Annotated in this window: 54 protein-coding genes and 4 pseudogenes; 50 read left to right on the plus strand and 8 right to left on the minus strand. The window is 46.4% G+C overall.

Annotated elements, in window-relative coordinates; all coding sequences use genetic code 11:
• A pseudogene (locus OOJ59_RS24855) lies at window positions 1-125 on the minus strand (transposase); the annotation flags it as partial.
• Between the two features lie 144 nt (window positions 126-269).
• Between OOJ59_RS24855 and OOJ59_RS24860 the strand changes: the two are divergent.
• A complete protein-coding gene (locus OOJ59_RS24860) occupies window positions 270-638 on the plus strand; it encodes a hypothetical protein (protein WP_032242306.1) in 369 nt (122 codons plus the stop codon).
• A gap of 233 nt (window positions 639-871) precedes the next feature.
• Here OOJ59_RS24860 and OOJ59_RS24865 read toward each other — a convergent pair.
• Together OOJ59_RS24865 and OOJ59_RS24870 are read right to left on the minus strand one after the other, a co-directional pair.
• Window positions 872-1,336 (minus strand): annotated as a pseudogene (locus OOJ59_RS24865) (IS5-like element IS5B family transposase); the annotation flags it as partial.
• Window positions 1,337-1,631: 295 nt separating this feature from the next.
• Window positions 1,632-2,279: a recombinase family protein gene (locus tag OOJ59_RS24870; protein WP_024262784.1), complete on the minus strand. Its 648-nt coding sequence runs from the start codon at window positions 2,277-2,279 to the stop codon at window positions 1,632-1,634.
• 336 nt (window positions 2,280-2,615) lie between these two features.
• Between OOJ59_RS24870 and OOJ59_RS24875 the strand changes: the two genes are divergently transcribed.
• The 3 genes from OOJ59_RS24875 to OOJ59_RS24885 all read left to right on the plus strand — a co-directional run bounded on the left by OOJ59_RS24875 (window position 2,616) and on the right by OOJ59_RS24885 (window position 4,658).
• Window positions 2,616-3,278 (plus strand): nucleotide-binding protein, encoded by a 663-nt coding sequence (locus OOJ59_RS24875; protein ID WP_044715119.1) that lies wholly within the window; start codon window positions 2,616-2,618, stop codon window positions 3,276-3,278.
• Between the two features lie 96 nt (window positions 3,279-3,374).
• Entirely contained in the window at window positions 3,375-3,656 is a 282-nt protein-coding gene (locus OOJ59_RS24880; protein WP_044715122.1) for a hypothetical protein, read from the plus strand.
• Window positions 3,657-3,680: 24 nt separating this feature from the next.
• Window positions 3,681-4,658, plus strand: a complete 978-nt coding sequence (locus OOJ59_RS24885; protein ID WP_044715124.1) for a DUF6685 family protein — start codon at window positions 3,681-3,683, stop codon at window positions 4,656-4,658.
• Here the strand turns inward: OOJ59_RS24885 and ddp1 (OOJ59_RS24890) are convergent.
• The 4 genes from ddp1 (OOJ59_RS24890) to OOJ59_RS24905 all read right to left on the minus strand — a co-directional run bounded on the left by ddp1 (OOJ59_RS24890) (window position 4,655) and on the right by OOJ59_RS24905 (window position 7,881).
• Window positions 4,655-5,011 carry a DNA distortion polypeptide 3 gene (gene ddp1, locus OOJ59_RS24890; RefSeq protein ID WP_172691581.1) on the minus strand — a complete coding sequence of 119 codons (357 nt, stop codon included), beginning with the start codon at window positions 5,009-5,011 and terminating at the stop codon, window positions 4,655-4,657. The genes OOJ59_RS24885 and ddp1 (OOJ59_RS24890) overlap by 4 nt on opposite strands.
• 173 nt (window positions 5,012-5,184) lie before the next feature.
• Complete coding sequence (locus OOJ59_RS24895; protein ID WP_044715130.1) at window positions 5,185-5,628, minus strand: hypothetical protein; 444 nt, start codon at window positions 5,626-5,628, stop codon at window positions 5,185-5,187.
• Between the two features lie 8 nt (window positions 5,629-5,636).
• Window positions 5,637-6,524, minus strand: a complete 888-nt coding sequence (locus OOJ59_RS24900) for a replication initiation protein (RefSeq protein WP_225622177.1) — start codon at window positions 6,522-6,524, stop codon at window positions 5,637-5,639.
• A 1,138-nt stretch (window positions 6,525-7,662) separates the two neighbouring features.
• Window positions 7,663-7,881: a hypothetical protein gene (locus OOJ59_RS24905; protein WP_044715134.1), complete on the minus strand. Its 219-nt coding sequence runs from the start codon at window positions 7,879-7,881 to the stop codon at window positions 7,663-7,665.
• A 190-nt stretch (window positions 7,882-8,071) separates the two neighbouring features.
• On the opposite strand from OOJ59_RS24905, the gene OOJ59_RS24910 reads away from it, so the two are divergent.
• From OOJ59_RS24910 to wbdC, 46 genes and pseudogenes are all read left to right on the plus strand, one after another.
• Entirely contained in the window at window positions 8,072-8,587 is a 516-nt protein-coding gene (locus tag OOJ59_RS24910; RefSeq protein WP_044715137.1) for a DnaJ domain-containing protein, read from the plus strand.
• A gap of 43 nt (window positions 8,588-8,630) precedes the next feature.
• Entirely contained in the window at window positions 8,631-9,173 is a 543-nt protein-coding gene (locus OOJ59_RS24915; RefSeq protein ID WP_268063530.1) for a hypothetical protein, read from the plus strand.
• Between the two features lie 11 nt (window positions 9,174-9,184).
• The gene (locus OOJ59_RS24920; protein WP_044715141.1) at window positions 9,185-9,451 is read left to right on the plus strand and encodes a hypothetical protein; all 267 of its coding nucleotides are present in this window, start codon (window positions 9,185-9,187) and stop codon (window positions 9,449-9,451) included.
• Window positions 9,444-9,683 (plus strand): hypothetical protein, encoded by a 240-nt coding sequence (locus OOJ59_RS24925; protein ID WP_044715143.1) that lies wholly within the window; start codon window positions 9,444-9,446, stop codon window positions 9,681-9,683. The genes OOJ59_RS24920 and OOJ59_RS24925 overlap by 8 nt, the downstream gene beginning before the upstream one ends.
• A 96-nt stretch (window positions 9,684-9,779) precedes the next feature.
• Window positions 9,780-10,121: a hypothetical protein gene (locus OOJ59_RS24930; RefSeq protein WP_059347451.1), complete on the plus strand. Its 342-nt coding sequence runs from the start codon at window positions 9,780-9,782 to the stop codon at window positions 10,119-10,121.
• A 77-nt stretch (window positions 10,122-10,198) separates the two neighbouring features.
• Window positions 10,199-10,348, plus strand: coding sequence for a hypothetical protein (locus OOJ59_RS24935; RefSeq protein WP_162852120.1), 150 nt, complete (start codon window positions 10,199-10,201; stop codon window positions 10,346-10,348).
• A 15-nt stretch (window positions 10,349-10,363) separates the two neighbouring features.
• A complete protein-coding gene (locus tag OOJ59_RS24940; protein WP_044715147.1) occupies window positions 10,364-10,621 on the plus strand; it encodes a hypothetical protein in 258 nt (85 codons plus the stop codon).
• A 327-nt stretch (window positions 10,622-10,948) separates the two neighbouring features.
• Window positions 10,949-11,497, plus strand: a complete 549-nt coding sequence (gene ddp1 / locus OOJ59_RS24945) for a DNA distortion polypeptide 1 (RefSeq protein ID WP_044715148.1) — start codon at window positions 10,949-10,951, stop codon at window positions 11,495-11,497.
• 2 nt (window positions 11,498-11,499) lie between these two features.
• Window positions 11,500-12,660 carry a MobP1 family relaxase gene (gene mobP1 / locus OOJ59_RS24950; RefSeq protein WP_044864205.1) on the plus strand — a complete coding sequence of 387 codons (1,161 nt, stop codon included), beginning with the start codon at window positions 11,500-11,502 and terminating at the stop codon, window positions 12,658-12,660.
• A 355-nt stretch (window positions 12,661-13,015) separates the two neighbouring features.
• Complete coding sequence (locus OOJ59_RS24955) at window positions 13,016-13,507, plus strand: transcription termination/antitermination NusG family protein (RefSeq protein WP_044715152.1); 492 nt, start codon at window positions 13,016-13,018, stop codon at window positions 13,505-13,507.
• Window positions 13,508-13,730: 223 nt separating this feature from the next.
• Window positions 13,731-14,375 (plus strand): lytic transglycosylase domain-containing protein, encoded by a 645-nt coding sequence (locus OOJ59_RS24960; RefSeq protein WP_044715155.1) that lies wholly within the window; start codon window positions 13,731-13,733, stop codon window positions 14,373-14,375.
• Window positions 14,359-14,649: a TrbC/VirB2 family protein gene (locus OOJ59_RS24965; RefSeq protein ID WP_044715156.1), complete on the plus strand. Its 291-nt coding sequence runs from the start codon at window positions 14,359-14,361 to the stop codon at window positions 14,647-14,649. The genes OOJ59_RS24960 and OOJ59_RS24965 overlap by 17 nt, the downstream gene beginning before the upstream one ends.
• A 21-nt stretch (window positions 14,650-14,670) precedes the next feature.
• Entirely contained in the window at window positions 14,671-17,430 is a 2,760-nt protein-coding gene (locus OOJ59_RS24970; RefSeq protein ID WP_044715159.1) for a VirB3 family type IV secretion system protein, read from the plus strand.
• A 10-nt stretch (window positions 17,431-17,440) separates the two neighbouring features.
• The gene (locus OOJ59_RS24975) at window positions 17,441-18,187 is read left to right on the plus strand and encodes a type IV secretion system protein (RefSeq protein ID WP_044715162.1); all 747 of its coding nucleotides are present in this window, start codon (window positions 17,441-17,443) and stop codon (window positions 18,185-18,187) included.
• A 9-nt stretch (window positions 18,188-18,196) separates the two neighbouring features.
• A complete protein-coding gene (locus OOJ59_RS24980; RefSeq protein WP_044715163.1) occupies window positions 18,197-18,454 on the plus strand; it encodes an EexN family lipoprotein in 258 nt (85 codons plus the stop codon).
• An 11-nt stretch (window positions 18,455-18,465) separates the two neighbouring features.
• Entirely contained in the window at window positions 18,466-19,521 is a 1,056-nt protein-coding gene (locus OOJ59_RS24985) for a type IV secretion system protein (RefSeq protein ID WP_044715165.1), read from the plus strand.
• A 239-nt stretch (window positions 19,522-19,760) separates the two neighbouring features.
• Window positions 19,761-20,489 carry a virB8 family protein gene (locus tag OOJ59_RS24990; RefSeq protein ID WP_044715168.1) on the plus strand — a complete coding sequence of 243 codons (729 nt, stop codon included), beginning with the start codon at window positions 19,761-19,763 and terminating at the stop codon, window positions 20,487-20,489.
• A 4-nt stretch (window positions 20,490-20,493) separates the two neighbouring features.
• Window positions 20,494-21,423, plus strand: coding sequence for a TrbG/VirB9 family P-type conjugative transfer protein (locus tag OOJ59_RS24995; RefSeq protein WP_044715170.1), 930 nt, complete (start codon window positions 20,494-20,496; stop codon window positions 21,421-21,423).
• Window positions 21,420-22,631: a VirB10/TraB/TrbI family type IV secretion system protein gene (virB10, locus tag OOJ59_RS25000; protein WP_044715172.1), complete on the plus strand. Its 1,212-nt coding sequence runs from the start codon at window positions 21,420-21,422 to the stop codon at window positions 22,629-22,631. Before OOJ59_RS24995 ends, virB10 begins: the two co-directional genes overlap by 4 nt.
• A gap of 23 nt (window positions 22,632-22,654) precedes the next feature.
• Window positions 22,655-23,686, plus strand: a complete 1,032-nt coding sequence (virB11, locus tag OOJ59_RS25005) for a P-type DNA transfer ATPase VirB11 (protein WP_172691582.1) — start codon at window positions 22,655-22,657, stop codon at window positions 23,684-23,686.
• Between the two features lie 2 nt (window positions 23,687-23,688).
• Entirely contained in the window at window positions 23,689-25,524 is a 1,836-nt protein-coding gene (locus tag OOJ59_RS25010; RefSeq protein ID WP_044715174.1) for a type IV secretory system conjugative DNA transfer family protein, read from the plus strand.
• Window positions 25,521-25,916 carry a cag pathogenicity island Cag12 family protein gene (locus OOJ59_RS25015; protein ID WP_044715177.1) on the plus strand — a complete coding sequence of 132 codons (396 nt, stop codon included), beginning with the start codon at window positions 25,521-25,523 and terminating at the stop codon, window positions 25,914-25,916. Before OOJ59_RS25010 ends, OOJ59_RS25015 begins: the two co-directional genes overlap by 4 nt.
• 4 nt (window positions 25,917-25,920) lie before the next feature.
• Window positions 25,921-26,259: a hypothetical protein gene (locus OOJ59_RS25020; RefSeq protein ID WP_225622178.1), complete on the plus strand. Its 339-nt coding sequence runs from the start codon at window positions 25,921-25,923 to the stop codon at window positions 26,257-26,259.
• A gap of 68 nt (window positions 26,260-26,327) precedes the next feature.
• Complete coding sequence (locus OOJ59_RS25025) at window positions 26,328-26,531, plus strand: hypothetical protein (protein WP_044715181.1); 204 nt, start codon at window positions 26,328-26,330, stop codon at window positions 26,529-26,531.
• Between the two features lie 20 nt (window positions 26,532-26,551).
• A complete protein-coding gene (locus tag OOJ59_RS25030; RefSeq protein ID WP_044715215.1) occupies window positions 26,552-26,872 on the plus strand; it encodes a hypothetical protein in 321 nt (106 codons plus the stop codon).
• The gene (locus OOJ59_RS25035) at window positions 26,869-27,339 is read left to right on the plus strand and encodes a thermonuclease family protein (protein WP_044715183.1); all 471 of its coding nucleotides are present in this window, start codon (window positions 26,869-26,871) and stop codon (window positions 27,337-27,339) included. Before OOJ59_RS25030 ends, OOJ59_RS25035 begins: the two co-directional genes overlap by 4 nt.
• Before the next feature lie 14 nt (window positions 27,340-27,353).
• On the plus strand, window positions 27,354-28,127 hold the full coding sequence (locus tag OOJ59_RS25040) for a hypothetical protein (protein ID WP_044715185.1): 774 nt from the start codon (window positions 27,354-27,356) through the stop codon (window positions 28,125-28,127).
• Between the two features lie 11 nt (window positions 28,128-28,138).
• Window positions 28,139-28,795, plus strand: a complete 657-nt coding sequence (locus OOJ59_RS25045; protein ID WP_044715189.1) for a hypothetical protein — start codon at window positions 28,139-28,141, stop codon at window positions 28,793-28,795.
• Between the two features lie 2 nt (window positions 28,796-28,797).
• On the plus strand, window positions 28,798-29,454 hold the full coding sequence (locus tag OOJ59_RS25050) for a hypothetical protein (RefSeq protein ID WP_050886235.1): 657 nt from the start codon (window positions 28,798-28,800) through the stop codon (window positions 29,452-29,454).
• 1 nt (window position 29,455) lies between these two features.
• Window positions 29,456-31,777, plus strand: coding sequence for a type IA DNA topoisomerase (locus OOJ59_RS25055; protein WP_172691578.1), 2,322 nt, complete (start codon window positions 29,456-29,458; stop codon window positions 31,775-31,777).
• Window positions 31,777-31,986, plus strand: coding sequence for a hemolysin expression modulator Hha (gene hha / locus OOJ59_RS25060; RefSeq protein ID WP_044715194.1), 210 nt, complete (start codon window positions 31,777-31,779; stop codon window positions 31,984-31,986). Before OOJ59_RS25055 ends, hha begins: the two co-directional genes overlap by 1 nt.
• A gap of 18 nt (window positions 31,987-32,004) precedes the next feature.
• The gene (locus OOJ59_RS25065) at window positions 32,005-32,460 is read left to right on the plus strand and encodes an H-NS histone family protein (protein ID WP_044715196.1); all 456 of its coding nucleotides are present in this window, start codon (window positions 32,005-32,007) and stop codon (window positions 32,458-32,460) included.
• A gap of 48 nt (window positions 32,461-32,508) precedes the next feature.
• The gene (locus OOJ59_RS25070) at window positions 32,509-32,778 is read left to right on the plus strand and encodes a hypothetical protein (protein WP_044715198.1); all 270 of its coding nucleotides are present in this window, start codon (window positions 32,509-32,511) and stop codon (window positions 32,776-32,778) included.
• Window positions 32,779-32,988: 210 nt separating this feature from the next.
• On the plus strand, window positions 32,989-33,222 hold the full coding sequence (locus OOJ59_RS25075) for an antirestriction protein ArdR (RefSeq protein ID WP_044715201.1): 234 nt from the start codon (window positions 32,989-32,991) through the stop codon (window positions 33,220-33,222).
• Window positions 33,223-33,224: 2 nt separating this feature from the next.
• Window positions 33,225-34,043, plus strand: coding sequence for a SprT-like domain-containing protein (locus OOJ59_RS25080; RefSeq protein WP_040080118.1), 819 nt, complete (start codon window positions 33,225-33,227; stop codon window positions 34,041-34,043).
• A 110-nt stretch (window positions 34,044-34,153) separates the two neighbouring features.
• Entirely contained in the window at window positions 34,154-34,414 is a 261-nt protein-coding gene (locus tag OOJ59_RS25085; protein ID WP_040080119.1) for a hypothetical protein, read from the plus strand.
• Between the two features lie 536 nt (window positions 34,415-34,950).
• On the plus strand, window positions 34,951-35,046 hold the full coding sequence (gene dqlB / locus OOJ59_RS28115) for a DinQ-like type I toxin DqlB (RefSeq protein WP_000609145.1): 96 nt from the start codon (window positions 34,951-34,953) through the stop codon (window positions 35,044-35,046).
• A 370-nt stretch (window positions 35,047-35,416) separates the two neighbouring features.
• Window positions 35,417-35,626, plus strand: a pseudogene (locus OOJ59_RS25090) (DDE-type integrase/transposase/recombinase); the annotation flags it as partial.
• Between the two features lie 279 nt (window positions 35,627-35,905).
• A complete protein-coding gene (locus tag OOJ59_RS25095; protein WP_004180506.1) occupies window positions 35,906-37,321 on the plus strand; it encodes a mannose-1-phosphate guanylyltransferase/mannose-6-phosphate isomerase in 1,416 nt (471 codons plus the stop codon).
• Between the two features lie 21 nt (window positions 37,322-37,342).
• Window positions 37,343-38,725: an O9 family phosphomannomutase RfbK gene (gene rfbK, locus OOJ59_RS25100; RefSeq protein WP_040079938.1), complete on the plus strand. Its 1,383-nt coding sequence runs from the start codon at window positions 37,343-37,345 to the stop codon at window positions 38,723-38,725.
• Between the two features lie 5 nt (window positions 38,726-38,730).
• Window positions 38,731-39,516 (plus strand): O9 family O-antigen export ABC transporter permease subunit, encoded by a 786-nt coding sequence (gene wzm / locus OOJ59_RS25105; RefSeq protein ID WP_040079937.1) that lies wholly within the window; start codon window positions 38,731-38,733, stop codon window positions 39,514-39,516.
• A gap of 2 nt (window positions 39,517-39,518) precedes the next feature.
• The gene (gene wzt, locus OOJ59_RS25110) at window positions 39,519-40,814 is read left to right on the plus strand and encodes an O9 family O-antigen export ABC transporter ATP-binding subunit (RefSeq protein WP_040079935.1); all 1,296 of its coding nucleotides are present in this window, start codon (window positions 39,519-39,521) and stop codon (window positions 40,812-40,814) included.
• A 19-nt stretch (window positions 40,815-40,833) separates the two neighbouring features.
• Window positions 40,834-43,266 (plus strand): class I SAM-dependent methyltransferase, encoded by a 2,433-nt coding sequence (locus tag OOJ59_RS25115; protein WP_228728116.1) that lies wholly within the window; start codon window positions 40,834-40,836, stop codon window positions 43,264-43,266.
• A 10-nt stretch (window positions 43,267-43,276) separates the two neighbouring features.
• The gene (gene wbdA, locus OOJ59_RS25120; RefSeq protein ID WP_040079933.1) at window positions 43,277-45,799 is read left to right on the plus strand and encodes a polymannosyl GlcNAc-diphospho-ditrans,octacis-undecaprenol 2,3-alpha-mannosylpolymerase WbdA; all 2,523 of its coding nucleotides are present in this window, start codon (window positions 43,277-43,279) and stop codon (window positions 45,797-45,799) included.
• 46 nt (window positions 45,800-45,845) lie between these two features.
• Entirely contained in the window at window positions 45,846-46,991 is a 1,146-nt protein-coding gene (locus OOJ59_RS25125) for a glycosyltransferase family 4 protein (RefSeq protein ID WP_000691216.1), read from the plus strand.
• 9 nt (window positions 46,992-47,000) lie between these two features.
• Complete coding sequence (gene wbdC / locus OOJ59_RS25130) at window positions 47,001-48,122, plus strand: N-acetyl-alpha-D-glucosaminyl-diphospho-ditrans,octacis-undecaprenol 3-alpha-mannosyltransferase WbdC (RefSeq protein WP_048235111.1); 1,122 nt, start codon at window positions 47,001-47,003, stop codon at window positions 48,120-48,122.
• Between the two features lie 206 nt (window positions 48,123-48,328).
• Here wbdC and OOJ59_RS25135 read toward each other — a convergent pair.
• Window positions 48,329-48,852 (minus strand): annotated as a pseudogene (locus tag OOJ59_RS25135) (IS5-like element IS5 family transposase); the annotation flags it as partial.

The following is a 48,852-nucleotide window of genomic DNA, read 5'->3' on the forward strand; positions in this document are numbered from 1 at the left end:
GTGACCAGGCTGTGGGTCAGGCCACTCTTGGCATCGACACCAATGTGGGCCTTCATGCCAAAGTGCCACTGATTGCCTTTCTTGGTCTGATGCATCTCCGGATCGCGTTGCTGCTCTTTGTTCTTGGGGTCCGCTTGGAAAAAGGAAATTATCCTACGCTAAGCGCATTTTTTGCACAGATGGCTACCGACTGAACGTAACGTGTGAGTCATGATCAGAAATGTGTTAACTCTAGGAATTGACACGACTTACTGTTCGATGGGGAAATCATGTTTAGCTATCTCAAGGCTATGTATCATCAATCAAAAATTCAGGCTGAACTCAAGGCACAGATACATGAACAAACTACGGTTAATGCTATCTGTCATCACCCTGAATCAATCGAGATCATTGCGGTTTGTTCGACTGATGCGTATTACCGAAAACGTAAGGACGCTGCTTTTCTGACAACCTGTTCTGTGCTCATGCGTACTTTAAAAGATGAATCCGTACCGATGGTACTACGGAAAACAGCATGGCGATTATTGAACGAAAGATACCAACGAATTAAGTTAAATCAGGCTTATAGGATAGAAAATTTCTTGCTTGTTGCCGATTTTGAATATGCTCTCGAAGAACATGATGAACTAGCAGAGTAGTACTAGTGAGGCGATGAATACCGACAGTTAACGTGCATGTGACTTAAACGTCCGAAACCGAACGATTACGTACAGCATGTAGACAACATGTCCGAAAGTAAGCAAAACCATTAACGGACAGCCGGATCATTTCGTACATCCCTTACGGTCAGGGGTTCGCGCTCAATGGAACGAAATCACCCGTTAGCTTAAAACGCTTAACGTAGGATAATTTCCTTTTTCCAAGCGGACCCGTTCTTGGTCGAGCTGGGTGCCTCAATGATGGTGGCATCGACCAAGGTGCCTTGAGTCATCATGACGCCTGCTTCGGCCAGCCAGCGATTGATGGTCTTGAACAATTGGCGGGCCAGTTGATGCTGCTCCAGCAGGTGGCGGAAATTCATGATGGTGGTGCGGTCAGGCAAGGCGCTATCCAGGGATAACCGGGCAAACAGACGCATGGAGGCGATTTCGTACAGAGCATCTTCCATCGCGCCATCGCTCAGGTTGTACCAATGCTGCATGCAGTGAATGCGTAGCATGGTTTCCAGCGGATAAGGTCGCCGGCCATTACCAGCCTTGGGGTAAAACGGCTCGATGACTTCCACCATGTTTTGCCATGGCAGAATCTGCTCCATGCGGGAGAGGAAAATCTCTTTTCTGGTCTGACGGCGCTTACTGCTGAATTCACTGTCGGCGAAGGTAAGTTGATGACTCATGATGAACCCTGTTCCATGGCTCCAGATGACAAACATGATCTCATATCAGGGACTTGTTCGCACCTTCCTTAGCACTGCAACTCCAAGCGTATAAAGCGAAACCGACACAAAGATGTGATCGAATTTAGCGGCTGCTGTCATGATTAATCCTCCAAAAGCAGTAACGGTTAAAAGGAACTTTAGTTACAACACACAAGGAATCGGTTTTACCCATAGCCTTTAGCCTTAGTGTCGTATTGAACAATCACACAAGCCAACCAGCTAGGACGAGTAGACATTTTCTTGTGTGTTGTAACTACTTACTCAAAGCACGTTTATCTTCCCTCGATTTTACAGCACTACTAATTGTCCCTCGACTACAGGCCATAATTTTCTGAACCTGGCTCCAAGAACTACCGCTATCGAGCAACCGATTAATTGCATCGTATCGAGCCTGATTGACCTGACGCCCCTTATATTTTCCCTCCTTTTGAGCTTTATTAATCCCCTGCCTTTGACGTTCCCGGCGTTGTTCATAATCACGACGAGCCACAGCAGCCAGCATATCAAGCAACATATCGTTGATTGCAGCAAACATGCGACTATCAAAATCATGGCTCGCTGAAGCAATCCAGGTTGTCGGTACGTTGATGGCCATCACTCGAATATCCTTCTGGCGAATCAACTTCTTCAGGCTGTTCCAGTCTTCACCAGTTAAGCGTGAAAGCCGATCAACATCTTCAATGAGGAGAATATCGTTCTGTCGGCAGTCGTTCAGCAGTCTGAATAATTCCGGTCGGTCGAGCCGCGAACCAGATTCATTCTCGATGTAGTAATTGCAGATGTTAAGGCCACGCTCATCAGCAAAGCTATCGATCGCAGCGAGTGCGCGAGAAGCGTCTTGTTCAGATGTTGAGGCGCGTAAATAAGCCCGGACAAAGCTTTGCGGTACGGTATGAGTCACAATGTCGAACCAGTTCAATTTAGGTTATTAAAGCATAACCATATAGTACCTGTTTCGCATGGTATTTTAAAGGCATACTCAAACCGAACCAAAGAAATGATTCATTATGTGACCACGTCACCTACAGTTACATCAGAAAGACGGTGTAAATCAAACGTAAAGCCATAATGAGCTTTACCATGTAAAGCACACATAAAGACACACTTATCTTTATACTCTATTTACATCGTAAAACATAAAGAGTATAAAGACACTATAAAGACGCCTATATCTTTATAAGTTAAAGACACCGTAAAGACATGAAAAGCTTTACATCGTAAATACGAGGATGCGGAAATGGGAAAAATTTTACTGGTGGTTTCAGATAAGGGCGGGGTAGGGAAAAGCACCTACTCAGCTAACACAGCATCTATGCTGGCAAACAGAGAAAAATCGGTAATCATCCTTAAAACCGATAAGAACAATGACCTTATCAGCTGGAATGAAAAACGCAGGGAGAATAGCCTCCCAACAGTACCAGTCTACGAGGCATACGGTAATGTAAGCAAAGAGATTAACCGCCTGAGCAAGCTGTGCGATGTTCTGATCGTTGACTGCCCCGGACATGACAGCCTTGAGTTCCGTAGCGCACTGACTGTGTCAGATATCATGATAACTCTGGTTAAAGCGTCATCTGACTTTGAAAGTGAAACACTGACGAGCGTAACCGAGAAAGTCCGCATGGCTCAGAAATCAAACGCAGCCCTGCAACCCTGGGTATTACTTACCAGAATAAACCCAAGCAAGCCACGCCACAGAAAAGCCGCTATTGAGCTGGATAAATTATTACGCTCAGACGACGTCTGGATACAGCCACTAAAAAACCGCATGTCAGAATTGGATGTGTTTGAAAGCGCCTGCAATGAAGGGGCAGGGGTACATGATGTAAGCCGCGCCTCCAGTCTGACAACAGCAAAAGCACAGATAGAATTAGTCGCCCAGGAAATAGGGATAATCTAAATATTTCAATCGAATACATAGAAATTTACATTGTAAAGACAACATAAAGACACTATAGTATTTACACTTAGATAGTGTCTTTAATGAGGATTTTGTATGGTTTTAAAATTGAAAACGCCAACCGTTCCGGCGACAGAAGAACAGGCAACAAACGCAGAAACAGCACGCTTTATCTCTGGAGCCACAAGGAAGCCAACACCAGGTAAAGCGAAGCTGGTTAATTTCCGGCTTTCTGAAGCCTTTGACGATATCCTAGAGGCTGAGGCGATCAGAACAGGACAGAGCAGGACAACCGTTCTAAAGGCAGCGCTGGCCGCATTTGATAATCTGGACGAAAACCAGAAAAACCACTGGTTACTGGAATCAGCAAAATTCTAACCATAGAAGCATGGATGATAATCTATGAGATATTTAACCGAATTAATCTGTCAACTCTACAGGTTGACAGATCACCATAAGCTGACCGCTGCAACGTTTAAAAATCTTGCTGATATTAAGTTAGTTGAACCTACAGCGGATGCAGACACCATATTGCAGCTTGAAAATATATTTAGCGAATACTCACTGAGATATATTGACAGGGATCTGGCTGAGATTCTGAGTAACATAATAACTACAGATAAAAAACACTCTCTGGATTTCGATTTTAACAAATTACAGTCTCTGACTGCCTCGAAAAGTTTCGGTTGTGGATGGAACAAGGTAATAAATGGTAGTTGGTTCAAAAACCTTTACTCATGGGGGGAGGGGATGTATCCCGCCAAAAACCTGAAAGCTGAAAACATTTCAGACTGGGAGGATAATATATGGCACATTGAGCATGAAGGTTTCAACCCTCGCGATTCTATCAATGTTACATATTACTCCTGGCTTGACCGCTATGTAGCTTCAAACAGTGGTGGTTCACATCATGCAGCAATGGTTGTATATCAATCTGTCAGAGACAAATTAGAGTATAAACGAGAAGCGGTTATTGAACAACTGAGCATAAATTCAAACACCGTTGAAATACTTGACCAGAACTACTATTCATTCATATTCCAGATAAAACGCCCTAGTAATAAGACAGAAATTTATACATCAGAATATGAATTTATAGATGCTTTAAAAGAGTTTGTAGAAAACAGATATACTATACTTAATCCTGTCAATTACGTTTCCAGTATTAAATTAGTTTTTATTCCAAAACATGCACTAAAAACAAATGACAAAACTTTCCGTAACTGGTTCTATTCTGCAATTAGTTGCGGGAAAATAATATCATTCCCCGATTATCTGAAAAATCCAGCGCATTACCATACACACCATTATTCACATGAACTAAACTCGATAACACTTGGTGACCCTAGCAGAAAGTATAAACTGAGAGAAGATTCTTAGATTTTATATAAAATAGCAATATTATCATTTGTCAGAAGATCGGACAGAGCCATACATTCAAGAACCACAATACCCGTCCCTGCCAACAAACTGGCATCAGATATCTTATCGAAGCTGATAATCATCATTGGCTTGCGTTGTGTTAAATCAAAGATTACTAATGGTAGTATTACACTGTTAATTGATTCAAATTCTTTAAAGAAAGCATCAGAGCCATACTCACTGGCAGGAAAAAGAATTTCACTCAATCTGATCCCATAAAAAACATGATAGTTTTCTTTGAGGTTTTCCTTTAAAATATTAATAGCTTTTGCGTATTTATCATTAATAAACTCTTTTACATCAAACTTCATAAATCCTCCAACAAGAACCGACTGTAGGTCACCGGGCAAACGAGTAAAATGCTAGCATTTTGCGGCGTTTGCCCTATCCTGAATCGCATTGAAAAGAACTCACATCGCGCACTATGCTAAACCGATGGTATAAGGCAAACATGCACAGTGCAAGCAGGCAGCTTGCGACTGGTTCACCGCGACTCATCATCAGGTGTCTCCGTGCTTGCTTCTTTCGCATCAGGAACCAGGAGACGATACCACGGCATTTTTTTGTTTATCATCTCCATTAGGGGAGTGGCAAACAAACTCAATCCCCACAGGCTTACGATAACAGGGATCGTGAAATTATGTGGCGTCCAGAACTGGCGCTCAAGGTGAAACCATGTGACGACACAAACCATCCCGCCAATCCAGAAAATAGCCTTACTGAAAGCCCCCAATACAGCCAGGGTAATAACAGAAACTACATGCAGTGCGCCAGCTGTGACAAGGCGAAGATAAAAACAGAACCATTTAACGTGTCGGATAAACGGATTGCCCGTTTTTACTCTACGTTGCTTTTTACGTTCCCTGTCAATTTCATGCCTTAGTTTGTCTCGCTCTGCGCCCAGCGGGAAATCATAGATTTTAGCCATAACTCACCTCATTTCTTTTTGGGTGGTACTTTTCTATCAAACTCCTCAAGAAAAGCAGAATCATCATCGTCAAATAACTCTATAGGAAAATCAGAGCCTGATTCGGCAAATTTATCTTCATCTATAGCGTATTCAAATCGTAACTTACTAACTTTCCTTCCTTCTTTTTCATCGACAACGCAAGACAGGAAAGTCACCTCAGTTTTTTCTTTTATTTCTTTGATGGCCTTATTTATTACCTCTCGCTTGAATATAGGGTACTCTGGATACTTATATATAATATCTCCATTATCATCAATATTGTAAGCAATAAGTTCATCCTTCAACTCTTCCAGAGATAGGCTAAATGAATTTTTCCCTTTAAACGTTGAGTAATTCTTCCTAATTAACTGATACAATGACCACGAATACTCCCCTCTCAATTTTAATGAGGACGCAATTAGTTGTGTTGTGAATTTATTTTCCGCCCCAATTAATCTTGATATATAAGGCGTGATAGTGTATCCAAATCTTAGAATTACAAATCCCTCATTTTGGTTATATGCACAATAATCAGTAATCGATAAGTCAAGGCGGTCGATGTTTTTTGAATTTGGAAGACCAAGTTCCTTTGCTAATTCCTTCATATCATTCCCCGTAAGGGAAAGTTTACTGACATTTAACAATTCAGCACCTTCCTTGACTTGCTTATAAGCAACAGAAGGATGTATTCCGGCTATCTTTGCGTACATATCAGCCCGAATTTTAAAGGTCTGCCCCATTCTCATTTCTTTTTTTGGATCAACATAAACCAAGGCCAGACACAGAACCCTTTTGGCTGCCAATGGAAGTTGAGCCAGAGTTTTATTTATTTCGTTCCTGTGACGAATCTTCGTTTTTTCAGTTACATTTTTCATAACTTTTATTCTCATAAAACCTCTCACTAAAGAGTAGCCACATTAACATGATGAAGTTATTTTTTCCATCATGTTTATTCGCATTTATCATCATGTTTGTCCGCTTAGCGACTCAGCTAAACCAGACAGGCTCCAGCCAATGTGCTCATAAAACGCACGCCTTGATGACTTCACATACAAAGATCTTCAGATATGAAGCTTTTAAATCAAGCTGTTAATAGCGTCGCATTTTCCATCATGTTTCGTCGCATTTTCCATCATGGTAAAACGCATTTTTCATCATGCCTCGTCGCATTTCCCATCATGTTTAATCGCATTTATCATCATGTTTCGTCGCATCCACCATCATGTTTAGCTTATTTTTCCTATATATATCAGATAATTAAAAACCTCTAATTCTTTAAGATCTTTAAGAAAAGAAAATATATATAAGGCTTTTAATGCACAGTACCTGTGGATAACTCAGCATAAACCCAGAGGATAGATCCTTCTAACCTTCGGAAGTTGGAGCAAAACATAAGGTGTTCATATTTTAGCCATTGAGTGTACGTGCTCTCTGTCAGAGCAGCAGATATTCCGCTTCCTCGCTTTGGCTGTTCGTTCCTCGTCGCTATGCTCCTGCGGTACGCCTCAGCCAAAGACTGCGGCGAGCGGTGCCGTCTCTCGATCACCTAGGTCTGAGAAAAGGTGAGAAGAATTTTAACTCAAAAAAAAGAGATGTTTTAAACTGTTAAATCAAAGAGATACATTGAGCAAAGATAACTTAAAAGTAAGATGATTTTTAAGTTATGCGTAAAAAACGGGAAAGGATCGTGGAGTGATCCTTTTTAGATCCAGCACTAAAACGCACTCAGAAGCCCTCAGAGGCGTTTTAAGTGAGTTTACCCCGACGAGGGTTCAGCAGAACGGGGTAAACCCGCTTAGAACAGCATACAGCTCGTTTAACGTAACAAGCTGGAAATTGACCAGGAGTGAACTCCGCTTACATGGGATGCCAGCAAAATTTTACGACCGGCAATGATGGCCAGTTACTTTTTGCTGGCTATTGTCGCCCAGCAGCTGGCGGCCTGATTGTTTTTTTGCTGTCAGAGTTCGTCAGGCATCAATTGGTTTCAGCTACTCGCCACGTAATGCGCTGCTAACGCACCTCATAACGCGCAGATACAGCGCCCCGCGCCAGTGCTTCACACTGCCCCGGCGTACCGTTCGCCAGCTCACGCGCTAACTGCGACAGGCTAAACGCCGTCTGATAGTCAGAAATTGGCTTAGCAGGGGAGAGGAGGTTATTGCTCATATCCAGGCTTGTTGGTTCGCCAATACTGGCGAACGTCCCCGGCGCGATGTAACGAGTATGCAAAATGTGACACAGTTCGCGCCTCTTTGAAACACGGTTCAACAGCGTAAAGCATTCGCTGTCTTTATAGTGTCTTTACACTACAAAGCAATCAAAAACAATTGCATTACCATCATATGATGGTATACTGAATTTGTTGGTTGGGAATGGCTCCCTACCTTAATCCAGCAGCCCAAACGGGCGGGAGAAAAGCATGAACATTCAGGAAGCATTAAACGTCTTTGGTTTATCTGGTGAATTGACTGAAAAGGATATCAAGGCTGCATATAAAAAAGCGGCTTTAAAATATCATCCAGACCGTAATCCGTTAGGCGCTGAACTGATGAAAGCTGTAAACGCTGCTTTTGATTTTCTGATGGCAAACATCGATAAAATTAATTCGTTTCAGAGCACCGATGAAAACGCACACTATAACTACGGTGACGATATGGAAAGCGTGTTGAACGTACTCACCGGGTTATCAGGTTTAGTTTATGAAGTTATAGGCAACTGGATCTGGATTAGTGGTGAAACTCGCGAACATAAAGACACGTTGAAAGAAATAGGTTGCAAATGGGCAGCGAAGAAAAAACAGTGGTTTTACCGTCCTGAAGAACATAAGAGCCGCTGGAACCGAAAAGAACACAGTATTGATGAAATCCGCGAGATGTACGGCACTGCCGGGAAGCGTAAAGCAGCTGGCAGGCAGAAAGTAGAAAACAGAGCATAGTTAAAACGGGGGCGAAAGCCCCCAACACTTTAAAGGTGAGTTTATGAAATCATTTTTCTTGCTCTATCGGCCTGTTTTTGAAATCGTCTGCCGTATCCTGGGGAACGGCTGGCACGTAAACCTGCTGGATGATTGTCAATATCGTATAAAACTAACGTCGCCACGATTTAAAAATTATTCTGTACACATTCGAATGGACAAAGGAAGGTTAGCTATCATAGGCAGCGTGGATAGCCGTAACTGGCGTAGTCCATGTCATACATGCACTGTATCACCACAGCGTAACCCCGTAGAGATAGCCGCAGATATTGAAAAGAAAATACTTATAAATGCATTACAGGATGTTGAAACTTCGCGAGAGTATGAGAAGAAACTACAGAAAGAGCGGGAAGAAAGGCAAATACTGAAAGGCATGTTGTCACAACTTGTTAAGCTTGAAAACTGGCACGGAACGTTAACAGGGTTTAAAGCTGTAAATGGTTTGAATGGGCATGTGACAGAGCGTGGTGATGGTTATGAAGTCCTGATTCGGGGATTGGACATAGATCAGCTCGTAAAGTTATCCGGCTTAATTAAACAACTATGAAGGTAATTATAATGGATGAAATACTGAGTGACAGAAAAAACAAAGGTAATGTTACATACAGAATTGTTGTTTCTGAAGATTCAGGACGCATCTTCATCGAGCTGGAAAAACTGATGAAGGTTAGAGCAAAAGAATCTGAAAAGAAAACAACAAAAAAGATTGTTTATCAGCAGTCTTTTTTCAAAGATGAATTTGATAGGGTAAAGAATGAAATTGAAGACCCAATATTATTGCAATTTTGTGTCGATACATTGTTGAAGGTGAAAAAATATGATTGATAAACCAACGCCGGAAGAGGTGAAAAACGCTCGCATTAAAGCTGGATTTACACAGCAGGAAGCCGCAGATCGTTTTGGCTTCACTTTGTCAGCATGGCAGGCTAAAGAAACTACCGGAAAAACTTCACGCGGTTTAGCAGCCGGTACTTATGAAATGCTTTTACTCCTGGCTGATGAACATCCTGTTTACCAACTTGTAAAGCGTGGAGAAATTCTAAAAGAAAGGGATTAAAATAATTGCATTACCATCATATGATGGTATACTGAATTTGTTGGTTAGGAATGATTCCTTGCCTTAATCCAGTAGCCCAAACGGGCGGGAGTAAAAATGAAAACTTATGCCATCGATTTTAAATCAGTAAACGTTAAAAAAGAAACCATAAACTGCATATCCTTCATCCAGTCAGAAACACTTTTTCTTGCCATTCATACATTCGAAGAAAAAAACCGGGGTCGTGGTTACATTACTTTGTCTGTTCGCGAAGTAGATAACAACGAACTTAGCGCGATTAACTCACTTAAAAAGAACGTAACATTCTGGTTCAACGAATGTGGCCTGTCAAAAGAAGGCGTTTTAAGAGAGATTGAATCATGGTTCAATTTTGCCTTCACAACGAAGGAGCAGAATGAAGCTAAAAGAGAGGTGATTAATCTTTTGAATAAAAACTGATGTTTTAAAAGAAGGTGGTATCAGGTTGTTGGAGCAACCTGATACCGTGACACTCATTCCCACGCGAGGAATATCTAATGTCGGAACGTATGCTATCAGCAATACAGGCTGTTGAAAAGGGCGCTCGCCCTGTCTTTCCCATCATGCCGTTCTCTGCATTCCCTGAGTTCATGGATCAGCTCAAAAAAGCGCTGGAAAGACGAGCGCATAGATTCACTGGTAAATGAAACATTGGAGGTTTTATGACAAAGCAGGAGTTTTTAACTTTTATCAGTGATCAACAAAAAGAAGGTGCGGTTCGTTTTTCCCTTGCATTCAACAGTAAAGGTGAAATAGTCATTCACTGGACGAATAAAGAAGGGCTGAGGGTTTGGAGAGTTTTAACCGGAAACAGAGGGAAAAGACCAAGCCACGCAAACAGGGAAAGAATGAGCAACTTACGCCGCTGGTTGTGTGATGCCCGTCAGGGCATGGTAGGCGACACACCAGACCCTGAATAGTTTCACACGTCATGAATCGCCGAAGCCCTCCCGTTTGCGGGAGGTGCTTTTTTATATACTCTGCAAGACAGCGCTTGCGCCCCCTGCCAGACCGTTCGCGTAGCGAACCTTATCCCACATAGCTCACAGCCATTGAGATGTTTCCGGTCGTAGACAAGCGAAACCTTCAGCCATGACAGCCCTTCAGTTTTGCTTTTTCCTCGACGCTGAAGCACAATTCAAGACTAGTGCTAGATCAAAGCGATGCAGGATAGGGCAAACGCCGCAAAATGCTAGCATTTTACTCGTTTGCCCGGTGACCTACAGTCGGTTCTTGTTGGAGGATTTATGAAGCAAATTAATTTCAGACTAGAAGAAAAACAGCATGATAATCTACTTGAATGTCTGAAGGTTATTTATCCAGATGAGCCTGGTTTAACTGTTGCTAAAGGCATGAAATTGCTTGCCAGTGCTTTACTTAAAAGCAAAGTAACAGAAGATGATAATGATAACTTTATGCCAGATACTAATGATTTTATCAAAACTACAATGTATTTAACAATGAAACAGCGGAATAAAATAGAAAAAGCCGCAAAGCGTCATGGATGGACTTTGTCCAGAGAGTGCCGCTACCGTATTCAGACCACCTTAGATAATGAACTGGATTTCTTTGATCAAGAACTTCTTATGATGAATCGGTGTCGCAATGCTATCGATAAAGTAGGCCGGAATTTTCACTACATCATCCTTAATGATCAGGCAAGAGTTCTTGATAAAGATGGGTTCTATCAGGATGCAGAAAAGCTTGAAACAGAAATCATTAATCTTAAAAGTGAGTTTGAAAACTACATAATGTTATGCAAAGGTCGAACTGTATCTAATAAGGTGGAGGTGTAATAATGGGCGTTTCCGTTGATAAAGAATACCGGGTCAAACGTAAATCCTCTGAAGCTGGCCGCAAATCTGCTTTTGCCCATAAAGTGAAAAATGGTGGTAAGAACTATCAGCGTAACGTACAGGAACGTATCAACCGAAAGGGTGCCAGTAAGGAAGTGGTTGTAAAAATATCAGGCGGTGCAATCACCCGACAAGGGATAAGAAACAGTATTGACTATATGAGCCGGGAATCAGAATTGCCCGTGATGAGTGAAAGCGGCCAGGTATGGAAAGGTGACGAGATACAGGAAGCAAAAGAGCACATGGTAGATCGTGCAAACGACCCTCAAAATGTAATGAACGATAAGGGTAAAGAAAATAAAAAGGTGACACAAAATATCGTGTTCTCACCGCCTGTCTCTGCAAAAGTGAAACCAGAAGACTTGCTTGAGTCAGTCAGAAAAACGATGCACAAGAAGTATCCAAACCATCGCTTTGTTCTTGGGTATCATAACGATAAAAAAGACCATCCTCATGTTCATGTTGTTTTCCGTATCCGTGATGAAGATGGAAAGCGTACCGATATAAGAAAGAAGGATTTAAGGGAGATTAGAACTGGTTTTTGCGAAGAGCTAAAACTTAAAGGTTATGACGTTAAGGCAACACACAGGCAGCAGCAAGGACTTAATCAGTCTATCAGGGATGCTCACAGTACCGCTCCTAAGCGACAGAAGGGCGTTTATGAGGTTGTGGATGTTGGTTATGACCATTACCAGCATGATAAAACGAAGCCGAAGCAGCATTTCTTGAAACTGAAGACCCTTAACAAGGGGGTTGAAAAGACATACTGGGGGGCTGATTTTGGCGATCTTACATCACGAGAAAATGTTAAGAAGGGCGATCTTGTTAAGCTTAAAAAACTCGGTCAAAAGGAAGTAAAAATACCTGCACTTGATAAACATGGTGTTCAACATGGCTGGAAGACAGTCCATCGTAACGAGTGGAAGCTTGATAATCTTGGTGTTAAAGGTATCGATAGAACCCCTTCATCAAGTAAAGAACTGGTGCTTAACAGTGCTGCAATGCTTCAGAAGCAGCAGCTCCAGATGAAACAGTTCATCCAAATCAAACAAGCGATGCTCCAGAACGAACAAAAGATGAAGATTGGTATCAAATTAGGATAATTTCAAAAGCACTTGTAACTCATTGAATAAGATCGATTTATTTTATCACGAACTCCATTTTAAAGAAAAACCAACTACAGCTTAAAATTTTAGTTAAGTCATCTGTGAAAAGATCCCATCACGATCATTTGATCTGTCTTTTGTAATATATAAAGATAAATCATCTTAATATTGTTATTTTTGCAGCATAAACAAAGTGCGATATGAAGTTATGGCGATCGAAAGATCTACTTAACGAATTGAAAGCAGCACAAGTAGCTGATAAAGTCACTTCGAGATTAAAATTTGTCCTTTTTCTTTTTCTTATCCACTTCGGGGTCATCCGAGTCGAGAGAGCGCATGAAAGGAAAAATCTATGAAATGGTACGTTTTGCAATTTACTACGACGAGGTTTGCTGCTGTTTTCTCCCATCTTGAACAGCATAACTTTTCTTACTACTGCCCTATGATTTCAGAAAAGTATCGCCGCCCGGATAAACAAATCTCGTTCAGAGAAAGGCTGTTACCACTTTTCCCAGGGTATCTTTTCATCCAGGCCGATTTTGAAAAAATTCACTCATCTACTATCACCGCATTACCTTATGTTCAGCGGTTTATTGCTTTTGGTGGAGAGCCGTTACCTGTACCTGATGAGGAAATATTTAACGTACAACAAGGAGAACGGAATCAACTTAGCCATACTAACGCCCCCCGTTTGGTGGAAATAATGCTGATGGATGATCCAAGGAAGAGAAGTATAGCCATGCTCAACTACATCACAGAAAAAAGCTTAACCCACAAAATGAAACGGAAGAAAAATGACTGTTACCAGAAAAAAGACTTCAAGCAAGCGCAAGCCTCAACGTAATACCCTCTATCTCCCTTCTGACGTTCGTGATGAAGTTGAGCGAATCGCTGTTGAGATTAGCTACCGCCGGGGAAGGCGTATTTCTGACTCTGGTTTTGTGCAGTATCTCATTAAAACATGTTCACAAAAGGCAATAGATGAACTCATAAACGGAGCCGATATCGACTCCGAAGAGTAATCGTTCTGCCGATCTGTTCCGTGCTGTTCTGGCCGGGAGTAATCAATGTTATCTACCTCAGCTTTTATCGCGCTTGCTATGCAATGCGCCGCCAGCGTTCATCCTGATACTGCTCATGAAGTTGCAAGGGTTGAATCTGGCTTTAATCCTTATGCTATAGCCGAGATTATACCGAAAGGTGAGCGTAAGCCCGGTGATAGTGGCGTAATTTCTTATTTCCCAAGTTCTAAGGAGGATGCACTAAGCATAATAAAAAAAATTGAAGCTAGAAATCACCGTTATTCAACGGGTCTTATGCAAATAACAAGCACTAATTTTTCTAAATATGGCGTCAATGCAGAAAAACTTTTCTCGCAGTGTACAAACCTTACCGTATTCGAAAAAATCATGCTTGATTGCTATCAAAGGGGAGGGAGTTTAAAAAACGCTCTTAGTTGTTATTACTCTGGAAATTTTGTGACGGGGCAAAAATCTGAATCAAATTTTAATAATACGAGCTATACGCAGCGTATTGGTTATAGCCGTCCAGACAACAAAAAGGTATGGGCTGTTCCATCGGTTAAGGATGAAATAGGAAAGGAGACTGCAACACAGGACATTACGCGAAAAGAAACTACTGTTTATCCAAAATATGCCATGCGTGGCACCGTATCAGATGAAAAGGAAACAAACGATGTTGAAACTGAATAAACGTTACTTAACACTCACTGTCTTTATGGCTGCCTTAATGCTTTGTGTTGCGGAACCAGCTTTTGCTGATGATGTATCTACAAAGACTACCGGTTTTTTACAAAAGATCATTGATTTCCTTACTGACTTGAGAAAACCAGCAATCACCATTATTTGCTTAGGTATTGCATATATTGCGCTGTTTGCACGTCAACATATGACATGGATTTATCCTCTGATTATCGGGATGATTATCTTTATCATTGCTCCTTACGTACCGGACTGGTTGTCATAAGTTAATCTCAGGGGCGTAAATATGAGTACTCTTTTTAAAGGGCTGACACGCCCCGCTTTAATCCGGGGGTTGGGCGTTCCGCTCTACCCCTTCCTTGGAATGTGCCTTATTTCTGTATTACTTGGTGTATGGATTCATGATGCAATGTATGCACTCATATTGCCAGGGTGGTATGCCATCAAGCGAGTAACACAGATCGATGAGCGTTTCTTTGACCTGCTTTATCTACGAACTGTAATCAAAGGTCATCCCTTGTCAAACAAACGCTTCAGTGCCGTCCATTATGCGGGGAGCCAGTATGATGAAGTTGATATTTCCAGAGTGGACAATTTTATGAAGCTGAAAGACCAGTCTTCTATTGAGGAGCTGATACCGTACTCTTCTCATATCACAGATAATCTAATCGTCACAAAAAGCCGTGATTTGCTGGCTACCTGGCATATTGACGGCGCTTACTTTGAATGTGTTGATGAGGAGGATCTGACGTTACTGACAGACCAACTCAACACGCTTATTCGAAGCTTTGAGGGTAAGCCTGTGACGTTCTACACACACCGTGTTCGTGTAAAGAAAGAGGTTCAGTCTTCATTTAACAGTAAAATCCCATTTGTTAACCGGGTTATGAATGATTATTACCGTTCTCTTTCTGAGCCTGAATATTTTGAAAACAAACTTTATCTGACAGTCTGTTATAAGCCTTTCAATGCTGAAGATAAAGTTTCACATTTTCTTTCAAGGAATAAGCGGAATAAAAATATTTTTGATGAACCCATTAACGACATGAACGAAATTTGTGGCAGACTTGATACTTATCTGTCCAGGTTCCACTCTCGCCGTCTTGGTTTGTTTGAAGAAAATAGCAAGGTATTTTCTGACCAACTTTCCCTTTTTCAGTATCTGCTATCCGGGAAGTTTCAAAAGGTAAGAGTAACTAATAGTCCTTTTTATACTTATCTTGGCGGTAAAGACTTGTTTTTCGGTAACGATGCAGGGCAAATTACAGCTTCTGATCACGCCAGATATTTCCGGTGCATTGAAATAAAGGATTACTTTCAGGAGACGGACGCCGGAATTTTTGATGCGCTGATGTATCTCCCTGTTGAATATGTCTTTACATCGTCTTTCACTACGATGGATAAGCAAGCCTCCATCAAGGCGCTGGACGATCAGATTGATAAGCTTGAGATGACTGATGATGCGGCTAAATCATTGCTGGCTGATTTGCATGTTGGTCTGGATATGGTTTCCAGTGGTTACAACTCTTTTGGTAAGAGTCACCAGACGCTGATTGTTTTTGCTGACACGCCGGAACGTCTGGTTAAAGACACCAATATAGTGACCACAACCCTTGAAGACCTTGGGCTTATTATCACATATTCGACCCTGAGTCTTGGGGCTGCGTATTTTGCTCAGTTACCGGGTAATTATAACTTGCGCCCTCGCTTGTGTACCCTTAGCAGTCTTAATTTTGCTGAAATGGAAAGCTTCCATAACTTCTTTACAGGGAAAGAAAAAGGGAATACCTGGGGTGACAGATTAATTACCTTGCGCGGTTCTGGTAATGATATTTATCACCTCAACTACCATATGACCACGGAAAACCAGAATTTCTTTGGTAAAAACCCAACGCTGGGACATACGGAAATTCTTGGGACATCAAACGTAGGTAAAACTGTCCTTTTAATGACGAAAGCATACGCCGTACAACAGTACGGTGCGCCGGAGTCCTTTCCGTCTAACCGAAAGGTCAGGAAACTGACCACTGTTTTTTTTGATAAAGACAGGGCGGGTGAAGTCGGCATTCGCGCTATGGGAGGTGAATATTACCGGGTTAAGGGTGGCGCACCGACCGGGTGGAATCCAGCGGCTCTGAAGCCAACCAAGCGTAACATCGCTTTTATGAAGGATTTGATAAGACTGATTTGTACGCTTAATAACAATACCCTGGATGATTACCAGAACGGCCTGATTTCAGATGCAGTTGAGCGTTTAATGGCAAGGGAAGATCGTTCATTCCCTGTCAGCAAACTTATTCCGCTTATTCTTGAACCAGATGATGCAGAAACTAAGCGTCATGGTATCAAGGCTCGTCTTAAAGCGTGGAAACAGGGAGGTGAATACGGCTGGGTCATTGATAATCGCACAGATACTTTTGACGTATCCAATCTGGATGTTTTTGGTGTTGATGGTACGGAATTTCTGGATGATAAAGTTGTTGCCCCGGTAGCTTCGTTTTATCTGATTTATCGCGTAACAATGCTGGCCGACGGCCGACGACTCATTATTTATATGGATGAGTTCTGGCAGTGGCTGAACAACGATGCTTTCAGGGATTTCGTTTATAACAAACTCAAGACTGGACGTAAGCTGGATATGGTGCTCGTTGTCGCTACGCAGTCGCCGGATGAGCTGATTAAAACGCCGATAGCAGCTGCTGTTCGTGAACAGTGTGCCACACATATCTATCTTGCAAATCCTAAAGCCAAGCGTGGGGAATATGTCGACGGCCTACAGGTAAAAGAGCTTTATTTTGACAAAATTAAAGCTATTGACCCGCTTTCGCGTCAGTTCATGGTGGTCAAAAACCCACAGCGGCAGGGCGAACGCGATGACTTTGCAGCCTTTGCAAAGTTAGATCTGGGTAAAGCCGCTTATTATCTCCCGATTTTAAGTGCTTCTACGGAGCAGCTGGAGCTGTTCGATGAAATCTGGAAAGAAGGGATGAAACCGGAAGACTGGATTGATATCTATCTTGAACGTGCCAATCGTGGAATTAATTAAGGTGAATATGATGAAAAAACAATTTCTGGCCGCAACGCTCATCTGTTGCTCGGCAAGCGCCTTTGCTATAGGTAGCGGGGTGATTGTGCATGATGCAAAGTCAGCGTTAGATACGGCGGCGCAGTGGGTAAAAGAGGCCAAACAGTGGGAGAACGAGCTTACGGCCTATAAGGACGAGCTGTTAACGAAAACAGGTATCCGTGACGTTCAGGGGCTGGTTCAGGACGCACAGTCTGTCAGTAAGGAACTAACACAGATTTACGACCAGGGTAATGCATTTATCGATGACTACATTAAAAACCCTGATGCTGTGCTCTCTGCGCAGGCTAAATCGCTGCTTTCCGACTACAAGGTAACGGATACCTGTAAAGGGCTGGGGTACACAGGTAACCAGGTTCGGGGATGTGAGGCGACATTCCTGTCCCAGTTGGCAGGGGTTGAGTACGGTAATCAGCTTGAAGAAAAGCTGCGTAGCGACAACCAGTCGATGAAAGACCTTATCGATCAGGTTAAAAACGCGAAGGACACTAAAGCTACACAGGACGCGACTAATGCTGTCTCTCTGGAGAACCTGAAGTTCGAGAAGCTCAAATTTCAGTATGAAATGTATCGCGATAAGCAGCGCGATCTTGCAGAATACAAGATGAAGATGTCGGAGGCTGCATTCCAAAAGAAACAGTTGGATGCAGTCAATGCGGATACACCAATTGTTGATTATAAGTCAGCGTTTGATCAGCAGAGCTATGAAATGAACTGAGGAGGAACTTTGAAAAAATATGGAGTAGTTGCAGCGTTAGGGCTTACATTCTTTCTTGCCGGGTGTGAAGAGGTAAAGTCTGTAGACTGGTGGCAGTCTCACGTAGACGAAGCAACTAAAAAAGTAGCTGAATGCAAAAAGTCTGGTAGTGATAGTGACAATTGTAAAAATGCTAAAGAAGGTTTGTTTAGATATAAGCAATTGCATCCTAAGCACATTGACATTAAAGACGCATTCAAAGATGTTTTGGGTAAAGAGGGAAGTTAAAAGGAGCCATTATGGCAACTTCTAGGTTTTTCCAAGCCGCCCATGACGTTATTGTTAAAGTTCTCGACCAGTCTTTGACTGGTCAGTTAGATAACTTTTCTTCAATAGCGTATCAATTGGGTAAGTATGGTATTTCTATTTATATATTGTGGTATGCCTATACAGTAATTGTAGGGAAACAGAAATCTCATGTTCAGGATTTTATCTGGAATTTATTTCGTTTTTGGCTGATCCTTGTTTTTGTCAGGAATATGGGCGGTTGGCTAGATAGCGCTAATCAGGCTATAGATGGACTAAAGGAAACATTTGCAGGAGGTGACCCTTGGAAATGGGTTGATGAACTTTGGGAAAAAGTTCAGCAAGTTGCAGCATATCTTATGTCAAAAGATACTTCCACGTATGTTAAAACAGACGGCGCTATTGCGGCGATATTAACATATGCTGGCGGTATATTAGCGCTGCTATTAACATCTATAGTTTATCTTGCTGCTGAAGTTACACTTAAAATGCTAACTATTACTGCGCCATTGTTTATTGTTTGCCTTTCTTTTGGTTTTTTAAGGCAAATGTTTAATAGCTGGCTACAGTTAATATTTAGCTCATGTTTTATATTTCTGTTTTGCGGTTTGGCTATTAAAGCGGGAATGACTTTCCTTAATGGCATCTTGACCATATCTATAGCAAATGCAGACGAACTAAATCTCATCTCGACCGGTGCTCAAGCCGGGGTTGCGGGTGCATTCATGGCCTGGATTATCTGGCAGGCCAAAACCTATGCTTCACAGCTCGCAGGTGTTGGCGTTGAGGGGGCATTGCAGGGGGCTGCTGCTATGGGGATAGGTGCTGGCGTATTTGGTGCTTCCCGCATGGCGCGTGGTGCTCTTGGCATGGGGAGAAACGCAGGTATTGGCGCATGGAAGGGCATTAGTCGTCAGAAAGGGGGGCTTGGTCAGTCTCCGGGAATGTCCGGTAAGCTGGGTAATCTGACCGGGCAGGGGTTAAATATTGGTGCAAAAAAACTGCGTAGTGCCGCAATCGAAATGGCTAAGAAGAAATATGGAGGGTAGGTGAATAATTTATTATATATGGTTATTTTCATCTTTTTTATTACTGCCTGTTTGATAATGTCTTTTTTTACCAGTTAATCCCACTCTACTTTCTCACTCATCTTTAATCTCAGGTTTTACTATGAAACTAATTATCACGTTTTTCGTGACACTTTGTCTGTTTGGTTGTCAGGCGTCACACAAACAACCTCCGGTTTCCGGGAAAAGCGAACCTGTTAATTCAGCAGAGGTAATGCGCAATGGGGTTTAAAATTCCACAATTAAAACTGCCCGGTTTTAATAAGAAAAAAGAAGTAACGGACTCTTCAACCACATTTGAAGAGAAAAATGTAGTGTTACAGGAGAAAATGAACCGCATATATAAATTTGGTGGTATTGCTGGGATGGCCGTTGGTGTGTTGTCGCTGCTTGCCCTGAATGGTGCGCTTCCGTTAAAGAGTACGGTTGTCGAGGCTTATCTTATTAATGGTGTCACTGGCGTTGCTGAAAGACTGACTTCTGTTAAAAAAGAAAATCTCTCTGAAAATGAAGCGCTGGCAAAATACTTTATCACTCAGTACGTTAAACGTCGCGAAGGTTATAACTATTTTAGTCTTCAGCATGACTATGATTATGTATTGCTCTATAGCGCTGAAAATGTGGCAACTGAATATAATGCTCTAATCAATAGCAGTAATTCACCTAAAGTCATTTACAGAAAAGCTGAAAGAACGGCTACCGTGCAAGATAAGCCGTCTGTCATTATCAGCCCGTCATCCCGTCCTGATGATAAGGATATGGGGGCATATGTTCGCTTTAAACTAACCGTCAGGGATGTGGCGACAGGCCAAAATAATGATGAATACTGGAATATCCGGCTAACTTACCGGATTGAGCCACAGGTCGAAATGGCATCGGGTGAACGTAATAATAATCCGCTCAAATTCGTTGTAACCAGCTACGTTCGCGATAAAGAAGTTAAAGGGTGAAAATATGAAAATAAGAAAAGGAGCGTTAGTAATTGCGCTTCTGATGGCTGCGCACATTTGTAATGCGGCAGTACAGCCATCGGGAAGCCGCTTCGATCCACGAAACCAGATTGTCAGTTATAACCCTCAAAATACGACTGTTATTAACAGTGCAGTCGGCTATACAACCACACTGGTATTTGATGACGACGAAACTGTTATCAGTGCCAGAACAGGCTTCCCCCAGGGATGGTCGGTGAATAAAGAAGATAATCTTGTTTATGTCGAAGTGAAGCCAGTTAAACAGACGGTGCAGAACAACAACACGGACGAGAACGGAAAGCAGTCATCTGAAGTCGTTAACGTGGCTCTTGACCCTGAAACCGATCTGGAACGCTGGCGAACAAACCTGTTTGTCCGTACCACAAAACGCAATTACAGCATGGAGCTGAACGCCCGGACGTTTCGCCAGCCGGATAAAATTGCTTTTGTTGTGAATTACCAGTACCCGCAGGAAAGGCGTAAAGAGCAGGCCGAGATCGAGAAAAAAAGGATTGAGGCTTACAACAAGCGACAGGAAGAAAAAACCATCAACAACGCGCTTGAAAATGCCAAATCTCCGCGCAACTGGCAGTACTGGAAGCGAGTTGCTGAAGGTAGCCAGGATATCAGCCCGGATTATGCATATGACGATGGCCGTTATACCTGGTTTGGATTCAGCCCACTGAAGAAAATCCCGAGTATTTTTGTCATGAGCGGCGATCAGGAAACCCTGACTAATCCGGTAGTGAAGAAAAGCAGCAGTTTTACCGTTGTGGGTGTGCCTGTAGACCAGCGTTTTGTGTTGCGTATCGGAAATCAGGTTGTCGGGGTTGAAAATCGGGGCTTTGGCAAAGTCCGGCTTCCGGCAGGAGACACCGTATCTCCGAAAGTTGAAAAAGAGGTGATCCAGTGAGCGAACAGGAAAATAAAACTCTCACCGCCGTTGAAATTGAGCGGGAACTGCGCGAACGGCGACAGAAAGAGCTTGAGCAGGCCGACAAAACAGATAAAGAGGAGGATTCAGGACGGCCAGCTAACAGCCTGGGCATCGAGAAGCTTAAAAAATCACGTAAGGGGCTAATCATCATTGTGGCCGCCTTTGTTCTGCTGGCTGCTGGGGTATCCGTCTATTATGTCCCTTCCATCATCCGTTCAATGTCCAGTAATGACGAAAAACCAGCCAGTAGTGATGTGGCTACGGGGTCGGTGAAGCGTCAGACCGGGTTAAGCGATGACGTTGACCCTTTTAATTCTGACCAAAAGACGCAGGGCGGGCAGGAAGAGAAAAAAGGGGATAACAACAGCGGGAAAGCTGAAGCAGCGCCAGAAAGCGTACAGCATAACTTCAGCCGTGCGCTTGATGTGTCTTATGGTGGCAGTAGCTCTGCGGCATCGGGAGGTTCCGGCAGCGCCTCAACACAAACAGCCAGTGAAACCAAAGGTGGAGGTAATACCAGCACGACACAGGAGGTCGAGCCTGTTAATGCCGGAGCGCCCGTATCGCTGTCGAAAATTACCAGGGTTCCCTATGATCCCAATCTATTTATTCCAGAAAATACGGGCATACCCTGTTCACTGGACAGAAAGTTTATCTCTGATCTCGCAGGAAAACTGGTCTGCACGGTTAATTCTGACATTTACAGTGCCAACGGTAATGTAAAACTCATCGAAAAAGGAACTGCCGCCCATGTGATTTATAAAGCCGGTTCCCTTCAGCACGGTCAGGGCGCTGTATTCCTTATGGCGACCAAACTGAGAACACGCACTGCACCGTTTATCGATATTCCGCTGATTGATACACAGGCGGCTGGGCCATTAGGTGAGGCCGGAGCGTCAGGCTGGATTGATACGCATTTTTGGGAGCGTTTTTCCGGGGCTATGATGGTTGGCATGATCCCCGATGTGGCTCAGTGGGCGAGTGGAGCCGCTAAAAACAATAAGGATAACCAGACGGACTATACCGCAAACAGCCGACAGGCTTTTGCTGATATCGCCCGTGAAGCCTTTTCTAACAGTGTGAATATTCCACCAACGCTTTATAAAAATCAGGGGGAGATTATTACTCTGATTGTCGGTCAGGATCTGGATTTCTCAGGTATCTATAAACTGAAAATGCGATAAGAGGTCAGGTAATGCAGGGTGATATTAATACTGAAAATCGCCATATTGTTTACGATATCGTGAATGATTATTTTCATCAGTGGCTAAATAGTGTGGAGGGTTTAACCGAGATTGCCGTAAATCGTCCCGGTGAACTGTTTGTTAAAGTCAGGGGTAAATGGCAGCAACACCAAACGAATATGACTTTTGGTGACTGTATGTCATTTGCTGGGGCAATTTCTGATTATCATGATGGGGGTTCTGTTACGCCAGAATATCCATTGCGCTCTGCCACGCTCCCCCTTGGGGAGCGCGTACAGATTGTCATCCCCCCGGCAACGGAACGTGAAACGGTATCAATCACAATTCGTAAGCCGTCCAGTGTTTTTATTGACCATGAAACATTCGTTAAACAGGGTTTCTACTCGAAGCTAAATCAGGGCGCTGATTTCAGGAATAAAGAGGACGAATTATCTTTAATGTTTAAAGATAATCGTTTTGAACGGTTTATTCCTGAATGTCTGGTTAAAGGTAAAACGATGGTGTTCTGTGCCGGAACCGGAGCCGGGAAAACCACGTTTGCAAATGCCTGTCTGCAATACATCCCTCATCATCTGCGATGTGTTTCAATAGAAGATACTGATGAGGCAAAATTCCGTTTTCATAAAAACCATGTGAAGCTGTATTACCCGTCAGAGGGTGAAAGTATCGTTGTTAACTCGGCCTCTCTACTACGTTCTGGTTTTCGTATGAATCCAGACAGGATACTGATGACAGAAGTTCGTGGCGCGGAAGCCTGGGATTTTCTTAAAGGTTCAAGTTCCGGCCACGCAGGAAACATAACCACGGTACATGAAAGCACGCCTAAAGATGCTGTGCTTGGCCTTGTTCAGCGGTGTTATATGAACCCGGAATGCCAGAATCTGCCCTATAACATTATACTGCGAAGGGTTTTGAGCAACGTCGATGTAATCATGAGTATTAAGTACATTGATGACGAAGATCTACGCTTTGCATCGGGTATTTACTATCGCGATATTCACTTTCAGGAATACTTTGAAAAGCTGAAGGAGTGATCATGTCTCTTAAACTCCCTGATAAAGGGCAGTGGCTCTTTATCGGTTTTGTTATGTGTCTTTTTACGTATTATGCAGGTTCTGTTGCTGTCTACTTTTTTAATGGTAAAACGCCACTGTTCATATGGAAGAACTTCGACTCTATGTTACTCTGGCGACTCATGACAGAAAGTAATATACGGTCAGATATCAGAATTACGGCAATGCCCGCTCTTCTTTCTGGTTTAGCTGCCTCAGTTATCGTTCCCGTTTTTATTATCTGGCAATTGAATAAAAAAGATTTTTCTCTCTATGGTGATGCGAAATTTGCCAGCGATGATGATTTAAAAAAATCAAAGCTGCTAAAATGGGAGAAAGAGAATGACGACGATATACTTGTCGGCGCTTACAAGGGAAAATATCTCTGGTATACGGCTCCTGATTTTGTTTCGCTGGGTGCAGGTACACGCGCGGGTAAAGGTGCTGCAATAGGAATTCCTAATCTTCTGGTAAGAAAGCACTCTCTTATTGCTTTAGACCCAAAACAGGAACTGTGGAAAATCACCAGTAAAGTTCGCGAGGTGATTCTCCAGAATAAAGTTTTTTTGTTAGACCCCTTTAACAGTAAAACGCATAAGTTTAACCCGCTTTTCTATATTGATTTAAAAGCTGAGAGTGGCGCTAAAGACTTACTGAAGCTGATAGAAATTCTGTTCCCGTCTTATGGTATGACGGGAGCCGAAGCCCACTTTAACAACCTTGCCGGGCAATACTGGACTGGCCTTGCAAAACTGCTTCACTTTTTTATCAATTACGCTCCTGACTGGCTTAACGAATTCAATCTTAAACCCATTTTCTCAATCGGTTCTGTTGTTGACCTTTACAGCAATATTGATCGGGAAAACGTACTGGCTAACCGTGAAGACTTTGAGGGGATAGCGGGATTAGATGAAACGGCATTGTTTCACTTACGGGATGCATTGACGAAAATCCGTGAGTACCACGAAACTGAAGACGAACAGCGTTCAAGTATCGATGGTTCATTCCGTAAAAAAATGAGTCTGTTTTACCTCCCTACCGTCAGAAAATGTACTGACGGTAATGATTTTGACCTTCGCCAGCTGCGCCGGGAAGATATCTCTATTTATGTTGGCGTGAATGCGGAGGATATGTCCCTTGCCTATGACTTCCTGAACCTGTTCTTTAACTTTGTCGTTGAAGTCACATTGAGGGAAAACCCGGATTTTGACCCAACGCTTAAGCATGACTGTTTAATGTTTCTAGATGAGTTCCCTTCAATTGGTTATATGCCGATTATTAAAAAAGGTTCGGGGTACATTGCAGGCTTTAAACTCAAGCTTTTGACGATTTATCAGAATATCAGCCAGCTTAATGAAATCTACGGTATAGAGGGAGCTAAGACTCTGATGAGTGCGCACCCTTGCCGGATTATCTATGCTGTCAGTGAAGAGGATGATGCTAAAAAGATTTCAGAGAAGCTTGGTTATACAACCGCTAAGTCTACTGGTTCCAGTAAAACGAGCGGTCGTTCGACATCAAAAAGCAATTCCGAAAGTGACGCTCAACGCGCTCTGGTACTTCCACAGGAGCTGGGAACGCTGGAGTTTTCAGAGGAGTTTATCATCCTGAAGGGTGAGAACCCTGTTAAAGCCAAAAAAGCCCTTTACTACCTTGATTCGTATTTTATGGACAGGCTTATGCTGGTAAGTCCGAAGCTGGCTGCTTTAACGTCCAGTCTTAACAAGACAAAAAATATCTTTGGTGTTAAGGGGCTTAAATACCCTTCAAAAGAAAAAATGCTTTCCGTAGGTGAGCTTGAATCTGAGGTTTTATTATGAAAAGAATAGTGCTGGCTGGTTTTGTCTTTCTTTCTGCCTGTTCATCACCTCCTGAACCCCCACAGGTTGACTGGAAGAAAAACCCGGAAACAATGAATTCACAGTTAATGGACTGGCAACCTACTTTTACGGTAATTAAATCTGACCGTGTTAATTCATCCTGGGTAAAGGTTATAAAAAACTTTACTCCTGAGAACCGTCTTTACGATGATGCGGTTTTCTATGCTGTTGCTCATTCAGACTCAATTATTATTGAAAGTAGCCGGGGTGAAGACTTCTTTACTGCAAAAAACTGGCTTAGGTCTAACGGTGCATATGGATTAATCCAGTACCGATATAAGCGTGATGAATTTGGTGTTAAATCCATCAATATCTATCTTCAGAAAGGATGACATTATGAATGTTCGCAATGTGCTTATAGTTCCGCTCGTTCTTGCTGTGTTGACAACGCCTGCTTTAGCCAAAAAGCATAACCACACTGACGGGTTAAACCAGACGGGTGATCCATGTGAATTGTTAACCTGCATGGCCGGAAAATTACAGGGGGATACACAGCCAGCCTGTCAGACAGTTAATCAGCGCTTTTTCAATGTCCGGGTTTTTACCCCCTACTATAATCCTGAAGCCACAGCAAGGCTTAGGCAAAGTATCTTAAATACCTGTGACGGCGCTGTAATCAATAAAGACAATCTGGAAATGATTATTCAGCGCTATGGTCGCTCATTCCAGGAATAACGATAACCCCGAAAATTTCAGATTTTAATCTGAGGTTTGCGGGGTTGAACAACCGAAGGACGTTAGTTATGGATAAAATGATTTTAAAAATGTCACGTCATAATATTCAAACAGTAACGGTTACTCAGAATCTAAGTGATTTGAAAAATACAGGTAATGAGACAGTGAATGCGATTATCGAAAACTGTACCGCTTACATCTCTCTGGTTAATTGCAATGATAAAATTTTTCTGGATGAATGTGACGTTGAGAAACAGGATAAAGAGGATTAAAGATTATGGTGAGGATTATTATGGGATCAGCAGCAGGAAGAGTCAGTGATATTCTGTTTATTTTCATAGGATACTCTAAAAAGGTTGCCTCAGTGTTTACTCGGCTACTCTTTTTTATGGCTTGGTTCCCTGTATTGGTTTATGGGTTTTATCGTATCGCCGTTATCTTATGGGGAAGTACATCTGAATCTGAATACTATTACTTTGAGCGTTTTTTTAATTATACAATTAATTTGTATAGCTTGATTATTCCTATGTTGGTAGTTGTTGGTGTTTCAATCATCGTGATTTTCTCACTGTTTAAGATAGGAACTATCATGTGGGAGGAAAAGAAACGATGAAGTGTTTTCTTTATGCTTTTTCTCTTTTTGTAGTCGTGCTTCCAGCTACGTTGTGTGCAGCAGAAATTCAGGGAAAAGTTATCCGTGTGCTCGATGGTGACACCATCGAAGTATTGCAGGATAAAAAGCCCGTCAGGATTCGCCTGGCAAACATCGATGCACCGGAAAAGAAACAGGCTTTCGGGCGCTGGTCAACCAATCAGCTTAAAGGCCTGGTTGCAGCGCTGCCCGTCACGGTGACGTATACGCAGACAGATCGCTACGGGCGCATTATCGGGCGTGTGTTCACGGCGAACGGCACAGAGGCCAACCGCTTTATGGTGCAATCTGGTGCAGCATGGGTTTACGACAAGTACAACAGCGATAATTCATTACCGGCTCTGCAAAGGGCAGCACAGGAACAAAAGCGCGGCCTGTGGGCTGACAGTCAACCAGTGCCGCCGTGGGAATGGCGGCATAGTAAATAAAGAGGAATGAAACGATGATGACTGAATCCGATAAAGAACGTTTCAATAACCGTTTATGTGTTGGTAACTTGCTTGTAAGTGCAGATGTTTATGTTACACCAGGCATGACAGAAAGCGCGGCTGAGGTAAAGTTAATCGTCCCTAACGATGATTATCAAAAGGCAATGGATTTGTATGATCGTATTTGCCAGTTTGCTTTGCTTCATGGTGAAGATTTACAAGGGTTGTTCCAGACAGACAGATATTACTATATGTCATGTTTCGTGCGTGATATTGAAGCATTTAAGAAAGAATTTGAAAATGAGGAGGAGTTAAACCCTTTATTCAATCATGATAAGGGTGAAACGGCTGAGTTTCTTATCAGTTTCCCGGAGAAAGCTAACTATGATGATAAGGAACCAGTTAAACAATCCTTTCTGGAAATCACACAAAAACATGTCGATTCATTAGATGAACTTACATGGGGTAATTTTGAACACAGAGCATTCACTGGCGGAACGGTAGGTTTTGGCATCAATCCCCATACAATGGAACGCATTAACTTTGATGATGAGCGTGACAAAATAACAAAACTATCTCGTAAGGATTTCGTAGCGTCTAATCTCACTGATTCTTTCGAAGATGATTTTTATGTCAATCCTTTGTTCAATAAAGCAGAACAAATTGGTGAGATTGACGGTTATTCCGTTTTCTTCAATCCCAGGGGTTTTTATTTTTACTGGAACAAAGAAACCGAATACCTGCTTGAAAGCTGGCTGACGTTTCCTGCTTATCCGTATGGCTGGTAAAGGAGCCAATAATGAAAGTGAGTTCAATAAAGACGGTTTATGATTTTATGCGTTACTGCCGTATGCCGCTCTGGTTTCAGCGTTCAATCAGGGATATGAAAGTCGGTGACACCTTCATTCTTGGAAAATACACGCAGCCTGTTTCTCACGACAGTGATTCGTTTTGTGTACCTCCGCGCTATTCAGCTTGTCTGGATGGTAGCGAGGCTTGCTTCGTTGCGGAGGCGTGGATAGAAAAAGAGCGCGGGGTATACTCTTTTTACGCTACATGGACATTCCCGACAAAACCAGAACGTGCGCATGTTATGACATTTGGGGAATTCAGAATCCACAAAGGCGGCATTATAGAGTTCGATAATAAAAACGTTGAACCTGACGATAAGAACCATACGGTAAGAAGTTTCGCGCTTGTATCTCGTTATCTCGCGCATATGCTCAACTGCATGTCTGATGAAGATAAAAAAGTCTATTTTAAGAATAACAGTTCTCCTTTATTCAATGGTGTATGGCTGGATAGTGATTGCAATGAAAGGAGACAGCGTGCCGTAGAAGTTGATGGGAAAATTAAACGAGTATGGATTAATTACAAAGATTATATGCCAACGCATCAACTTTCCGCAATTGTTGAAGCTGCCTTTGCTACTGGCGCACTTCAGCTGGAGGATTAAAAATGGAACATGATAAGAAAACAGCACAAGACGCCCTGAAAAAATCGCAAGGGCATGTTCTGGTTCATGGGAGGACGGGGACAGGAAAAAGTAAACTACTCGAAGAAGCAACTATCCCCGATTCGCGTTACTTTGACTTTTCAAAAATGTGCGGTGCAACATGTTATCCAGACTTGCATTTCCTTTGCCGTACTAATGAAGATATTTACTTGGATCATATTCTGGATGCGAAGGAATCCACTGTCATTCTCGATAGTGTAGAATTTCCACAGAACATAAATGATTCATTTCTGTATGATTTTTTAAAAATCATGAGCGCCAGAGGGAAGCGAGTTATTGCTGTTGCATTTACTTCTAACACTCTGGAAAACTTTAAGCCAGTGTTTGAGTATGAAATAGAAACCCGGCGATTAGAAGATGGTTCTTTCACCTGCACAACAACGAGTAAAACAGGCAGCGTGGAGTCATTATTGAAAAACCGATATGTCTGGGAGGATGATGACAATGAAGATACTTTTTCATTAGCAAGGGATGTCAGTGACCAGCTATCAATAATAGTTAACGCCTTTGACAAAGATAATGCACAAGAAATTATTGTTGCGGCAGCGGGCGAAATTCAGTCCTTAGTACAAAAAGATTGTATTGACAGGAGCCATTAATATGAGACTTTTTATTGCTGAAAAACCATCATTAGCAAAAGCGATTTTCGAAGGATTAGGTGGCAACCCTAATACGGAGAAGAAAAACGGTTATTTTGAACACGGCGCTGATGCTGTTACCTGGTGTTATGGTCATATGCTTGAGCTTTATGACCCGCAGGATTATGACGAAAAATATGCTAACTGGCGATTCAGCGATTTACCGATTAAAGCCGTTTATCCACCCACGTACAAACTAAAACCTGAATCTGAAGCACAGACCCGCATTATTCTGTCGCTGATAGAAAAAGTCGATAGCATTGTTCATGCTGGCGACCCCGACGATGAAGGGTGTTTACTGGTTGATGAGATTTTAGGTTATGCCGGAAACAAGAAGCCCGTCCAGCGGCTGCTGGTTGCCGATCTCAACCTTGCGCCAGTGCAAAAATCGCTGGCAAACATGCAGCCTAACGAAAAATTTCGCGGCATGACAGATAGCGCTTTGGCACGTTCTCTGTGCGATCAGGACTTTGGTTATAATATGACGCGAGGCTGTACGCTCAAAGGCCGTGAGAAGGGATATGACGGTGTTCTGAACGTTGGTCGTGTACAGAGTGCGGTTCTCGGACTGGTGAACATGCGCACGCTGGCAAACCAGAATCACACTGAAAGCTTTTACTACGATGTTTTCGCCAGTCTGAAGATGAACGGGAATCATATTAAGGCGAAATATCAGACAACGGACGGCGATCAGATCGACGATAAAAAACGCCTGATTTCAGAAGCACAGGCCGCGCATATTGCCGAACGGGTAGCGGGTAAGGACGCTTTCGTGACGATCGCGACAACTAAACCGGAAAATACCAAACCGCCGCTGCCCTTGAACTTGTCCACGCTTCAGCAACTTTGTGCAAAACGATACGGTTATACGGCTAAGGAAACGCTGGATGTGATGCAGGGGCTGTATGAAACACACAAGCTGCTGACCTATCCCCGCTCTGACAACCGCTATCTTTCAGATGAGCATTTTTATCAGGCCGGGGATATTGCAGTCGCTATCGCGGCCACAATGCCGGAACTGGCGTCGGCAACCGCAGATATGGAGAAGGAACAAAAGCATAAAGCCTTTAACGCCAGTAAGATCGAGGCACACCATGCCATTATTCCGACGACGAAAAGCGGAGCCGGTATTCAGCTCAGTGAGAAAGAGCGGAACGTCTATAACCTGGTGGCCGTCTATTTCATTGGTCTGTTTTACCCGGATGCCATCCGTGACAAAACAAAAATTCACTTCGATATTAAAGGTGATACCTTCACGGCCACACAAAGCGTTCTGATACAAAAGGGCTGGGAAGCGCTGGGTAAAGACAATGATGAAGAGGACGATGCCGAAGATGCCGGAACGGGCGGTTTTGATTTATCGACTCTGAAATTTAATGACAGCGGCCTGTGTGAGTCGGCTGACGTGGACAAGAAAAAGACAACTCCACCCCGCTATTTTACGGAGTCAACGTTACTGGCCGCGATGACCAGTGCGGCAAAATTTATCGATGATCCGGCTCTGAGAAAAGCGCTTGAAGCCAAAGACGAGGGGAGCAGTGACCGGGGCAGTATCGGCACAGAAGCTACCCGTGCGGGTATCCTTGAAAAACTGGCTGCCAATACCGGGCTTATCTCGATAGAGAAAGAAAAGGGCTACTCTGAGTTGGTATGGAAAACAACAAAACAGGGGCAGGAGTTCTGCGCTGCTCTTCCGCCTGAAGTGATTAAACCCAACATATCGGCAATATGGGCTGAAAAACAGGCGCAAATCAAATCCGGCGAACTGACCGTTGAGGATTTTATCAGAGACAACGACGATTATATTCGCGGTTTAATCGACGATCTGGATAAAAACGGGATTAACATTTCGTCTAATGCCACGCCCTGCCCTGTCTGTAGCAAAGGTTTTCTGCGCAAACGTAAGGGGCAGAATGGCTTTTTCTGGGGGTGCTCATGTTATCCTGAGTGTAAAACATCATTCCCGGATAAAGATGGAGAACCTGTTACAGAGAAACAGGCTTCTGAGGGGGCAAGCGCCCGTCTTGGTGTCCCCTGCCCTTCCTGTAACAAAGAGATTTTAATCAGGCCAAAAGGCTTTTTCTGTACGGGGTGTGAGTTTAAAATCTGGTCTGAGTTTTCCGGCAAGAAACTGACACAAAATCAGGTTGAAACGGTGATAAAAAAAGGTAAAACCAGCGAGATTAAAGGGTTTACCAGCAAAGCCGGGAAAAAATTTGACGCTGTAGTTACCTTGCAGGATAAATCTACAGGCAAACTTGGTTTTGAGTTCAGGAAAAAATAATGGTGAAAACCAGACAAGACTGGCTTTTCCAGTTAAGAAAGTGCCAACACCGGGAAACCTTAGAGAAAGTTATAGAAAAAAATGAACGCAGCCTTACCGCTGGAGAGCTGGTAACATTTTATTCTGCTGCTGATCACCGATTGGCTGAGATAATCATGAATAAACTGTTTGATAAAATCCCCGCATCAGTCTGGCAACACGTCAGATAACCCATAAAGAGAGGAACTATGAGCGATAATGAAACGTTTGATGCAGCCCGAAGACTTCTGACGAATATTCGTTCTGTCCGTGTCTTTGCGCGTGAAACGAGCTTTGAGCAACTGCTGGAAATGCAGGAAAAGTTGAACGCTGTTATCGAAGAGCGGCGAGAAGATGCTGAACGTGAAGCCGCAGAACGTCAGGAACGTGAGAAAAAACGTCAGGAATTGCTTCAGCTCATCGCTGGGGAAGGTTTTTCTCCTGAAGAGTTGCTTGGTCTGACCGACGATGCGCCAAATGCACGTAAGAGTAAATTGCCGAAAGCACCGCCAAAGTATCAGTTTGAAGAAAATGGCGAAGTTAAATTCTGGTCTGGCCGTGGACGTTCGCCAAAACCGATTGATGAAGCGTTAAAGGCTGGCCGTTCTCTGGACGATTTTCTTATCAAGAAAGAGCCGTCTGGTTCTGCTGACGATAAACAGTAACTTTATAAGCCCTCCAGGTTGTGCGGAGGGTTTTAAGGAGATTAAAACGTGAGTGACTTATCACCCTACAAACAAATCATCCCGGCAACAGACTGGTATTTCAGGCATGATAATGTCCCCGGTGAGCATGGCGAATCGACCGTATACCAGCTTGCTGCATGGGCGCTAAAAGAAAATGGGGATATTGTCGGACTGGTGACTGTTCGCGATATCGATACAGGGCATCCTAAGCTGGTAACGCCGCCTCCAGTTCCCGGAGATTACTTGCATAAAGAACAGCTCACCGATGATGAAAAAACGTGGGCGAAAAAGCGTTGAGTCGTTTCCCCCCTCAAGCCTCTGTACCGGAGGCTTCCTTAATCCTGCCAGCAAAGATACCTTCTGCAGCTGATGCGGCCGCGCAATAATGCCAGCATAATTCCTTTCTCGATGCCAGTCGGCGACCCAAAATGCCAGCAAAAATGATTGCATTCGGTTTCGGGCTACTATATTTTATCTGTATCGTACAATACAGATAAGGGTGAGCATATGGATCATGTCGGAATAGCAAAGGTATGGCGTCAGCGGAATCAGGAACATGCTGATTCCGGTGTTGTGCTTATATGGGATGGCGAGGCGTATGGCTGGAAAAACGTTCTCCGCGATCCACAGCATGAACGCCCAGGAGCAATTGCCGTCGATGCCGAAGGTAATATGTTTATTGCCGAGGGCGGGAATGACTATGACGGCGCTAAATGCTGGGTAGTCTTTCAGGAGTCCTGATAATGACCAGAGCCACAGAACGCGCTTACAACGAGCTACAGCAGGCGTTTGATTTCTACAATCAGAGGCTGTTTAACGGCGAACTTCCCGACTGCCTGATCACCTTCCAGCGCGGTAAAAACACGATGGGCTATTTCAGCTTCAGACGTTTTGTTGCTGCTGATGGCAGCGGCAAAATGATTGATGAGATTGCCCTGAATCCTGAGTATTTTCCGGCATATCCGCTTATTGAAGTTATGCAGACTCTGGTTCATGAACAGTGTCATATGTGGCAATTTCACTTTGGTAACCCTTCCCGCAAGACGTACCACAATGCGCAGTGGGCGGCCAAAATGGAAAGCATCGGACTAATGCCCTCTTCCACCGGGAGACCTGGTGGCGCGAAAGTCGGCCAGAAAATTAACGACTATCCGATCCCCGGCGGTCGCTTCCAGCTTGTCACACTGGAACTGTTTCAGGGGCAATTTGCGTTGAGCTGGTTTGACCGCTTCCCCGTTCAGGTTGAACAACAGAAAGACATGACCGCCGTTATCGAACAATGGCGGGAAACGCTGGCTCAGGCGCATCAGAATGCAGGCTCCGGCATTGATATTGAAGCGGTGCTGTCAATGGCTCTGTTACCGTCAGTGACGCCACAGAACGGGAACGCAGATTCAGAAGTTATAGCCGGGAGCAATACGTCCTTTGTTGCGGCGTTTGAGGACAAGCCTAAACGGAACAAGGCAAAATATCAGTGTCCGGGGTGCGGTGCTGCTGTGTGGGGTAAGGCCGGGCTGAATATCCATTGCGGAGATTGTGAACAAGCTTTCAGAGAAAGCTAAGTGCCAGCAAAATTCTACGACCGCAGCAGTTGGCCATCGATTTTTTGCCAGCAAATCTTTCTTCCGGATTCGTGCCGGCGTGATAAAAATGACAGCAAAAGAGGTTTTCTATGGGGCATTACACCATCAGAACAAATGACGATGAAGATCAGGTTATCAGAAAGGCGCAGGAGGTTACCGGAATGGCGTCAGCCAGTAAAGCCTTTATGACGGCCATCCTTGAGCTTCAGCGTAACAGAGACGAGATAACGCAGCTCAGGCGCTCACTAGCGCAAGAAAAAGCGCGGAGTCAGGAGCTAGTATCATCGGTGAATCAATTCCGTTCCAGCCTGAATACTATGTTCGAGCTGGCCGACAACGGCAAAAGTTAATATCATCAGTTTTGTCAGGGCGTAGTTGGGGGCTTTCTTTCACGGGGGATGGCGACGCTTCAGTTTAAAAAATCGGGATTAACCTCCCTTCACTCGAACTCAGATTTCACGTAGCGCACGCTGTTTCAGACGCAAAAAAGCCCGACTGGTGAGATCGGGCTTTTTTGTTTTCCGGTTCGGAGTTGGTGCTCTGGCCGGGGAAGTCACTCTACATCTAACACCCATAATATTATGGCACTTGACACAGGCTGTCCAGTGGCAGTTGACACAAGTTGTCAACTGACTGAATTACAGCATGAGTTTCGCCAGCAGATCGGTATAATTGCGGGGTTAGCTCTGTAAGTGGCCTCCCTGCCCTTCCCCGTTCCGGCGGGTATGAATAGTTTCAAAAGTCCTGGCTGAACAAACAGGTGGTGCTGTGTTTGGTGCTCTGGCAGGAGGAAGTCACTCTACATCTAACAATGCGAGAGAACCGTTGTGACAGGCAGTGTATGAGTAAGCAACGGTGATTTCCTCCAGCTTATCTGGAGAACCGGATGATTAATCTGTTAATCATCGTTCTTAGAGCGGTAGCGGCGCTGGCAAACGCGCTGATTGCTATTCTGGAACTGATCCGCCAGTTCATCGATTGATGAATACGGAAACGTAACTAAGGCTGGGGGCTAACCACCTCCGGCCTTTAATAAAAACATCGTTTAGTTACAACATTCATCTGATGCGCATAACCCCCCCCACCTAACCTTTTAGGGGTCAGTTTGGAGATCGGAAATTTTTGTACGTTAAGCGCATTATTTAACCAATCTTGGTTCGTAAGGGGTTGATTTTGCGTCAGTGGCTATCGCTTTTAAGTTGTCGCTCTTGCAGTATCGCATTTAGGTTATCCGATTAAGGTCAAACCTCTGAAAATGCCGTATAGCGCGGGAGTACACCCTATTGCTATAGGTAAGTCTGTTCAAAAAACAGGCTTACCGTACAATAATTCTCTATATCCAAACTGACCCCAAGTACCGGAACAACGTGATTGAATGCTATCATGGCAAACTGAAACGGATAATCGACACCACGCTGGGATTTAAATCCATGAAGACGGCTTACGCCACCATCAAAGGTATTGAGGTGATGCGTGCACTACGCAAAGACCAGGCCTCAGCATTTTATTATGGTGATCCCCTGGGCGAAATGCGCCTGGTAAGCAGAGTTTTTGAAATGTAAGGCCTTTGAATAAGACAAAAGGCTGCCTCATCGCTAACTTTGCAACAGTGCCGGTTTTCAGGCCCCCCGTTCTGTCAGACTGGCTTTTCAAGCCGCTGAGTGAACGATCTGCCGATAGCCTGAAGCGAAAGCGGGTGGCGTTTAGCCTGGAGCACGGGAGCAGTACGCATTTTGGTTGCGACAGCCAATGGCGGTAGCGTGCCTGAAAAAGGCCGTTCCACCCAGACGGTCGATTGATTGATAGTAAAATAAAGCAATTATTTATTTAAGGATTTCATTATGTTACTTCCTGTAATTATGGCTGGCGGTACCGGCAGTCGTCTCTGGCCGATGTCTCGCGAGCTTTATCCGAAACAGTTCCTCCGCCTGTTCGGGCAGAACTCCATGCTGCAGGAAACCATCACCCGACTCTCGGGCCTTGAAATCCATGAACCGATGGTCATCTGTAACGAAGAGCACCGCTTCCTGGTGGCCGAACAGCTGCGCCAGCTCAACAAGCTGTCGAACAACATTATTCTTGAGCCGGTTGGGCGCAACACCGCCCCGGCCATTGCTCTCGCGGCCCTCCAGGCTACCCGCCACGGCGACGACCCGCTGATGCTGGTCCTCGCCGCCGACCATATCATCAATAACCAGCCGGTCTTCCACGACGCCATCCGCGTCGCCGAGCAGTATGCCGATGAAGGCCATCTGGTCACCTTCGGTATCGTGCCGAACGCCCCGGAAACCGGCTACGGCTACATCCAGCGTGGCGTGGCCCTCACCGACAGCGCCCACACCCCGTACCAGGTGGCCCGTTTCGTGGAGAAGCCGGACCGCGAGCGCGCCGAGGCCTACCTCGCCTCCGGGGAGTACTACTGGAACAGCGGCATGTTTATGTTCCGCGCCAAAAAATACCTCTCCGAGCTGGCCAAATTCCGCCCGGATATCCTCGAAGCCTGCCAGGCCGCGGTCAATGCCGCCGACAACGGCAGCGACTTCATCAGCATTCCGCATGACATTTTCTGCGAGTGCCCGGACGAGTCCGTGGACTACGCGGTGATGGAGAAAACCGCCGACGCGGTGGTGGTCGGTCTCGATGCCGACTGGAGCGACGTCGGCTCCTGGTCCGCCCTGTGGGAGGTCAGCCCGAAAGATGAGCAGGGTAACGTCCTCAGCGGCGACGCGTGGGTGCACAACAGCGAAAACTGCTATATCAACAGCGACGAGAAGCTGGTGGCGGCCATCGGCGTGGAGAACCTGGTGATTGTCAGCACCAAGGACGCCGTGCTGGTGATGAATCGCGAGCGTTCCCAGGACGTGAAGAAGGCGGTCGAGTTCCTCAAGCAGAACCAGCGCAGCGAGTACAAGCGCCATCGCGAGATTTACCGTCCCTGGGGCCGTTGCGACGTGGTGGTCCAGACCCCGCGCTTCAACGTCAACCGCATCACCGTGAAACCGGGCGGCGCCTTCTCGATGCAGATGCACCACCACCGTGCCGAGCACTGGGTCATTCTCGCCGGCACCGGCCAGGTGACGGTCAACGGCAAGCAGTTCCTGCTGACCGAGAACCAGTCCACCTTTATTCCGATTGGCGCCGAGCACAGCCTGGAAAACCCGGGCCGCATTCCGCTGGAAGTGCTGGAGATCCAGTCGGGGTCGTACCTCGGCGAGGACGACATTATTCGTATTAAAGACCAGTATGGTCGTTGCTAATTTTTCGGGACAAAACGCAGAATGACACAGTTAACATGCTTTAAGGCTTATGACATCCGTGGTGAACTGGGCGAGGAGCTGAACGAGGACATCGCCTACCGTATCGGCCGCGCCTATGGCGAATTTCTGAAACCCGGGAAGATAGTGGTGGGGGGCGATGTGCGCCTCACCAGCGAGTCGCTGAAGCTGGCGCTGGCCCGCGGGCTGATGGACGCCGGCACCGACGTGCTGGATATCGGCCTGAGCGGCACGGAAGAGATTTACTTCGCCACTTTCCACCTCGGGGTGGACGGCGGCATCGAGGTGACGGCGAGCCATAACCCGATGAACTACAACGGCATGAAGCTGGTGCGCGAGAACGCGAAGCCCATTAGCGGCGACACCGGCCTGCGGGATATCCAGCGCCTGGCGGAGGAGAACCAGTTCCCGCCGGTGGACCCGGCGCGTCGCGGGACCCTGCGCCAGATATCGGTGCTGAAGGAGTACGTCGACCACCTGATGGGGTACGTGGACCTGGCGAACTTCACCCGTCCGCTGAAGCTGGTGGTGAACTCCGGCAACGGGGCGGCGGGGCACGTGATTGATGAAGTGGAGAAACGCTTCGCGGCGGCCGGGGCGCCGGTGACCTTTATCAAGGTGCATCACCAGCCGGACGGCCATTTCCCGAACGGTATCCCGAACCCGCTGCTGCCGGAGTGCCGCCAGGACACCGCCGACGCGGTGCGTGCGCATCAGGCGGACATGGGTATCGCCTTTGACGGCGACTTCGACCGCTGCTTCCTGTTCGATGACGAGGCGTCGTTTATCGAGGGGTACTACATTGTCGGCCTGCTGGCGGAGGCGTTCCTGCAGAAACAGCCGGGGGCGAAAATCATTCACGACCCGCGTCTGACATGGAACACGGTGGACATCGTGACCCGCAGCGGCGGCCAGCCGGTGATGTCGAAGACGGGGCATGCGTTCATCAAGGAGCGGATGCGCCAGGAAGACGCCATCTACGGCGGGGAGATGAGCGCGCACCATTACTTCCGCGACTTCGCCTACTGCGACAGCGGGATGATCCCGTGGCTGCTGGTGGCGGAGCTGCTGTGCCTGAAGAACAGTTCGCTGAAATCGCTGGTGGCGGACCGCCAGGTGGCGTTCCCGGCGTCGGGAGAGATCAACCGCAAGCTGGGAAATGCGGCGGAGGCGATAGCGCGCATCCGGGCGCAGTATGAGCCCGCGGCCGCACACATCGACACAACGGACGGTATCAGTATTGAATACCCTGAGTGGCGCTTTAACCTGCGCACGTCCAACACGGAGCCGGTGGTGCGTCTGAACGTTGAGTCCAGAGCGGATACTGCGTTAATGAATGAGAAAACCGCCGAGCTGCTCAACCTGTTAAAAGAGGAATCGCTTTGAGTCCTATGTTTTCAGCGATCTATCGCTACCGTGGCTTTATTATTGACAGCGTCAAACGGGACTTTCAGTCACGTTACCAGACTAGCTTCTTAGGCGCGGCATGGCTGATCTTACAGCCGATCGCCATGATTTCCGTATATACATTAATCTTTTCTGAGTTAATGCGTGCCCGCCTGGCGGGCATGGACGGCCCTTTTGCCTACAGTATCTACCTCTGTTCCGGGGTGTTAACCTGGGGGCTGTTTACGGAAACGCTCAATAGTCTGGTCAACGTTTTTCTGACCAACGCCAACATTCTTAAAAAGCTTAGCTTTCCGCGGATCTGTTTACCAATCATCGTCACTGCTTCGGCGTTCATTAACTTCCTGATCATTTTTGGTCTGTTCGTGCTGTTTCTGATCGTTACGGGCAATTTCCCGGGCATGATTTTCTTTGAAATCATTCCGGTGCTGATCGTTCAGATGCTGTTCACCCTCGGCCTCGGGATCATCCTCGGGGTGCTGAACGTTTTTGTCCGCGACGTCGGGCAGTTCGTGAATATCCTGCTGCAGTTTTGGTTCTGGTTTACGCCCATTGTCTACGTGTCCAAAACGCTGCCGGAGTGGGTCTCTGGTCTGCTGGCGTATAACCCGATGGCGACCATTATCGGTTCATACCAGAACGTGATGCTCTATCACCAGAGCCCTAACTGGCTGGCGCTGTTTCCGGTCACGGTGCTGTCCGTCATTCTGTTTTTATTTGCCTGGCGTTTATTTAAAAAACATGCCGCTGATATTGTGGACGAGATTTAATCATGAGTATCAAAGTTCAGCACGTCGGCAAGGCGTATAAATATTATCCATCAAAATGGAACCGGGTCATTGAGAAACTTCTGCCGGGCGATAAGCCGCGGCACAGCAAGAAATGGGTATTGAAAGATATCAATTTCAGTATTGAACCCGGTGAAGCGGTCGGCATTGTTGGGGTGAACGGCGCAGGTAAAAGTACGTTACTGAAGCTGCTGACTGGCACCACTCAGCCGACCAAAGGCAGCATTGAGATCCAGGGGCGTGTCGCTGCGCTGCTGGAGCTGGGCATGGGATTCCATCCTGACTTTACCGGTCGGCAGAACGTGTATATGTCCGGGCTGATGATGGGCCTGAGCCGGGAAGAGATTGAGCGCTTAATGCCGGAGATCGAAGCCTTTGCGGATATCGGTGACTACATTGAAGAGCCCGTACGCATCTACTCCAGCGGGATGCAAATGCGCCTGGCGTTTGCCGTGGCCACGGCTTCCCGCCCGGATATTCTGATCGTCGATGAGGCGCTCTCAGTCGGTGACTCCCGTTTTCAGGCGAAGTGCTACGCTCGAATTGCGGATTTTAAAAAGCAGGGCACCACGCTGCTGCTGGTCTCCCATAGCGCCGGTGATATAGTCAAACACTGCGACCGCGCCATTTTCCTCAAAAATGGTGATATCTGCATGGACGGCACCGCCCGCGATGTGACTAACCGTTATCTGGATGAACTGTTTGGCAAAACCGACAAAAACAGCACGCCCAAAAGCGAAACGGCAACCTTGTCAGCCAGCGGCGAAAGCCAGATGTCGCTCGATGAGATTGAGGATGTGTACCATACGCGGCCAGGCTATCGTCCGGAAGAATATCGTTGGGGGCAGGGAGGGGCGAAAATCATTGATTATCACATCCAAAGCGCCGGTATAGATTTTCCTCCATCGCTGACGGGCAATCAGTATACCGATTTCCTGATGAAAGTCGTGTTTGATTATGACTTTGATTGCGTGGTGCCGGGCATTCTGATTAAGACTCTCGATGGTCTATTCCTCTACGGAACTAACTCCTTCCTCGCTTCTGAAGGGCGGGAGAATATCTCGGTTTCCCGTGGCGATGTTCGGGTCTTTAAATTTAGCCTTCCGGTGGATTTAAACAGTGGCGATTACTTGCTGTCGTTTGGTATCTCTGCTGGCAACCCGCAGACGGATATGACGCCGCTGGACAGACGTTACGACTCCATTATTTTACATGTGGCCAAGAGCATGGATTTCTGGGGTATCATCGATCTTAAGTCGTCCTTTACTAGCTACCAATGACGTTGAGAAAAACAATTCCATGACTAAAAACTTAAAAACGCTGGTTAGCGAATTACCTGAGATTTATCAAACAATTTTTGGCCATCCCGAGTGGGATGGCGACGCTGCTCGCGATTGTAATCAACGTCTCGATTTAATTACCGAACAGTACGACAACTTATCCCGTGTGCTGGGCCGCCAGCTTAAAGTTCTCGATCTAGGCTGCGCTCAGGGTTTTTTCAGCCTGAGTCTGGCAAGCAAAGGCGCGACTATCGTCGGTATTGATTTCCAGCAGGAAAATATTAACGTGTGCCGAGCGCTGGCTGAAGAAAACCCCGGCTTTGCCGCTGATTTCCGGGTAGGCAGAATTGAAGAGGTGATCGATGCGCTGGAGGAGGGCGAGTTTGATCTGGCCATTGGCTTAAGCGTGTTTCACCATATTGTTCATCTTCATGGTATCGATGAAGTAAAACGTCTGCTCTCGCGCTTGGCCGATGTCACCCAGGCGGTGATCCTCGAGCTGGCGGTAAAAGAAGAGCCGCTCTACTGGGGCGTTTCTCAGCCGGACGATCCGCGTGAACTGATTGAGCAGTGCGCGTTTTATAGACTAATTGGTGAGTTTGATACTCATTTATCACAAGTGCCGCGTCCGATGTACCTGGTCAGCAACCATCGGGTGCTGCTCAACGATTTTAATCAGCCGTTTCAGCACTGGCAAAATCAGCCCTATGCCGGGGCCGGCCTGGCGCATAAGCGCAGCCGTCGCTACTTCTTTGGCGAAGATTATGTGTGTAAATTTTTCTATTACGACATGCCCCACAACACCCTGATGGCGGAAGAGAGTCAGCGTAATAAAAACGAACTGCATAATGAAATGTGTTTTCTGGCACAACCCCCTACGGGCTTTGACACGCCGGCATTACTAGCCCACGGCGAAAATGCCCAGTCTGGTTGGCTGGTGATGGAAAAACTCCCGGGTAGCTTGCTGAGCGATATGCTGGTGGCCGGGGAAGAGATCGATCGTGAAAAAATCATTGGCACCTTGCTCCGTTCCTTAGCGGTGCTGGAGAAGCAAGGGTTATGGCATGACGATGTGCGCCCGTGGAACGTGATGGTCGATGCACGGCAGCATGCCCGCTTAATCGACTTTGGTTCTATCGTCACCACGCCACAGGACTGCAGCTGGCCGGCAAACCTTGTCCAGTCGTTCTTCGTGTTTGTGAATGAACTGTTTGCTGAAAACAAAAACTGGACTGGTTTCTGGCGCTCGGCGCCCGTGCATCCTTTCAACCTGCCTCAGCCGTGGTCAAACTGGCTGTATGCGGTCTGGCAGGAGCCGGTTGGCAGCTGGAACTTTGCCCTTCTGTTGGCGCTGTTCGACAAAAAAGAGAAACTGCCGTCGGCTGAACAGCAGCGAGGGGCGACGGAGCAGTGGATTATCGCTCAGGAGACGGTGCTGCTGGAGCTCCAGTCTCGAGTGCGTAATGAAAGTGCCAGCTCGGAGGCTATGCGTGGAGAAATCCATGCTCTTGAGCAGCAGATCGTTCAGCTGCAGGCTGAACAGCAGCGAGGGGCGACGGAGCAGTGGATTATCGCTCAGGAGACGGTGCTGCTGGAGCTCCAGTCTCGAGTGCGTAATGAAAGTGCCAGCTCGGAGGCTATGCGTGGAGAAATCCATGCTCTTGAGCAGCAGATCGTTCAGCTGCAGGCTGAACAGCAGCGAGGGGCGACGGAGCAGTGGATTATCGCTCAGGAGACGGTGCTGCTGGAGCTCCAGTCTCGAGTGCGTAATGAAAGTGCCAGCTCGGAGGCTATGCGTGGAGAAATCCATGCTCTTGAGCAGCAGATCGTTCAGCTGCAGGCTGAACAGGATGCGTTAGTGGAAAAGGCTGTGCTGCCAGTGTCCATCAGCCATGAGCTGAGCTGGCTGACTGAGAATATGGAGCAGCTGACCGCGCTGCTGGGGTCGGCAAAAGCGCAATCACAGGCTGAAATTGAGCCCGAGCTGCCTCTGGAAACCGCTGAGCTACTCCAGCGACTGGAAACCGCTAACCGGGAGATTCACCATTTAAATAACGAAAACCAGCAGCTTCGCCAGGAAATTGAAAAAATCCATCGCAGCCGCTCCTGGAGAATGACCAAGGGTTATCGTTATCTGGGATTGCAGATCCATTTGCTAAGACAGTACGGTTTCGTGCAGCGTTGTAAACATTTTATTAAGCGTGTCCTGCGGTTTGTTTTCTCGTTTATGAGAAAACATCCGAAGGTAAAACATACTGCGGTAAATGGGTTACATAAGCTAGGCCTATATCAGTCGGCCTACCGTTTGTATCGTCGTATGAATCCGCAGCCGTACAGCCAGTATCAGGCTGATGCGCAAATTTTATCGCAGACTGAGCTGCAAGTGATGCATCCGGAGCTTTTACCTCCCGTGGTTTATGAAATTTATCTCAAACTAACGAAAAATAAATAAGGAGATTAGCTTGCACATTTTGATTGATGTCCAGGGTTACCAGTCGGAAAGTAAATTCCGCGGTATCGGTCGCAGTACCCTGGCCATGAGCCGCGCAATTATTGAAAATGCTGGTGAGCATCGCGTCAGTATTCTGATCAATGGTATGTACTCCATTGAGAATATTAATGATGTCAAAATGGCCTATCGGGACCTGCTTACGGATGAGGATATGTTCATCTTCTCTGCCGTCGCGCCAACGGCCTACTGCAATATCGATAACCACGGCCGCAGCAAAGCCGCCCAGGCGGCCCGCGATATCGCTATCGCCAATATCGCGCCTGATATTGTCTATGTTATTAGCTTCTTCGAAGGTCATGGAGATAGTTATACCGTGTCTATCCCAGCGGACGACGTGCCGTGGAAGACGGTATGCGTGTGCCACGATCTGATCCCGCTGTTAAATAAAGAGCGTTATCTCGGCGACCCGAATTTCCGCGAGTTTTATATGAACAAGCTGGCGGAGTTTGAGCGGGCGGACGCGATTTTCGCTATTTCGCAATCGGCGGCCCAGGAAGTGATCGAATATACCGACATCCCCAGCGATCGAGTGCTGAACATCTCCTCGGCGGTGGGAGAAGACTTTGCGGTGATTGATTATTCCGCTGAGCATATTCAGTCTTTAAAAGACAAATACAGACTGCCGGATGAATTTATCCTAACGCTGGCGATGATTGAGCCACGGAAAAACATCGAAGCGCTTATTCATGCTTACAGCATGCTGCCTGCTGAATTGCAGCAGCGCTATCCGATGGTGCTGGCGTATAAGGTGCATCCGGAGGATTTGGAGCGTATTCTGCGTCTAGCGGAAAGCTATGGCCTATCCCGCAGCCAGCTTATCTTTACTGGCTTCCTGACCGACGACGATCTAATTGCGCTGTACAACCTATGCAAACTGTTTGTGTTCCCGTCGCTGCATGAAGGTTTCGGCCTGCCGCCGCTGGAAGCGATGCGCTGCGGGGCTGCGACCCTGGGTTCAAATATTACCAGCTTGCCGGAAGTCATTGGCTGGGAAGATGCCATGTTCAATCCGCATGACGTGCAGGATATTCGCCGGGTCATGGAGAAGGCGCTGACCGATGAGGCGTTTTACCGTGAGCTGAAGGCGCATGCTCTCACTCAGTCGGCCAAATTCTCCTGGGCCAACACCGCCCATCTGGCGATCGATGGTTTCACCCGCCTGCTTCAGTCGTCCAAAGAGGTGGATGCCGGGCAGACGGAAGGCGTGACTACCTCGCGCATCCAGACGATGCAGAAAATTGATGCGCTGAGCGAAGTCGACCGTCTAGGTCTGGCGTGGGCTGTTGCGCGCAATGGTTATAAACAGCATACCCGCAAGCTGTTGGTGGACATTTCGGTTCTGGCTAAGCATGACGCTAAGACCGGGATCCAGCGCGTTTCGCGCAGTATTCTTAGCGAATTACTGAAATCCGGAGTACCAGGTTACGAGGTTTCCGCTGTCTACTACACCCCTGGCGAGTGTTATCGCTACGCGAACCAATATCTGTCCAGTAATTTCCCTGGTGAATATGGTGCCGACGAGCCGGTCCTGTTCAGCAAAGACGATATTCTGATCGCCACCGACCTGACCGCGCATCTCTTCCCGGAGGTGGTGACACAAATTGATTGCATGCGCGCCGCAGGCGCATTCGCCTGCTTTGTGGTGCATGATATTCTGCCATTACGCCGCCCGGAGTGGAGTATCGAAGGTATTCAGCGTGAATTCCCGATCTGGCTGTCTTGCCTCGCAGAGCATGCCGACCGACTGATCTGCGTCTCAGCCAGCGTCGCCGAGGATGTGAAAGCGTGGATTGCGGAAAACAGCCATTGGGTGAAACCGAATCCGCTGCTGACTGTCAGCAACTTCCATCTGGGGGCCGACCTTGATGCCAGCGTACCGTCCACCGGCATGCCGGATAATGCACAGGCGCTTTTAGCCACGATGGCCGCGGCGCCATCATTTATCATGGTCGGTACCATGGAGCCGCGCAAAGGTCATGTCCAGACGCTGGCCGCCTTTGAGGAACTATGGTGCGAGGGCAAAAACTACAACTTGTTTATTGTCGGTAAACAGGGCTGGAACGTTGACAGTTTGTGCGAAAAATTACGCCATCATCCCCAGCTGAACAAAAAGCTGTTTTGGCTGCAAAATATCAGCGACGAGTTTTTGGTCGAGCTATATGCGCGTTCACGTGCGCTGATCTTTGCCTCGCAGGGGGAGGGCTTTGGCCTGCCATTGATTGAAGCAGCGCAGAAAAAGCTACCGGTGATTATCCGCGATATCCCGGTGTTTAAAGAGATTGCTCAGGAACATGCGTGGTATTTCTCCGGGGAAGCGCCGGCCGACATAGCTAAGGCCGTCGAAGACTGGTTAGCCTTGTATGAGCAAAACGCTCATCCTCGTTCCGAAAATATCAACTGGTTAACTTGGAAGCAGAGTGCGGAACTTCTCCTGAAAAATCTGCCGATTATCGCGCCAGCCGCGAAGCAATAATCGCTATTAATAGGGCTACCCCGGTGGCCCTTGTGATGAGTTCGTTATGAAAATTATTTTTGCTACTGAGCCAATTAAATACCCATTAACGGGCATCGGTCGGTATTCCCTGGAGCTGGTTAAGCGGCTGGCGGTCGCCCGCGAAATTGAAGAATTAAAGCTATTTCACGGTGCGTCGTTTATCGAACAGATCCCTTTGGTGGAGAATAAAAGCGATACCAAAGCCAGCAATCATGGTCGTCTGTCGGCGTTTCTACGCCGACAGACGCTGTTGATTGAGGCTTATCGCTTGCTGCATCCGCGGCGCCAGGCGTGGGCATTGCGCGACTATAAGGATTATATCTACCATGGCCCCAATTTTTATCTGCCGCATAAACTGGAACGCGCCGTGACCACGTTTCATGACATATCCATTTTTACCTGCCCGGAATATCATCCAAAAGATCGGGTTCGCTATATGGAGAAGTCCCTGCATGAGAGTCTGGATTCGGCAAAGCTGATCCTGACCGTTTCTGATTTCTCGCGCAGTGAAATTATCCGCTTGTTCAACTATCCGGAGGAGCGGATCGTAACCACCAAGCTAGCCTGCAGCAGTGACTATATCCCACGCAGCCCGGCAGAGTGTCTGCCGGTACTGCAGAAATATCAGCTGGCGTGGCAGGCCTACGCGCTATATATCGGCACTATGGAGCCACGTAAAAATATCCGAGGCCTGCTGCATGCCTATCAGCTGCTACCGATGGAGATCCGCATGCGCTATCCGCTAATCCTTAGCGGCTATCGCGGCTGGGAAGACGATGTGCTGTGGCAGTTAGTCGAGCGCGGTACTCGGGAAGGCTGGATCCGTTACCTCGGATATGTTCCGGATGAAGACCTGCCGTATCTGTACGCAGCGGCCAGAGTCTTTGTTTATCCCTCCTTCTACGAGGGATTCGGTTTACCTATTCTTGAAGCGATGTCTTGCGGTGTGCCGGTAGTATGCTCCAATGTCACCTCTTTGCCTGAGGTTGTTGGCGATGCCGGCCTCGTTGCCGATCCTAATGATATAGACGCGATTAGCGCGCAAATTTTGCAGAGCCTGCAAGATGATAGCTGGCGGGAAATCGCCACCGCGCGCGGTCTTGCTCAGGCGAAACAGTTTTCGTGGGAGAACTGTGCGACCCAGACCATTAACGCCTATAAATTACTCTAAGGGTGTCAGTTGAGAGTTCTACACGTCTATAAGACTTACTATCCCGATACCTACGGCGGTATTGAGCAGGTCATTTATCAGCTAAGTCAGGGCTGCGCCCGCCGGGGAATCGCAGCCGATGTTTTCACTTTTAGCCCGGACAAAGATACAGGCCCTGTCGCTTACGAAGATCATCGGGTCATTTATAATAAACAGCTTTTTGAAATTGCCTCCACGCCGTTTTCGCTGAAAGCGTTAAAGCGTTTTAAGCTGATTAAAGATGACTACGATATCATCAACTACCATTTTCCGTTTCCCTTTATGGATATGCTGCATCTTTCGGCGCGGCCTGACGCCAGGACTGTGGTGACCTATCACTCTGATATAGTGAAACAAAAACGGTTAATGAAGCTGTACCAGCCGCTGCAGGAGCGATTTCTCAGCGGCGTAGATTGCATTGTTGCCTCGTCGCCCAATTACGTGGCTTCCAGCCAGACCCTGAAAAAATATCTGGATAAAACGGTGGTGATCCCTTTTGGTCTGGAGCAGCATGACGTGCAGCACGATCCGCAGCGGGTGGCGCACTGGCGGGAAACCGTCGGCGATAACTTCTTCCTCTTCGTCGGCGCTTTCCGCTACTACAAAGGGCTGCACATTCTGCTGGATGCCGCCGAGCGTAGCCGGCTGCCGGTGGTGATCGTCGGGGGCGGGCCGCTGGAGGCGGAAGTACGGCGTGAGGCGCAGCAGCGCGGACTGAGCAATGTGGTGTTTACCGGCATGCTCAACGACGAAGATAAATACATTCTCTTCCAGCTCTGCCGGGGCGTGGTCTTCCCCTCGCATCTGCGCTCAGAGGCGTTTGGCATTACGTTACTGGAAGGCGCGCGCTTCGCCAGGCCATTGATCTCCTGCGAGATCGGCACCGGGACCTCGTTCATTAACCAGGACAAAGTGAATGGCTGCGTGATCCCGCCAAATGACAGCCAGGCGCTGGTGGAGGCGATGAATGAGCTGTGGCATAACGATGAAACCGCCAGCCGCTATGGCGAAAACTCGCGTAGTCGCTTCGAAGAGATGTTTACCGCCGACCATATGATTGACGCGTACATTAATCTTTATACGTCGTTACTCCATGAGAAACCAGGCTCTTGAGGCGAAATCGTCGGGCACGCCACTGTTGATATAAATCCCCTTAAAACATCGAAGGCCAATGGAAGGTGCGAATAAGCGGGGAAATTCTTCTCGGCTGACTCAGTCATTTCATTTCTTCATGTTTGAGCCGATTTTTTCTCCCGTAAATGCCTTGAATCAGCCTATTTAGACCGTTTCTTCGCCATTTAAGGCGTTATCCCCAGTTTTTAGTGAGATCTCTCCCACTGACGTATCATTTGGTCCGCCCGAAACAGGTTGGCCAGCGTGAATAACATCGCCAGTTGGTTATCGTTTTTCAGCAACCCCTTGTATCTGGCTTTCACGAAGCCGAACTGTCGCTTGATGATGCGAAATGGGTGCTCCACCTTGGCCCGGATGCTGGCTTTCATGTATTCGATGTTGATGGCCGTTTTGTTCTTGCGTGGATGCTGTTTCAAGGTTCTTACCTTGCCGGGGCGCTCGGCGATCAGCCAGTCCACATCCACCTCGGCCAGCTCCTCGCGCTGTGGCGCCCCTTGGTAGCCGGCATCGGCTGAGACAAATTGCTCCTCTCCATGCAGCAGATTACCCAGCTGATTGAGGTCATGCTCGTTGGCCGCGGTGGTGACCAGGCTGTGGGTCAGGCCACTCTTGGCATCGACACCAATGTGGGCCTTCATGCCAAAGTGCCACTGATTGCCTTTCTTGGTCTGATGCATCTCCGGATCGCGTTGCTGCTCTTTGTTCTTGG

Source organism: Citrobacter sp. W9, from assembly GCF_026719375.1.
Taxonomy (GTDB): domain Bacteria; phylum Pseudomonadota; class Gammaproteobacteria; order Enterobacterales; family Enterobacteriaceae; genus Citrobacter; species Citrobacter werkmanii.

Coding starts and splice junctions, on each gene's coding strand:
- OOJ59_RS25035 (WP_044715183.1), top strand. CDS start 26,869: ATGAAGTGTTTTCTTTATGCTTTTTCTCTTTTTGTAGTCGTGCTTCCA.
- OOJ59_RS25115 (WP_228728116.1), top strand. CDS start 40,834: ATGACTAAAAACTTAAAAACGCTGGTTAGCGAATTACCTGAGATTTAT.
- OOJ59_RS24860 (WP_032242306.1), top strand. CDS start 270: ATGTTTAGCTATCTCAAGGCTATGTATCATCAATCAAAAATTCAGGCT.
- dqlB (WP_000609145.1), top strand. CDS start 34,951: ATGATTAATCTGTTAATCATCGTTCTTAGAGCGGTAGCGGCGCTGGCA.
- hha (WP_044715194.1), top strand. CDS start 31,777: ATGGTGAAAACCAGACAAGACTGGCTTTTCCAGTTAAGAAAGTGCCAA.
- OOJ59_RS24930 (WP_059347451.1), top strand. CDS start 9,780: ATGAAAACTTATGCCATCGATTTTAAATCAGTAAACGTTAAAAAAGAA.
- OOJ59_RS24970 (WP_044715159.1), top strand. CDS start 14,671: ATGAGTACTCTTTTTAAAGGGCTGACACGCCCCGCTTTAATCCGGGGG.
- OOJ59_RS25030 (WP_044715215.1), top strand. CDS start 26,552: ATGGGATCAGCAGCAGGAAGAGTCAGTGATATTCTGTTTATTTTCATA.
- OOJ59_RS24995 (WP_044715170.1), top strand. CDS start 20,494: ATGAAAATAAGAAAAGGAGCGTTAGTAATTGCGCTTCTGATGGCTGCG.
- OOJ59_RS24895 (WP_044715130.1), bottom strand. CDS start 5,628: ATGGCTAAAATCTATGATTTCCCGCTGGGCGCAGAGCGAGACAAACTA.
- ddp1 (WP_044715148.1), top strand. CDS start 10,949: ATGAAGCAAATTAATTTCAGACTAGAAGAAAAACAGCATGATAATCTA.
- mobP1 (WP_044864205.1), top strand. CDS start 11,500: ATGGGCGTTTCCGTTGATAAAGAATACCGGGTCAAACGTAAATCCTCT.
- OOJ59_RS25020 (WP_225622178.1), top strand. CDS start 25,921: ATGAATGTTCGCAATGTGCTTATAGTTCCGCTCGTTCTTGCTGTGTTG.
- wzt (WP_040079935.1), top strand. CDS start 39,519: ATGAGTATCAAAGTTCAGCACGTCGGCAAGGCGTATAAATATTATCCA.
- OOJ59_RS24910 (WP_044715137.1), top strand. CDS start 8,072: ATGAACATTCAGGAAGCATTAAACGTCTTTGGTTTATCTGGTGAATTG.
- OOJ59_RS25085 (WP_040080119.1), top strand. CDS start 34,154: ATGGGGCATTACACCATCAGAACAAATGACGATGAAGATCAGGTTATC.
- OOJ59_RS25055 (WP_172691578.1), top strand. CDS start 29,456: ATGAGACTTTTTATTGCTGAAAAACCATCATTAGCAAAAGCGATTTTC.
- OOJ59_RS25125 (WP_000691216.1), top strand. CDS start 45,846: ATGAAAATTATTTTTGCTACTGAGCCAATTAAATACCCATTAACGGGC.
- OOJ59_RS24985 (WP_044715165.1), top strand. CDS start 18,466: ATGGCAACTTCTAGGTTTTTCCAAGCCGCCCATGACGTTATTGTTAAA.
- OOJ59_RS24915 (WP_268063530.1), top strand. CDS start 8,631: ATGAAATCATTTTTCTTGCTCTATCGGCCTGTTTTTGAAATCGTCTGC.
- OOJ59_RS25075 (WP_044715201.1), top strand. CDS start 32,989: ATGGATCATGTCGGAATAGCAAAGGTATGGCGTCAGCGGAATCAGGAA.
- OOJ59_RS24880 (WP_044715122.1), top strand. CDS start 3,375: ATGGTTTTAAAATTGAAAACGCCAACCGTTCCGGCGACAGAAGAACAG.
- OOJ59_RS25045 (WP_044715189.1), top strand. CDS start 28,139: ATGAAAGTGAGTTCAATAAAGACGGTTTATGATTTTATGCGTTACTGC.
- OOJ59_RS24965 (WP_044715156.1), top strand. CDS start 14,359: ATGTTGAAACTGAATAAACGTTACTTAACACTCACTGTCTTTATGGCT.
- OOJ59_RS24960 (WP_044715155.1), top strand. CDS start 13,731: ATGTTATCTACCTCAGCTTTTATCGCGCTTGCTATGCAATGCGCCGCC.
- OOJ59_RS24920 (WP_044715141.1), top strand. CDS start 9,185: ATGGATGAAATACTGAGTGACAGAAAAAACAAAGGTAATGTTACATAC.
- OOJ59_RS25010 (WP_044715174.1), top strand. CDS start 23,689: ATGTCTCTTAAACTCCCTGATAAAGGGCAGTGGCTCTTTATCGGTTTT.
- OOJ59_RS25080 (WP_040080118.1), top strand. CDS start 33,225: ATGACCAGAGCCACAGAACGCGCTTACAACGAGCTACAGCAGGCGTTT.
- OOJ59_RS24975 (WP_044715162.1), top strand. CDS start 17,441: ATGAAAAAACAATTTCTGGCCGCAACGCTCATCTGTTGCTCGGCAAGC.
- OOJ59_RS24875 (WP_044715119.1), top strand. CDS start 2,616: ATGGGAAAAATTTTACTGGTGGTTTCAGATAAGGGCGGGGTAGGGAAA.
- OOJ59_RS25025 (WP_044715181.1), top strand. CDS start 26,328: ATGGATAAAATGATTTTAAAAATGTCACGTCATAATATTCAAACAGTA.
- rfbK (WP_040079938.1), top strand. CDS start 37,343: ATGACACAGTTAACATGCTTTAAGGCTTATGACATCCGTGGTGAACTG.
- OOJ59_RS25015 (WP_044715177.1), top strand. CDS start 25,521: ATGAAAAGAATAGTGCTGGCTGGTTTTGTCTTTCTTTCTGCCTGTTCA.
- OOJ59_RS25040 (WP_044715185.1), top strand. CDS start 27,354: ATGATGACTGAATCCGATAAAGAACGTTTCAATAACCGTTTATGTGTT.
- OOJ59_RS24955 (WP_044715152.1), top strand. CDS start 13,016: ATGAAATGGTACGTTTTGCAATTTACTACGACGAGGTTTGCTGCTGTT.
- OOJ59_RS24940 (WP_044715147.1), top strand. CDS start 10,364: ATGACAAAGCAGGAGTTTTTAACTTTTATCAGTGATCAACAAAAAGAA.
- ddp1 (WP_172691581.1), bottom strand. CDS start 5,011: ATGAAGTTTGATGTAAAAGAGTTTATTAATGATAAATACGCAAAAGCT.
- OOJ59_RS24885 (WP_044715124.1), top strand. CDS start 3,681: ATGAGATATTTAACCGAATTAATCTGTCAACTCTACAGGTTGACAGAT.
- wzm (WP_040079937.1), top strand. CDS start 38,731: ATGTTTTCAGCGATCTATCGCTACCGTGGCTTTATTATTGACAGCGTC.
- OOJ59_RS25065 (WP_044715196.1), top strand. CDS start 32,005: ATGAGCGATAATGAAACGTTTGATGCAGCCCGAAGACTTCTGACGAAT.
- OOJ59_RS24900 (WP_225622177.1), bottom strand. CDS start 6,524: ATGAAAAATGTAACTGAAAAAACGAAGATTCGTCACAGGAACGAAATA.
- OOJ59_RS24935 (WP_162852120.1), top strand. CDS start 10,199: ATGTCGGAACGTATGCTATCAGCAATACAGGCTGTTGAAAAGGGCGCT.
- OOJ59_RS24990 (WP_044715168.1), top strand. CDS start 19,761: ATGGGGTTTAAAATTCCACAATTAAAACTGCCCGGTTTTAATAAGAAA.
- OOJ59_RS25095 (WP_004180506.1), top strand. CDS start 35,906: ATGTTACTTCCTGTAATTATGGCTGGCGGTACCGGCAGTCGTCTCTGG.
- OOJ59_RS24925 (WP_044715143.1), top strand. CDS start 9,444: ATGATTGATAAACCAACGCCGGAAGAGGTGAAAAACGCTCGCATTAAA.
- OOJ59_RS25050 (WP_050886235.1), top strand. CDS start 28,798: ATGGAACATGATAAGAAAACAGCACAAGACGCCCTGAAAAAATCGCAA.